Consider the following 55785-nt stretch of genomic DNA (forward strand, 5'->3'; position numbering starts at 1 on the left):
CCGCCCTCGGCCGAATCCGGTGGCGCCCCGCTGACACCCGCACCCGACCGCGGGTCATCTTCGACGGCACCGGCGAACTCCCCAAGAAACGACGCCGACCCCGCACCGTCGAGAAACACCTACGCCGACAACGCGAGCGCTTGCGCAACCGACTCCGCATCGAAGCCGAACCCCCACCGCCGTTCTAGTGGTGTGGGTCGGCTGACCCATAGAATTTTCGCCTCAATCCGCGACTCTTGAGGAAATCTTGCAAATCGCACACCTTGGGGATCGCTCATGCTTAAATAACGGTCGTTAAGGTTCCATTAAGGAAAGTTGGACGCATGACCAGGTTGGGGCGCAACGCAATTCGACGTTCTGAGAAGGAAGCGAGGCGCCGCAACCGCGAGGAGAAACGCGGCCGCCGCGTTGCCGCGGGCGTTGCCGCATTGGCGACGGTTGCTGCCGTGGGGGCCGGGCAGGTCATGGCGGACGCGCCGGCGATGGCCGTGACCGTCGGCGGCGTTGAAATCGAGAATCCGGCCGGTCAACTGGGTGAGATCATTGCCCAACTAGCCAACAACGAACTCACGCAAGAATTGGCGAAGTCTCTTCGCATGGAGTTGTGCGCCACGGGTGGGACGAGCGGCGGTGCAGATTGTTCAATGTCGACCGGCACAGGTATCGCCATCGTCATGCCGGACCGAATTGAGTTGGTTCCTCGGGTAGACAGTGACACCGAGGAAGACGCGCTCTACAAATCACTTCAGAACTACTTCAACAACCCGCCTGTTGCGCCTGTGTGGGCCAGCTACCCGCAGACCGTGCCGGGCTGGGCTCAGTATTCTGCTGATCTGGCCGAGTACCTGGTAGCCGCCGCGGCCTACACCACGGCGGCGGGAATCGTCAATGACGTTGTAGGTATAGATTTCCCGATTCCTGGCCCACCTGTCACGTCTGGGTCGGCGAAGGTGATCGGCGATGGCTTCCAGTTCGCTATGGCATCGGGTGGTGGCAAAGCAACGGCGATTTCATTCTTGCCCTTGAGCTTGGCGACCGCAGGCGCGAGTGGAGAGCGCACAGCTGTATCCTTCGCGCTGATTGGGATGGCCAACGCGTGGACAACCGACGAGATTCCTGTCACCATTCTCGGCGATAACACGCTGACACCTCTGGATCTCGCGGAGATCAAGCTTCCATCGATTCCTGCAGTGCGCTCCGTCAGCTGCTACGGGGGCCTCACCGGTGCTTACGCAGAAGGTGTGGGTGCTTGTGCAAACATCGCGGGCACGTTGGACTTCCGGTGGAACGCTGTGAACAACGAGCTCCAGTTCGGGCTCACCGATCCGACGGGGATTCTCTTCGACCCAACCGGAGTCTTCACCCAGGTCATCACGCAACTACTTAACGGCCAACCTCTTACGCTCAGCAAGGATTTCGCGCGACTTTCGATCGGCGGTGACTACGATCTCTTCAGCGGCGATTTCCTGCGTCTGACAAGCGATTATGGATCTCAGGATCCGATCACGATCGAGTGGCTGGGTCAGAAGATCACCCTTAACCCGGAGGTTGAGGTTAACGGGGTCGACCGTCCCAACCACCTTGGGGTTCCGGTGATTACCTTCGCGGCACTGAATACGGGCGAGATCGTTCCCGTCGTGAACCTGCCTGAATACAAGTTCCCCTTTGGTATCTCGTCAATCGGTCCAATCGAGATCCCGAGCACCACAACAACAACGACCGCCTCCCCGCTGTCGTTGACCACGACCACCGACGACACTCCGTCGCCCAGTCTGCTGCGTACCACCACGACCACCACCGACGACACCACGGAGGCCGAACCAGAGAAGGTCACCACGCTCGCTGCGCCGGTGGACACCACCGAGGACGAGGTCACGACCGACAAGACTGCAGACACCACAACCACGACCACCGACAATTCGACTGACAACAAGGACCAGTCGAACAACTACGTCGGCAAGCATCGGTCGGAGAACAAGGGCGGCTACGTCGGCAAGCACCGCTCGGAAAACAAGAACGACAACGAGGGCTCCGACAACAAGGGTTCCGACAACAAGGGTTCCGACAACAAGGACTCCTCGTCGACCAAGTCCGACAACAAGGGCTCATCGGAGAACAAGTCCGACGACAACGGTTCCTCCGAGAACAACGGCTCCGACTCGAGCAGCAACTCGAACAGCAGCAACAGCTCCAACAACGGATCGGGCAACGAAAGCTAGGCCGGCCAGCCCATCCCCACAAACGACGCCCCGGCGCGGAACCCCCGACCGCGCCGGGGCGTCATCCATTCCAGAACCCGGCAACCCGGGCGGCGCGTCTACAGTGGAGACCACCGCCCGAGCAGAGGAGCGCGCCATGGAGATCGATCGGCAGAAGAGTCAGGCCCTGTCACAGGTCGTCCGCCAGCATCCGGGTATGAGCCTCGCCGCCATCTCGCCGGCCATCGTCGTGTTCGGCGTCGTCTGGTTCCTCACCAATTTCTGGCTCGCCTTCATCCTTGCCGTCGTCGCAGGCGGAGTCGGGTACTACCTCCTCACCCGCAAGAGCTGACACAACGGCCCCCGAACCTAGGGCGTGTCTCCCATTGCCCTTTGCGGGTCTTGACGGCCTGATTCTCCCCTGGCGGCGTTGTCGTCGGTCACGATAGCTGCCGCTATCGCTTCCTCCTCCGCCTTGCCAGGAAAGAATCGGCTCCGCCAATCCCTCGCAGAAGCAATGGAAGACACGCCTTGGGCCGTATATCGAGATCGCACAGCTAGAGTGGTGGCCACCGAACCAGTCGGCGTGACGGAGGGAGCACCAGCCAACCGTGTCCACCCGCGTTGATGCCTGGATCTGGGCGATCCGACTGACCAAGACCCGTTCCGCAGCGGGAGCCGCATGCCGCGGCGGGCACGTCCGCGTCAACGGCGCCACCGCGAAACCGGCACAACCCATCGTCCCCGGCGACGAGATCCGGGTGCGCCTGGCCGGACGCGAACGCATCGTCGAAGTCACCAAACTCATCAGCAAACGCGTGTCCGCCCCGATGGCCGCCGAATGCTACATCGACCGCAGCCCGCCACCACCCCCGCGTGAGATCGTCGCAAGCCAGCCCCGACGCGACCGTGGCGCCGGCCGACCGACGAAACGTGAACGGCGACAACTCGATCAACTACGCGGCGGATTCCTCATCGCACTTGTTGCCGTCGTCGCACTCGCCATCGCCGGATGTTCGTCCGACGACGACACCCCCGACCCCGCCAAAGCGTCCACCCCCACAGCGCCCGGCCGCGCCGGCGAGGGGCCCTTCTTCGGCGCATGCGGCGGCGTCACCACCGAAGAGGTCATCTCCATCACCCGGCTTGGCGGCCTCACCAACACCATCAACAACACGTCGGTGTGCGAGTGGGACAGCAGCGGCACACGCACCGGGCCGGTGGCGTCGTTCAACTGGTACCGCGGATCGCCGATCGGCCGCGAACGTGCCACCGAACAACTCTCCCGCGCGTCGACCACCGACATCGAGATCAACGGCCACCGGGGCTTCATCGCGCACGACGCGGAGGGCATCTGCGAGGTCGGCATCGAATTCGGCGCCGACTTCTTCGAATGGTCAGTCAGCGCAGGCACCAACGGCGGCCAGACCGTCGAGCAGGTCTGCCAGGCCACCCGGGAACTGTCCCGCCTGTCGATCGAGCGAGCGTCATGATCAGGTGGCTGACCGTCCTCACGATCGCTGCTCTCGCGCTCACCGCATGTTCGTCCGACGACGACACCGCAGACCCCGGCGGACCGCAGGGGCCAACCGCCCCCGGACGCGCCGGCGCCGGACCGTTCTTCGGCGCATGCGGCGGCGTCGACACCGACGAGGTCGTGCAGATCACCGGCTTCGGCCAGATGGCCAACACCGTCAACAACCCGTCGGCCTGCGTGTGGAGCGCCGACGCGCTGCAGAACTCATCCGTCGCATCGTTCAACTGGTACCGCGGATCGCCGATCGGCCGCGAACGCGCGACCGTCCAGCTGTCCAAGGACACGGTCGTCGACGTCGACATCAACGGCCACCGCGGGTTCATCGCGTCCAGCCCGACCATCTGCGAGATCGGCATACAGTTCGACGCCGACTTCTTCGAGTGGTCGGTCCGATCGGGCGTCAGCCCAGCCGAGGGGGGACCAGCCATCGACCAGATCTGCGCGGCAGCCAAACAGCTGTCCCGAATGTCCATCGAGCGTGCGTCATGAAACGAGCGCTCTCCCTCCTCGTCGTGGCACTGTTCGCGCTCGTCACCTTCACCGCCTGCTCCGACGACAACAACAACGACGCGAGTCCGTCGACGTCGCAGACCAAGGGCAACGTCGACACCGACCGCTACGACAAACTCACCCTCGAATGCGAGATCCTCTCCACCCAGCAGATCGCCGAAGTCGTCGGCGGCCCGGACGCCTTCGCCCGCGGAACGTTCTTCGGCGCCATTTGCCGCTGGGTGGTCAACGGCCCGACCGTCTCGAACGTGACATTCAACTGGTTCGAATGGGGCAACCTCAACGTCGAGAAGGACACCGCCAAACGCCTCGGCTACCAGACCGAGAACATCCGCATCTCCAGCCAGACCGCGTTCACCCAGCGCGACCCCAACCGCCCGTCGGTCTGCGGTGTCACCGCCCGCGCGCCGAGTCGCGGCATCTTCACCTGGTGGGTCGAACCTCGCGGTCCGGCACCGGCCGACGCCTGCGCGGCGCCGATCAAACTGATGGAACTGGTACTGAGCGGGGGACAGTGAGATGCGACGAATCCTTGCCGTTGTAGCGGCGTTGGCCATGGGGGCGACGATCGGAGCGGCAACACTGAGCGGCCCGGCGTCCGCTGCACCTGATTGCGCCGCCACCGTCCGAACCCTCATCCCGTCACCCTCGCCGACCGCGTGGGCCGAGAACCTCACCTACGACGCCGCGGGCAACCTCTGGGTGACCCGCTCACTCGACAGCACGGTGCAGCGCTACGACCGCAACAACCGCCTCACCGCGACGGTGCCGGTCACTGCGCCCGGCGCGATCCGAACCGGTCCGCGCGGGAAACTGTATGTCACGTCCGGTAATTCGGCCACGAACATGCTGCCCGTCGGGCCGCTCACAGGAACCATCGTCACCATCGACCCACGCGCGCCGCGCCGGGTCGCGAAGCCATGGGCTCGCGGCCTCGGTATGCCCAACGGCCTGGCCTTCGACAAGGCCGGCAACGCCTACGTCTCCGACAGCCGACTCGGCGTCGTCCGACTGAAGCCCAACGGCAGCATCGACCGGCGCTGGTCGGCCGCCGCACCGAAGAACGTGGCACCCACCGCAACGGTCAACGGAACCGGGATCAACGGCGCTGCCATCGACGGCGACACGCTCTACGTCACCCTCACCACCAGCCTCACCGGCCGCGTCATCGCGGTGCCGCTCGCGCATCCCGAACGCGCCCGCGCGGTCGCCGACCTCACCGCGCCGCTCCCCGGGCTCGTCGACGACCTCGCAGTGATCGGACCGTCAAAGCTCGCCGTCACCACGACGCTCGGACAGCTCTACGTCGTGAACGTCCGGATCGGCAGCTCGTGCGCGGTCAACGTCGGCGCACCACTCACCGCGGTCACGGCCACGCCCGGCGACCCCACCCGGCTCGTCGTGGCGAGCGAGAACGGAACCGTCTACGTCGTCAGGCTGTGACCGGCAGCTTCGACACCGAGACCGTCGCGGCGACCTGAAGCTCCCCCGCGTCGTCGGGGATGAGCATCCAGATCAGCAGGCGGTCGGCTTCCCGCACGCGTCGTAGCGTGAGCGGTGTGCCGGGCACGATCGGACGCAGATACTCGATGACCGCCCGATGCGGGACGTCGACGAGGTCGGGATGGTCCACCAGTTCGTCCTCGACCGCCTCCAGATAAGCGGCGTTGTTGAGGTGCTTGAACGGGTCGAAATCGGTGATGCGCAGGACGTGCGGCCGGTCGGGCAGCTCGATGTCGTCGGCCGCGGGCGCCTTGTCGGGGTTCATCGACTTCCAGCGCAGCCGATGCTCGTCGGTCATGGCCGACAGCATCTCGAAGGCGTCGTCGGTAAGGCGGGACGGCATGCCCTGCTCGTTGACGTTGATCCAGAACGCCTCGGTCTCGATCAGGCCCGGTTCGCGCTGATCCGGATTGAACCGGTTGGTCTCGTGGTCGGCCTGCAGCCGCACCCGCATGTTGGTCCACCGGGTCGAGAGAGCCCCGCACCAGCGTTGCGCGGTGAAGCCTGCCGGCCACGAGATCGGACGGATCACGTCGATGATGGTCCGACGCACAATCCAGAACGGATCGGTGTCACGGAACTCGGTGACCTCGATGTTGTCGTTGGCGACGTCCTGCAGGTAGCGTGCGACCGCATCCAGACGGACCCGCATCTCCTGGTCGACATCACCGGTGCGTACCCGGTATTCGCCCTCGAAATACCGGGCACCTTCCTTGCGTTCGGACAGCCCTTCGAACGGTGGCGGCACGGGGGTCGGCGCTTTCACTCAGCGGGTCCTCTCCTAGGACGGCGGCGGGTTTCTGGTTAAGATACATTCAGCCCGAAAACTAGAACACGTTCCACGTATCGGATTCCGAGGAAACAGCAGATGGCGCACGTAATTACCCGACCATGTTGCAACGATGCCAGTTGCGTCAGCGTGTGTCCGGTGAACTGCATCCACCCGACGCCTGACGAGCCGGAGTTCTTCACCGCCGAGTCGCTGTACATCGACCCGGAGACCTGCATCGACTGCGGTGCGTGCATCGACGAATGCCCGGTCGAGGCGATCATCCCCGACGACTCTCTCGAAGAACGCGACGAGCCGTACCTGCAGATCAACGCCGATTACTACAAGGATCACGACGTCGAAGGCGGGCTGGTGCCGCCCAAGAAGGCGCCGCAGCTGCCCGACAAGGAACTGCACGTCGCGATCATCGGCGCCGGCCCGGCCGCGTTCTACGCTGCCGAAGAGCTGGTGCGCAAGCCGTCGGTCAGGGTCGACATGTTCGAACGCCTGCCCGTGCCGTACGGCCTCGTGCGCGCCGGCGTCGCCCCCGACCACGCAGCCACCAAGGGTGTGGAGAAGACCTTCGCGTCGGTCGCGGCCAAGAAGAACTTCCAGTATTTCCTCAACGTCGAGGTCGGTAAGCACATCAGCCACGACGAACTCGTCGCTCGGTACCACGCGGTGATCTACGCGGTCGGCGCGGCAACCGACAAACGACTCGGCATCGACGGCGAGGACCTGCGCAACTCGCTGCCCGCCACCCAGTTCGTCGCCTGGTACAACGGGCACCCCGATTTCGCGAACCTCGACGTCGACCTGTCGTCGGAGCGCGCGGTGGTCGTCGGCAACGGCAATGTCGCGCTCGACGTCGCGCGGATCCTGGTGTCCGACCCCGACGACCTCGCGAAGACCGACATCGCCGAGCACGCTGTCGCCGCCCTGCGCGACTCGAACATCGACGAAGTGGTGCTTCTCGGCCGGCGCGGCGTCGCCCAGGCGGCCTACACCAACAGCGAGTTCCTCGCGCTCGGCGACGTCGAGGGCGTGGATGTGGTGATCGACCCCGACGAACTCGTCCTCGACGATGCGACGCAGGCCGCGCTCGACGACGACACGCTCGATTCGACGATCGCCACCAAGATCCGGCTCGCCCGCGAATTCGCCGAGCGACCCCAGACACCGGGCAACAAGCGCATCGTGTTCCGCTTCCTCACGTCGCCGGTCGAGATCGAGGGGACCGACGCCGTCGAAAAGCTCGCCTGTGTGCGCAACGCATACGCCGAGGGAGTCGCCGGTCGGATCGCTGTGACACCCACCGAGGACCGCTTCGACATCGATGCCGGGCTGGTGCTTCGGGCCATCGGATATCGCGGGGTGCCGGTAACCGATCTACCCTTCGATGAGGGGCGCGGCGTCGTGCCCAACACCGAGGGGCGGGTGCAGGATGCCGCCGACGGGAATGTGATGCCCGGCCTGTACGTGACGGGCTGGATCAAACGCGGAGCCACCGGAGGGATCGGGATGAATCGGATGTGCGGGCACGAGACCGCCGAAGCGGTGCTCAAGGACTTCGTCGACGCGACGATCGACGACCCGACGACCTCGCGAGACGACGTCACCGACCTCGTCACCGATCGCGGCGCGCACCGCATCGCGCTCGACGGCTGGAAAGCCATCGACGCGGCAGAGAAGAGCGCCGGACGAGCCGCCGGGAAACAGCGCCTCAAGTTCGTCAGCATCACCGACTTCGAGTCGGCCGCCGCCGGAACGGCGCAGTAGTCGTGCGGGTCGCATTGTTGTCCTACCGCAGCAAGCCTCATTGCGGTGGGCAGGGAGTCTACGTCCGTCACCTCAGCCGCGAACTGGCGCTGCTTGGCCATTCCGTCGAGATCTTCTCGGGTGCGCCGTACCCGGAGCTCGACCAGTCCGCCATCGACGCCGGTGTCACGGTCACCAAGGTGCCCAGCCTCAATCTCTACGACGAGCCCGATCCGTTCCGGACGCCGCGTCCGGGGGAGTACCGCGACTGGATCGACGTGCTCGAGGTCGGATCGATGTGGACGGCGAGCTTCGGTGAACCGCTCACCTTCAGCCTGCGTGTCGCGCGGCTGCTGAAGGAGCGTCGCGACGACTTCGACATCGTGCACGACAACCAGTGCCTCGGCTACGGACTGCTCGACATCCAAAAGGCCGGGTTCCCGCTGATCGCGACCATCCACCATCCGATCACCCGCGACCGGACGCTGGCCGTCAAGGCGGCCAAGGGGTGGCGCAAGATCAGCGCCTGGCGCTGGCACTCCTTCCTGCGGATGCAGGGCCGGGTGTCGCGGCGAATCCCGGAGCTGCTGACGGTGTCGCGCAGCAGCGAGGTCGACATCCGCAAGGCCTTCGACATCCCGTCGGGCCGGATCACCACCATCCCGCTGGGCGTGGACACCGAGGTGTTCAAGCCAGGCGCCGGGAGCGGAGCGAGCGGGCCGAATGTTACTGCCCCCGAGCGTGTACCCGGCCGGATCGTGTGCGTGGCCAGTGCCGACGCCCCGCTGAAGGGGGTGTCGTACCTGTTGGAGGCGGTGGCGAAGCTCTCCGCCGAGCGCGATGTCGAACTGGTGCTCGTGTCCAAACTCGACCCGAACGGGCCGTCGGCCAAGATGATCGACGACCTCGCCATCGGTGACCGGGTGTCGGTGGTGTCGGGCCTGGAGGACGAGGAACTCGCCGAGCTCCTCGCATCCGCCGAAGTCGCCTGTGTCCCTTCGCTGTACGAGGGATTCTCGCTGCCGGCGGTGGAGGCGATGAGCTGCGGGACGCCGTTGGTCGCGACCCGCGCGGGGGCGATCCCGGAGGTCGTCGGCACGGGTGAGGAAGCCGCGATCCTGGTGCCGCCGCGCGATTCCGGACGCCTGGCCCAGGCGATCGGACGCCTGCTCGGCGACGCCGATCTGCGTGCCCGGCTCGGGGCCGGGGGCCGAACGCGGGCCGAAGAGAACTACAGCTGGGCCGCCGTCGCCGCGAAAACCGCGGCACACTATGAGACAGTCTTGGCCAAGGCAGGGCTGCCGACCGAAGGGAAAACCGAGTGCTGACAGTTGATTTCGACCGGCTGGGCGTGGGATCGGGCACCAAGGCCATCGACATCGGGGCGGGACAGGGCCGGCACTCCTTCGAGATGTTCCGGCGCGGAGCCGACGTCATCGCCTTCGACATGTCCGAGTCCGACATGGCCGACGTCGGCGAGATGTTCGACGCGATGATGGCCGAAGGGCACGTCCCGGCGTCGGCCAAGGCGCGTGCCGAGGTCGGCGACGCGCTGCGACTTCCCTACGCCGACAACAGCTTCGACGTGGTCTTGATGTCGGAGATCCTGGAGCATGTGCCGGCCGACGAGGCCGCGATGGCCGAGATGGTGCGCATCCTCAAGCCGGGCGGACTCGCCGCGGTGACGGTGCCGCGCTATTGGCCGGAGAAGGTGTGCTGGGCACTGTCCGACGAGTACCACGAGGTCGAAGGTGGACACGTCCGGATCTACAAGGCATCCGAACTCTCGGACAAGCTGACCGCCGCGGGCCTCGAGGTCACCGGAACCGACCACGCCCACGCCCTGCACGCACCGTACTGGTGGCTCAAATGTGCTGTCGGCGTGGAGAACAACGACAATCTGCTGGTCAAGGGCTACCACAAGCTGCTGGTCTGGGACATGATGAGCAAGCCGTGGCTCACCCGCGTCGGCGAGCAGGCGCTCAACCCGGTCATCGGAAAATCGGTGGCCCTGTATCTGCGTAAGCCCGACACCGCTTCTTCATGACGGCGCTCCCCGTCGACGACGACACGTCGGCTGACTACCCGCACGTGCCCGGCGTGGTGAGCGCCGAGCAGATGCGGGCCACCGGCGTGGCCATCGTCGCCATGCAGGAGTCCTCCGGCGCACTGCCGTGGTTCCCGGGCGGCCAGACCGACCCCTGGGATCACATCGAATCAGCAATGGCGTTGTCGGTGACCGGCTTCCACGACGAAGCCGAAGCGGCGTACGAGTGGTCGCGGCGCATGCAGCGCACCGACGGCTCGTGGCCGATCCGCACCGTGGTCGGCCGCATCGAAGACGACGGCGTCGACAGCAACTTCTGCGCCTACATCGCGGTCGGCGTGTGGCACCACTACCTCATCACCGGCGACGAGCGATTCCTGGAACGCATGTGGCCCGTCGTATGGTCGGCCATCGACTGCGTACTCCGATTCCAGCGGGAAGACGGGGCCTTCCGCTGGGGCGGGGATACCGCGGGCAACATGTTCGACGAAGCCCAGATCACCGGCAACGCCAGCATCTTCCAGGCGCTCGACTGCGCGCTCCACATCGCCGTCGAAGTGGATCAGCCCGAAAAGGACTGGATTCGAGCGCATTCCGCGCTCGGCGACGCCATCCGAACCGACCTCGCCCGCGACCGGTGGGAGATCTTCCAGCCGCCGTCGGAGCATTCGATGGACTGGTACTACCCGATCCTCGGTGGAGCCCTGCGCGGCACGGCCGGGCAGGAACTGATCGCGCGGCGGTGGGACGAATTCGTGGTCCCCGGCCGCGGCGTCCGATGCGTCGACCACCGGCCCTGGGTCACCGGCGCCGAAACCTGCGAACTCGCACTCGCACTGGATGCGTTGGGCGACACCGACGATGCCATCTCCCTCATCGCGTCCATCCAGCATCTCCGCGATCCCGACGGCTCCTACTGGACCGGCCTCGTCTTCGCCGACGGCAAGCGCTGGCCCGTCGAGAAGAGTTGCTGGACCTCGGCCGCCGTCATACTCGCCGCCGACGCCGTCAGCCGCACCAGCGTCGCCAACGGCATCTTCCGCGACGTCCGCCAACGACTCACCGCCGCGCACTGACCCACCGGTCCCTGCGCTCCCCTTCGAGGCTCGCAAGCTCGCACCTCAGGGAGCGGAAGTGGTCGCTCCCACCGTTTGCACCCCACCGCTCCCTGCCAGCGCTCGAGCCACCCGCTCCCTGAGGTGCGAGGAGCGCTAGCGACGAGCCTCGAAGGGCCTGGTGAGACGCCATCCTAGCTCTTTCACTCAGATGGCCCTGGTGACCTGGCGCACAATCAACTAGACTAGTGTCCAGTCAACCGTCCGGCGCAGCCTCGGACGGCAGCAATGGCGCATCAACGGAGGGCCCATGGAATTCGGAATCGTGCAGTTCACCAGCGATCGCGGGCTCAAGCCGCACGTGCTCGCGCCACTGATCGAGGACGCCGGGTTTGCGTCGTACTACGTCCCGGAGCACGGTCACATCCCCACCCGGCGTGACGCCGCGCACCCGCGCACCGGCGATGCCTCACTGCCCGACGATCGCTACATGCGCACCCTCGACCCCTGGACCTCGCTCGCCGCCGCGGCAGCAGTCACCGAACGCATCCGCCTCGCCACCGCCGTCGCCCTGCCCGTGCAGTCCGACCCCATCACGCTCGCCAAGACCATCGCGACGCTCGACCACATCTCCGACGGACGCGTCACGCTTGGCGTCGGATTCGGTTGGAACCTGGACGAATTGAGCGACCACAACGTCCCGCCGAAGCGCCGCCGGACGATGCTGCGCGAGTATCTCGAGGCGATGCGCGCGCTGTGGACCGAGGAAGAAGCCGAGTTCGACGGCGAATTCGTGCAATTCGGCCCCAGCTGGGCGTGGCCCAAGTCGACCCAGTCGCACATCCCGGTCCAGGTGGGGGCGGCCGGCAACGAGAAGAACTTCAAGTGGATCGCACGCAGCGCCGACGGCTGGATCACCACCCCCGGCGAGGAAGACATCGAACGATCGGTGAGCCTCCTCAAGCAGATCTGGGCCGACGCCGGACGCGAAGGCGACCCCGACGTCGTGGTCCTCGACTTCAAACCGATCCCCGAGAAGCTCGAGAAGTGGCGCGAGATCGGCGTCACCACAGTGCTTTACGGCCTCCCCGACGACTCCGTCGAACGTGCGAGCGGCTACCTCGCCAAGCTCGCAGGCAAACTGGGCCTCGCCCCGGCTGTGGTGTGAGCGGCGCTACCACCGCTGCCTGAACTGAATCGCGAGGAACGCAACCACCGCTGCCTGAGGTGCGACGAGCGCTAGCGAGGAGCCTCGAAGGCCCTGGTGACGGTCCCGGCTTGCTCGCCCAATTGCTTTGTCTCACCAGCCCTTCGAGGCTCTCGGCTAGCGCCTCGAGCACCTCAGGGAGCGGAAGGGCGGCGGCGCTGTGCGCCTCGAGCCGGCCGGGTAGGCGATGCGCTCACCTCGGCGCGGCGGTCAGTCCCGGCATCACGTACCGGTCGAGATAGCCGCAAACCTGCGCACCGTCGTCGATGTCGACGGTGTCGCCGGGCATTGTGCCCAGGCTGATGAGTACGCGCGCAACCCATTCCGACACCTCGGCGAGGTCGTGATCGGGATGGATCTCGCCGCGCTGCTGTGCGGCATCGACGTAGCTGCGCCAGAAGATCGCGAGATCGGGTACCAGACCGCTGATTCCGGCGCCGGCGCACGCGGCGAACTCCTCGGGTTCATCGGTCCGCAGGCGCATGAGCAGGGCGCCGGGGTCGTCGTAGGCGCCGCGGCCGATGCGGACGCCGGCAGCCAACTGCGCGGAGAGCGAGTCGATGGAGTCCAACTCGCTGCGTGCACCGGACCAAAAGGATTCGTTGAGGCGCACGATCGCAGCGCCGATCATGGCCGGTTTGTCCGGATAGTGACGATAAAGCCACGCGCGGGAGACGCCGGCCACTTCGGCCACCTGCTGCATCGTCGTCGCACGAATTCCTTTGTCGGCCAGCAATTTCTCGGTGGCCGCCAGGAGACGCTCGGACACGGTCTCCGTCGATGTGTCGGTCACGTCCCCTCCGCCCTCGTCGTATTCGGCATGACGGCACTCTAACAAACCCAATAGACAGTTTCTCGAATCTGTATACAACGATGCGCGACTGGTGTAGACACAATGGAAATAGTGTCTACACAGAGAATCTATACCGACAGGGGATGGGTATGTACCGACCCACGACGGCGATCATCGGCGCCGGGATCAGCGGTTTGACCGCAGGAAAGATGTTGAACGACTACGGCGTGCCGTACACCTGCTTCGACAGTTCCGACCGGATTGGCGGCAACTGGGCGTTCGGTAACCCCAACGGGCACAGCAGTGCCTACCGCTCGCTGCACATCGACACCTCCAAGCATCAGCTGTCGTTCCGCGACTTCCCGATGCCCGACGAGTTCCCGGACTTCCCGCACCACACCCAGATCAAGCAGTACCTCGACTCCTACGCCGAAGCGTTCGGCCTGCTCGAGCGCATCGAGTTCACCAACGGCATCGTGCACGCCGAGCGTCTCGGCGGCGGGGGATGGGAACTGGAAACCCAACGCGGCGAACGACGACGGTTCGATCTGCTCGTCGTCGCCAACGGCCATCACTGGGACCCTCGATACCCGAGCTTCCCCGGTGAGTTCTCCGGCACAACACTGCACGCCCACCATTACATCGATCCGCGCACCCCGCTCGAGTTCTCCGGCAAGCGAATCCTGGTGGTGGGCTTGGGAAATAGCGCAGCCGACATCGCCGTCGAACTGTCGTCGAAGGCGCTCGACAACGAGCTGACGCTGTCGACGCGCTCGGGTGCGTGGATCGTACCGAAGTACTTCGCGGGAAAACCCGCCGACAAGTACTACAAGCTGTCGCCGCACATCCCGACCTCGTGGCAGCGCAAGTTCATGCAGGTGATGCAGCCGATGACGGCCGGACGCCCCGAGGACTACGGGCTGCCGACACCGAATCACAAGTTCTTCGAAGCACATCCGACGCAATCGGTGGAGTTGCCGCTGCGGCTCGGGTCCGGCGACATCGTCGCCAAGCCCGACATCGGCCGGCTCGACGGCCCGACCGTCCACTTCGAGGACGGCACCTCGAGTGACTTCGACATCATCATCTACGCAACGGGTTACAACATCACCTTCCCGTTCTTCGACCCCGATTTCATCAGCGCACCCGACAACCGGATCGACCTGTACAAGCGAATGTTCCATCCCGGCATCGACGATCTGATCTTTGCCGGATTTGCACAGGCGGTTCCGACGCTGTTCCCGTTCGTGGAGTGTCAGTCCCGGCTCATCGGCGCCTACGCGGTGGGTCGCTATCGGCTGCCCTCGGTCGACGAGATGCACGCGACGATAGAGGCCGACACCCAGTACTACACCGGCCACATGCTCGACCGGCCACGTCACACCCAGCAACTCGACTACTCGCTCTACGAATACAACATGCGCACCAAGGAATTGCCTGCGGGGCTCGACCGCGCGCTCAGCAGCGGGCCACCCACGTGGGCGCATGTCGATGCGCCGACCGGTGAACTCGCGGTCGCGGCAGGAGGGGCCGAGAAGTGACCAGCCGACACGACACCACCTTTCTCTCGCAGGGAACCACCTGCGCCGCATGGTTTTTCCCGGGGCCGGACACCTCCGGCTTCGACACCGGCAACGGGCGCCCCGTGGTGGTCATGGCCCACGGATTCGCCGGCACCAAGGACTCCGGACTCGAACCGTTTGCCCGACGACTCGCCGACGCCGGGCTCGCGGTGTTCGCCTTCGACTACCGCGGCTTCGGTGCCTCGGACGGCGAACCGCGACAGCGTATCTCGATGTCCGGTCAGGCCGAGGACTACCGCGCGGCGATCGCGGCTGCCAAGGAGAAGCCGGGCGTCGACCGCAACCGGGTGATCCTCTGGGGCCTGTCGCAGTCTGGCGGGCACGCGCTGATCGTCGCCGCCGACCGGGACGACGTCGCGGCGGTGATCTCACTCGTGCCGCTCGTCAATGGCGTTGCGGCCGGACGACATGCTTATCCGCAGGTCGGCGCAGCTTCGATGGTGCGCTCTACGGCCTTGGGTGTGCGCAGCGCCCTGGCCGGCAAGGTCGGCCGCGAGCCGACGATGATGGCGGTGGTCGGGAAGCCCGGCGAGCGGGCCGCACTCACCGCGGACGGCTACTACGAGAGCTACACTTCCATCGCCGGGCCTACCTGGCGCAATGAGGTCGACGCGTCGGTCGGGTTGGAACTGGGCAGTTTTCGTGCCGACAAGGCCGCCGAGAGGATTACCGCTCCGGTTCTCATGCAGATCGCCGACCACGATCGCGGTGTACCTCCGCAGGCTGCCGCGTCGGCCGCGTTCAAGGCACACGCTGAGGTGCGTCACTACCCGTGCGACCACTTCGACATCTTCGCCGGCCACGAATGGTTCGAACCGGCCGTCAAGCACCAGATCTCGTTCCTGACAAGGCATCTTGCACAAACCGAGACAGCGGAGGCGACCCGATGAGCGGCGCGATCGTCGTCGGCGGCGCGTCCGGGATCGGGCTGGCGAGCGCGAAGGTGCTTGCTGCTGAGGGGTTTACGGTTTCTGTCGCCGACGTCAACGCCGATGCCGCCCGTGCCGCCGCCGCCTCCATCGGTGGTACCGCGATAACCATGGACGTCACCGACGAAGACTCCGTGGCCGACGGCTTCGGCAAGCTCGACGACCTACGCGTCGTCGTCAGCTGTGCAGGGCTCTCGCTGCCCGGTGCCATCGCCGAACTCGGGCTCGAACAGTGGCAGACCACCATCGACGTCTGCCTCACCGGATCGTTCCTGGTACTCAAGCACGCCGCACAGCACATCGTCGACGGCGGTTCCGTCGTGGTGATCTCGTCGCTGAACGCGCGGCAGCCCGGTGCGGGCATGGCCGGCTACTGCGCGGCAAAGGCCGGCGTCACCACCCTCGTCGAGGTGGCTGCCCTGGAGTTCGCTCCGCGCGGCATCCGCGTCAACGCGATCGCGCCGGGCTTCATCGATACCCCACTGACGGCCGGTGTCGCACTCGTCCCGGGGTTGCTCGGCGAATACATCGAGAACACGCCCCTCGGGCGCGGCGGCCGGCCCGAGGAGATCGCCGACATGGTGGCCTTCCTGGCGTCGGACAAGGCCGCCTGGATCACCGGTGCGGCCTTCGACGTCAACGGCGGCGCTCACCTGCGGCGATACCCCGACGTGCTGGGGAAGGTGCGGGCCATGATGGCGCCGAGCGGCTGACGCCTTCTCGCGGCGGGCATGGAGGAGTAGCCTATCCGGAGTGAGTACCTCCGCATCTCCTGTCGGTCCCGATCCGCGCCGCTGGAAGGCACTGGTCTTCATCTGTCTGGCGCAATTGATGGTGGTGCTCGACGGCACCGTCGTGCAGATCGCCCTTCCCGACGCCAAAGTCGACCTCGGCATCAACACCGCCAATCAGCAGTGGGTGATCACCGCCTACGCGCTGGCCTTCGGTGGCCTGCTGCTCCTCGGCGGCCGCATCGCCGACATGTGGGGCCGCCGTCGGGCACTGATGGTCGGACTCGTCGGTTTCGCGTTCGCCTCCGCGCTGGGAGGCGCTGCGGTCAACGAGGCGATGCTGTTCGGCGCAAGAGCGTTGCAAGGTGCGTTCGGCGCATTGTTGGCGCCCGCGGCCCTGTCGTTGCTGACGGTCATGTTCACCTCTCCCCAGGAGCGTGCGCGTGCATTCGGCATCTTCGGCGCGATCGCCGGCGGTGGGGCGGCAGTCGGCCTGCTTCTGGGTGGACTGCTGACGCAAGTCCTCGACTGGCGCTGGACCATGTACATCAACGTGGTGTTCGCGGCGATCGCACTGTTCGGCGCGATCTTGGAGATCAAGGAACCCGCCCGCGCGGAAACGACTACGTCGGGGCTCGACATCCTCGGCGTGATCCTGGGCGGTGGCGGTCTGGCGCTCGTCGTGTACGGATTCAGCCGTGCCGCCGAAGAGGGGTGGGGCGATACCGGCACCATCATCTGCCTGGTCGCCGCGGTGGTGTTGCTGGTGGCCTTCGTCGTCTGGCAGTCACGCTGCCGGAATCCGTTGCTGCCCTTGCGTATCGTCGCCGACCGCGCCCGCGGCGGCGCCTACCTCACCGTCGGGCTATCGGTGATCGCGATGTTCGGATCCTTCCTGTACCTGACGCTGTACATGCAGGTGGTCCACCACTATTCGCCACTGAGTGCGGGTGTGGCCTTCCTGCCGATGGTGCTGGGCATGCTGATCGGTTCGACGCAGATCGCGGCACGCCTGATCACGCGTGTGCCGCCCCGATTCCTCGTCGTGCCGGGCGCCTCACTGGCCGCACTCGGGATGCTGCTGCTCAGCCAGATCTCGGCGGATTCGACGCGCTATTGGAGTGTGGTGTTTCCCGCGCTGCTCCTCATCGGCATGGGGATGGGCACGGTGTTCATGACCTCGATCAACCTGGCCACCTACGGTGTCGAGCCACACGACGCGGGCGTCGCGTCGGCGATGGTCAACACCTCGCAGCAGGTCGGCGGTGCGATCGGTACGGCGCTGCTGAACACCATCGCAGCGACCGCGGCCGCCGCCTACGTCACCGACCACATGGCGTCGGTGCACGATCAGGCCGGCGCGATGGCGCTGCAGGCGAAGGCGCTCGTCCACGGCGAGAGCACCGGCTTCTACGTCGCGGCAGGGATTCTCGCCGGTGTGGCGGTGGTGGCCGGACTGTTGATCAACGTTCGTACGCCCATCGGTGCCGCGCACGAGACCGAGCTCGCTGCCGCCCCTCCGGCCTGAAGTCAGTTATGCGGCAGCGGCTTTCCGACGTCACCACTGTCGCGGCGCAGGACTCGCAGTGAACCTTCGACGCGGATCTCGGTGAACTGCCCGGTCTCGAGCGCCTGACAGTAGATCTCGTATGGCGGACGGCCACCGTCGGCGGGGTCGGGAAAGACGTCGTGGATCAGCAGGCAGCCACCGACCCGCACCCAGGGCGCCCAGCCGTCGAGGTCGTTCTGCGCGGCCTCCATGCTGTGTCCGCCGTCAATGAACACGAAGTCGGCAGGTAAACCCCAGATGCGCGAGGCCACCGTGGACGGCGCGAGCACGCCGATGACCGTCTTCTCGAGGTCCGCGTCGAACATGGTGCGACGGAATCGGGCCGAGGTGTCCAGGGTGCCGGTGTGCGGGTCGACGAGGTCGGGGTCGTGGTACTCCCAGCCCGGCTGGTGTTCCTCGGATCCACGGTGATGGTCGACGGTGACGATCGTGGCGCGCAGCGGTTGCGCCGCAGCACCGAGGAACACAGTGGACTTTCCGCAGTAGGTGCCGATCTCGATGCCCAAGCCGACCGAATCCGGCTGCGCCAGAATCTCTTCGGCGATCTCGTACAGCGTCGTCGCCTCATCGATAGGCATGAATCCGGGTGCGGCTTCGGCGGCCGCGAGTCGCTGCGGGGTGAGCCCGGGGGATGTCTCTACGTGCGATGAGGTCATGGCGCCGATCCTATCGAACAGCAGTGGTGCGCCTCACACCACTGGCTCGATGCCAAGTAGGGTTGGGGCATGAAAGCTCAAGTTCTCACCGCCGAGATCGGGCCCGAAGGCCTCGAACTGACCGATCTTCCCGACCCGACACCCGCCGACGGGCAGGTCCTCGTCGACATCAAGTCGTGCGGAATCTGCTTCCCCGACCTGCTCATGAGTCAGGGGAAGTACCAGATGAAGGCGCCGTTGCCGTTCACTCCGGGCACCGAGGTCGCCGGTGTGGTGCGTACCGCACCTGACGGTGCATCGGTGAAGCCGGGCGACAAGGTACTCGTCGCGTCGTTCATCGGTGGGTTCGCCGAGCAGGTCGTCGCCGCGCCCGAGCAACTTCTGCCGCTGCCCGAGGGTCTCTCCTTCGATCAGGGTGCCGCCATGGGCATCAACTATCAGACCGCGATCTTCGCGCTCAAGACGCGCGCCAAGGTGGAGCCGGGCGAGGTCGTCGGCGTTCTCGGCGCCGCGGGCGGTGTCGGTACCGCGTCGATCCTGGTCGCGAAAGCCCTGGGCGCCAAGGTGATCGCCATCGTGCACCGCAAGGGTGCCGAGCAGCTCCTGCGCGACGCGGGCGCCGACGAGGTGGTGCAACTCGAAGAGGGCTGGGGCAAGAAGCTGAAAGAGATCGTCCCCCAGGGCGTCGACGTGATGATCGACCCGTCGGGCGGCGAGGTGTTCGACGAGGCGCTGCGTCAGGTCGCGCCCGACGGCCGGTACGTGGTCATCGGATTCGCCGCGGGCGGCATCCCGACCGTCAAGCTCAACCGGGTGCTGTTCCGCAACATCGCGGTCGTCGGGGCGGCCTGGGGCGAGTACATCCGCACCCATCCCGGCCTGCCCGCCGAACTGCACGACGAACTCGCGCAGATGATTGCCGACGGCCTGAACCCGATGGTCAACGCGACCTACTCGCTCGACCAGCTGCCGCAGGCGTTGACTGATCTCGCCGAAGGGCGGATCCTGGGGAAAGCGGTCGTCAAGATCGCCGACTGATACGGAAGGTCTTTGCCATGTGCCGCAACATCACCGAGCTTCGGGGCCTGGAGCCACCGGCCACCGAGGACGAGATCGAGGCCGCCGCGCGGCAGTACGTCCGCAAGGTCAGCGGCATGCGGCATCCCTCGGCGGCGAACGTAGAGGCATTCGAGGCGGCGGTGGTTGCGGTCACTGCCGCCACCAGGGCGCTGCTCGACGTCCTACCGGAGCGGCGTCAGCCACCGAAGACGGTCCCACCGCTGCGTCGCCCCGAGGTGCAGGCCCGGATCGCGGCGCGCGGCTGACGCGCACAACATTAGCCGACTAAATTAGTGTGCTAATGTAGTCGGTATGGACCTTGCCTACGAACTATTCGACCTGGTTCGAACCCTGGACCGGGCCGCCGATCGGGTACTGAGAACCCAGGGTCTGAGCTGGAACCGCTATCTTGCCCTGGTCGTGCTGTCTGAGCACGAGGGGCTGACGGTACGCATGCTCGCCGGCGCCATCGGAATCAGCGAACCCTCGACAAGCAACCTGGTTCGAAAACTGGTCGATGCAGGCTTCATCGACAACTCGGCCCCTGCGGGCGCGGGCAACGTACGACATCTGACGGTCACCCCAACGGGGATCGTCAAGAAGAATGTGTGTTCCAAGCTGCTCGGTGATTCCCTCGATGACAACGCAATTCGCATCGGGATCGACCCGGGTGAACTCGCCGGCACCATCCGAAGGTTGCACGACGAGGTGCGCGCACCAGCAGCGTCCGCTGCGGAGGGGGCACATCGATGACGAGTGGTCCTGACGACGAGCAGGCGACGATCGCACGTCTGCGCTCGAAGCATCCTGCCCGCAAGGGAGTCGTGTTCAACGTCCTCGTCACGGTGGTCGAGGTCGGCGGAGCAATCCTCCTGTTCCGACTCGCCCGTGGCGCGGGCGCGAGCGATCTGGTCGCCTACCTGGTCGGTGCCATCGCGCCGATCATCGGCGGTCTGGCCGTCTGGGTGCGGTCCCGAAGACTCAACGGTGCCTCCGCTGCCATCCTGGCCTTTGCGCTCCTGTCTGCACTGATCGCCTTCGTCGGCAGCACGGCGCCGAAGATGTTGCTGTACAAGGACTGTGTCCTCACCGCGTTGATCGGCTTGATCTTCCTCGGCTCGTGCGTGCTGGCCAAACCGGTGATGTTCTACTTCTCGCAGCGCTACGGAACCGACGGCACAGCCGAGGGTATGCACGTCTTTGATCTGATGTGGGCCGATTACCCTAGGTTCCGGCACGGGATCTACGCCATGTCCTTCGTGTGGGCGGGGGTGTACCTTGCACAGGCGGCAATCACGGCGGTCATCATCTCGCGCAACACCTTCGATGCCGCGTACACCTGGAATCAGATCCTTCCCTTCGTCGCGACCGTAATCGCTGTCGCCGCGACGGTGCGGATCGCGCGCTGGATGCGCTCCGCGGGAGAGGATCTCGCGGCTGCGTGATCAGGTGCGCCCGGCCATCTGGGCACGGATCGCCGCATTATCGGCACCCAGATCGGCTGCGGCGAGGAACTCTCGACGCGGCGGTCTCGGCGTCGACACCTCGGGAGTGGTCGTCGGCTTCTCCACCACGCCGAGTCCCGCGTAGGTGGCAGCGACCTGCGACAGTGCGGTGTCGATCAGCAGCCCGCCGCCGCGCGCCAGCGATTCGGCTACTGTCGCTGCGGCTTCCAGGCCGGTCAACGGGTCGGCGATGGCGTCTCCGACGAACACGGGCCCGGTCGGGGTCTGCGCCGTGAGTCCACCCGCAACTGCTGCGTCGTCGCCGAAGCCTACCCAGTCCGCGCCCGACCCGGAGCTTCCATGGGCGGTGAGGCGCACCCACACCTGTCCGGGGCGTGCGGGTAGTTGGTCAGAGGCGAGCCCGTGCCGCTGCAGGGCGCGTGGTCGTGATGCCTCGACGACGACGTCGGCAGTTGATAGCAGCCGGGCAACGTTGTCCTTATCATCGTGCAGATCGACTGCGTAGGAGAGCTTTCCGCCGTTCATCCAATCGAAGAAGTCGCGGTTCCCGCGCCGTGCGCCGTCGGGTCGAGACCGGCTTTCGACCTTCACCACCGTCGCGCCGGCGCGCGCGAGCAGGTGCGTGCACAAGGGGCCGGCCCAGAGCGACGACAGGTCGGCGACGAGGAGATCGGAGAGTTCTCGAGGATCGGTTGCGGTGCCGCGGGATTCGACAGTCGGTGGGCGGGGATCGGCCTCCCCGGGAATCGCGGCGGCCAGGCCGAGGAGGCGTGCCCGCGACACCACGTCTGCGGCGGGCAATTGTTGTGCAGCACGTTCGACGCACGTCCACGGATCGTCGTCGGGCATCTCGCCGGACAGGAGTGCCGGGACGAGGTCGACGTCGTCGGGGCGGGCGAGCGACAAGGCGAACCATCCGTCGGCCGCGCGAATCAATCGTGTTGCGCCACCGGCGGAAATACGTCCGTTCCTGGTATGTCCAGTGAGGCCGGCTCGGCCACTGAGGAATTCGCCGGCATCAAGGTCGGTCAGAACGTCTCGGTTGTCGGTGGCCGTGACGAATCTGTCCAAAACCTCTCGGGCGCGGTGCAATACGGGAGCACGCGACAGGTCCGGGAGACCGTCGGAATGCCCGGTGAGGGTGGCGAGCCCGGACGTGGCCCAGTCGTCGACGATCATCGCACCTCCTTGTGCCGCACGACTCCTATCCTACGGGCACTCAACTCGGCCGGGCGGCGTCGAACTGGCGTAGTTGCGGCTGGGTCGTGACGATGTGCGCCGTCGCCCGATCACTCACGCAGACGTACTGATGGGGGACATCGGCCGGGTAGCGAACGAAGTCGCCCGCGGAGACGGCGACGGCGTCGCCGACCGGACCGAGCTCGAGGCGCCCGTCGATGACGAAGACATGGTGCAGGGTGCCCGGCGAATGTGCTGCTATCACGGTCGGTTCCGACGATCCACGGGCGAAATGCACGACGAGGGTTCGGACGTAGCCGGTTCCGTAGACCTCGTCGAGGACGCGCTCGGAACGGTCATGATCGGCTGACCACGTCGCGTCGGCCGCGCGTTGCACGAACACCGGCGTGCCCCACTCGGTGAGAAGGCGCCGTGCCGGAACATCCAGCGCCGTCCCGATCAGCATCAGTGTTTCCACCGTGGGATTTCCCGTGCCCTGCTCGATCTTCGACACCGTCTGCTTGGACAGCCCCGATTGCCGGGCCAGCGCACCCAGGGTCAGACCGCGCTCGGTTCGGAATCGGCGCACATTTCTGGCGACCATCCGATTGGCCTCGGCAACCCTGGTGTCCGTCACTTATAAGAGACTACCGTCATTCTTGACAGACATGTTGGGTGCGCTGAATGATGATCGACACGACGTCGGCGAGCGCGCCGGGGATGAAGGGGTGGGGCTCAGTGTCGAGATCCGTTATGTCGCAATTACTTCAGACGAGTTCTCGGCTGCTGGCCGTGATCGCGCTGACCGCTGTTCTCGGGTTGATCGTGCCGGGGTTGGCGCGTGCCGACCGGCCGCTCACACCTCCGGCCCAGCCGGTGCACGGGCTCGGGGCCAACGGGCCATGCGCCACGTCGACCAAGATCTACCCCAATCCGCACGACGTGACGCACAAGATCACCATCTACAGCCCTGTCGGCCGGGGCGCCACGCCGCTCGTGGGCGGCCATTGCAGTGGTGTGAAGCGGCCGGTCGTCGTCGTGGTCCACGGGTTGCTCGCCGGCATCGACGACCAACTCCTCGGTAGCAGCCTCCTGTACGCGGACCTGATCAAACACTTCGTGAGCACCGGAAACGTCGTCGTCTTCGCGAGCTGGCCGACCAACCCCTACGACTTCTCGCACTCACTCCCGCGGGAGGATGCCGCCCTGGTGGCCGCGAAAGCCCTTGCCCCGCGCGGTGACTTCAGACGCCTGGGCATCGTGGGGCATTCGATGGGCGGTGGTGCGGTCCCGTATCTCGCTCAGCGAGCCGTGGCCAGAGGCTGGGGATCGTCGGCGTTGTGGCTGTTCCAACTCGCGCCCGCATTCGCCACGAATGTCGGCACCGGCCCGATCGTCCTGCCGGCGCGCACCCGCATCGTCGTCGAGAACTACGACCACGACAACATCCTCGACGCCCGACTCGGCATCGAGCAGTTCGGCGCCTACACGGTGCCGGCCATCCACAAGCGACATATATTGGTGCGCAGCGATGTTCGCGGACCGCTGCAACGTCTCGACGCCACTCACCTGTCACCCAACACGCTGCTCGCGCCCAACGACGCCATCCGCTTCTTCGGCATCTACCGGGTGGGCGACGCCCTGCAATCGTGCACGCTGACCGGACGGCACTGTGACGCCGACCTGAGCTACATGGGGAGATGGAGCGACGGCCGACCGGTCACCCCGGCGGTGTCCTCGGTGAATCCGGTTGACGCGGGTCCGCCCGCCGAGGCATTCGGTGCTCTCGGACTCCATGGCGAATGCGAGACGCGGGCGAACCCGCGCGCGTCGCTGTGCCCGCCGAGTCGGTAGATTCGAGGTGATGGGTGCGGATGTGGTGATTACAGGAGCCGATCTCGGTGTCGGCCGCCCGCAGCAGATCCGCGTCTCGTCCGATCCAGTCTCCACCATAGTTGCGATCGACGATCGGATCGAGATGGCAGGGGCGGAGGTTGTCGACGCAGGCGGCCACGCAGTGTTACCCGCATTCACCGATCACCACCTCCATCTCGCGGCGATGGCACGTGCGGGCGAATCCGTTCGCTGCGGGCCACCCGATGTTGTTGATCGAACCCAACTGGCCTGGGCCATCGCGAACACACCAGCCGATGCCGACGAGTGGATACGCGGCACCGGCTATGCCGAGACGGTCGCCGGTGACCTCGACCGCTCCGAACTCGACACGCTCGAGCCGCACCGCCCCTTGCGAATTCAGCACCGCAGCGGGGCGATGTGAATGCTCAACAGTGTGGCCGTCGAGCGCGTGGGTCTCGAATCAGGGGAACACCCGGGAATTGAGCGAGACGCCACCGGTCGTGCCACCGGGCGGCTCTGGCGGGCCGACGACTGGTTGCGTTCACACCTTCCGCAACCGAGGTTTCCGTCGCTCGTCGACGTGGGAACACGACTGCGCGCGTACGGCATTGCCGAGATCACCGACGCAACGCCCGACCTCGACGACACGGCGATCGCCGCACTCCTTGATGCAGTGGATGATTCGACGTTGATCGGCACGGTCTGCCTGCTTGGCGTTCCGCTGGGACGAAACATCGACCATCCCCGAGTCTCCGTGGGCCCGTACAAGATCGTCATCGCCGACTCGGATCTTCCCTCACTCGACGACCTGGCCGAGCGGATCGCCGCCGCCCACCAAGCCGGTCGGTCCGTTGCCGTGCACTGCGTGAGCCGGGTGGCGTTCGCCTTGCTCCTGGCGGCCTGGGACCTCGTCGGAGTGCGGGCGGGCGATCGCATCGAGCACGCCGGAGTCGTTCCGGCCGAAGCGTGCGCCGACCTGGCACGACGCGGAGTCATCGTCGTCACGCAGCCCGCTTTCCTGTCGGATCGAGGCGACGACTTTCTCGACGGTAGTGAGGTGTCTGATCATGTCGACCTGTACCGGTGCGGCTCGCTCATCAACGCCGTTGTGCCGGTGGCACTGTCCAGCGCGCGCCCTACGGGCCACTCTCTCCGTGGGAAGCCGTGGGGGCGGCCGTCGAACGGCGCACCGCGTCCGGGCGAGTGGTCGGCGACGACGACGAACGAATCTCGGTGCTCGACGCGCTGAGCCGACACGTTACTCCCGCAAACGATCCCGGCGGTGCGCCGCGTCGGATCGCGGTCGGCGAATCGAGCGATCTCATCATCGCCGACCGGCCGTTGGCCGAGGTTCTCGAATTGCCGGGCGATGTGCGGACTTTCGGCTCGGTCATCGGCGGCGTTGTCTCGATCTTTCGCTGAGGTGACATTGTCGTCTCGCCAGCCCTTCGAGGCTCCTCGCTGCGCTCGTCGCACCTCAGGGAGCGGGAGGGGCTGAGGGAGCCGGGGGCATCAGGAGCGTTCCTCAACCAGCGCGCGGATCAAGCGTCGAGGCCGAAAAGACGAGCAGCGTTGTCATGCAGGACGGCGCGCACCCAATCGTCGCCGAGGTCGAGGCGAGTGATCGCTTCGAGGGCGTGAACGTAGCCGTAGGGGATGTTGGGGAAGTCGCTGCCGAACAGGATCTTGTCGCGAAGGTCGAGAAGCCGCGGCCGCAACTCGCGCGGAAACGGCGCACCCTCCTCGGCGAAGTCGGTGAACGACATCGTCGTGTCGAGGCGGACATTGTCGAAACGCAGTGCCAGATCCACGAATTCGGTGTACTCGGGAGTGCCCATGTGGGCGACGATCAACGGCAGCGACGGAAAGCGGTGCAGCAGTTTCTCGATGGGTTCGGGTCCGGTGAACGTTCCGGGCGCAGGACCGGATCCGCAGTGGATGATGACCGGGACGCGCGAGTCGGCGATCTGCGACCACACACCGTCGAGCAGCGAGTCGAGCACAGTGAAGTCGCCGACTTGGATGTGGCACTTGAAGACTCGCACGCCGGACTGTATCGCCCGCGAGACATACTGCGTCGCGGACTCTTCCGGATAGAACGTCGCGGTGTGCAGGCAATCGGGGTGATGGGCGGCAAAATCGGCCGCCCAACCGTTGAGCCACTCGGCCATGTCGGGCTTGTGCGGATACACCAGGGACGAGTACGCCCGAACCCCGAAGCCCTGCATAGTGGCGACCCGGACGTCCTCGTCGGCCCGGTAGGTGATCGGCCACTCGCGGCCGACGAGTGGACCCACCGAGTCGAAGTAGGCCCACACCTTGTCCATGACGGCGCGCGGCATGAAATGGGTGTGCACGTCGACGATGCCTGGTAGACCGAGCGCCTGCCAGATCGCGCGAACACCTTCGGTCTCCGCGTTGCTGAACGGCGTTGGGTCAGTCACGATGCAGCCTCCTCTCGGCGTAGGCGAGGATGGCCTCCAGGGTGAAGTCGAAGGTGGTGTCCTCCACATCCTCGATGCGATGGCCCTTTGCGGCAAGCGAATTCAACAGGGGCACAGATGCGCTCTCGTCCACGGTGCCTGTCGGGAGCCCGCCGTCGTAGGTGGCGAAGATGCCCTGATGTGCGACCATTGCCGCTCCGCACACATGTGCCAGAAGTGACAGGTAGATTTCCAGGGCATCCTCGGCGCTGAAGCCGACGCCCACCATGGCGCCGATCATCGAGTCGAGTTTGTCTGCAGTGGCCTGCATGGACGAGTGATCGACCGGTCGGGGATAGGGTCGCAACAGGGTGAGTTCGATCAGTACGGGCTGTTCCCGGAAGGCCTCGCGCATCCGTCGAAAGTGGCGGCGGAGTGCATCTTTCCAATCCGTGGCGCCGACGAAGGGTGTCGCGGCATGGTATTCGTCGTTCGCGCGGTCGGCCATCGCGTCGAGGAGGTCTTCCTTCTTGCGGAAGTACCAGTAGATGCTCGTCACGCCGACACCGAGATGTTTGGCGAGCATGGGCATACTGAATCCGCTCAGCGACTTCTCGTTGGCGACGTCAAAAGCGCCCGCGATGATCTCGTCCGGTGAGATAGACCCGCGAGCCCGCCGCGTCCCAGACGACGTCTTCTGCGCCATTGCCTTCTGCGCCATTCCCCGAACGTACACGCACAACCACGTCTCCGACACGACGGTCGAAGGGGTATCGACTCGAATCCGACGAATCGCCTCACATGCGCCCATCACTCGCGCTACCTTGCTCCCAGAACGCATACCGTGAGCCTTACAGTAACGGCTTCGGGGTAGCTTCTCGGCTGGTCACAGGGGGAAACCGCCGCGAGAGTGTCATCCGTAGGAAGGGACCACATTGACCACACCATCACGCCTGCGCCGCGCACTGCGGTCTGCGGGGATTCTCGGGGCCGCGAGCCTGCTGGCCATCGGCGGAATCACCGCCTGCGCGGATGACAGCAGTTCCGACGACACCAGTTCGGCCGGCTCGACGACAGCCCTGCCGAGCAACCCGGCGACCGGCGATCCGATCAAGATCGGATTCATCGCCCCCGAGGGCGGGGTGGTGACCTTGCCGATGGTCCGCGAAGGCGGCGAGGCGGCGGCGTCGTACCTGAACAACAACGGCGGCGGCATCGGTGGGCACAAGATCGACCTGGTGGTGTGCAAGCAACAGGAGGAGCCCGCGTCGGCCACCAACTGCGCCAACCAGATGGTCGAGCAGAAGGTCGCCGCCGTGGTGACCCCGCTGGGTGCGCAGGGTGCCGTGATGCTGCCCATCATCGCCGGCGCGGGGATTCCCTACATCGCCCAGGCGCCGGTCTCGCAGGTCGAAATGGTCTCGCCCGGTTCGTACATGCTCACCGGCGGCATCGTGGCGGTTCTCATGGGTGAGGCCGCGACGGCCGCACGTGACGGTGTGAAGAAGGTGACCGTGTTCATCGGTGACAGCGGTGACGCCGCGGCCTCGGTGAAGGCATTGGGAACCCCGATGTTCCAGCGTGCGGGTGTCGAACTCGACGTGGTCACGATCCCCGCCAGCGCCGCCGATCCGACACCCCAGATCACCGCTGCCATGGCCGGAAAGCCCGGTGCGGTGACCATTCTCGGCGATACGCGGCAGTGCATCAGCACTCTCAAGGCCTTGCAGACAGCCGCGCCGACGGTGAAGAAGTACCTTATCGCGAGCTGCATCGACAAGCCTGTCATCGACGCTGTCGGTGCGTCGGCGGTCTCCGGCGCCAAGGCGTTCACTACCGTCAACACCTCGTCGGAGGACCCGACGGTCGTGCTCTATCGGTCGGTGATGGCCCAATACGCACCCAACACCGATCCGGCCGGTCTCGCCTACCTCGGGTATCAGGTCATCGCATCGCTCGGCGAGGTGGGCAAGTCGCTGACCGGGCCGGTCACCCCGCAGTCGTTTGCCGCGGCCTTGTCATCGGCGACCAACGTGCCCCTGCCCGCCGCGCCGGGACTGACCTTCACCTGCAACGGAACGGCGATGCCGCAACTGAAAGCGCTGTGCAGCAAGGCGATTCTGGTGAGTGACGTCAACGACGACGTCAAGCTCATCAACACCAGCGTCGTCAACAACTGAGGTCGTAGGTCATCGGATGACCGATCATGTGGCCTTCTTGGCTCTGGGGTTGGGCAACGGCGCCGTGTATGCGGCGCTGGGGCTCGCCCTGGTCATGACCTTCAAGAGCTCTGGAGTCGTCAACTTCGCGACCGGTGCGGTGGCGCTGTATGCCGCCTACACCTATGCGTTCGCGCGTCAGGGTGAACTGCTCAACCCCATACCCGGCTTGCCCGCGCGCATCGACCTCGGTGGAAAACTGGGTGTCGGACCGGCGCTCATCCTCTCCGTGGTGATTGCGTCGCTACTCGGAGTTCTGCTGTATCTCATAGTGTTTCGTCCGATGCGGTCGGCGCCGGTGCTGGCCAAGGCCGTCGCGTCGATCGGGCTGATGCTGGTCATCCAGGCGTTGCTCGCGCTCCGCGTGGGGGTCGACACTCCCACGGTGGGTGCGATCTTCAAACCCGACGTGATCGAGATCGGCGACGCGGCAGTACCCACCGACCGGATCTGGCTGGCGGCCGTCATCGTCGGACTCGCGGTCTGTGCCGGTCTCGTATTGCGTTACACGCGATTCGGAATGGCCACCGAAGCCTCCGCGGAGTCGGAGAAGGGCGCGCTGCTCACCGGGCTGTCGCCGGACCGGATAGCGGTGAGCAACTGGGCACTGTCGTCGGGCACGGCGGCGATCGGCGGCGTGGTGATCGCCCCGATCGTCCCGCTCAATCCCGTGGCCTACTCGATGTTCATCGTGCCGGCATTGGCGGCGGCGCTCGTGGGCAATTTTGCGAGCATCGCCATCACCGTCGGCGCAGGCCTGGTGATCGGCATGCTGCAAGCGGAGGCGACCAACCTGCAGTCGCTGGTGGACTGGTTCCCCGATGCTGGTCTGGCCGAGGCTATCCCGCTGATACTCATCGTGGTCTTTCTCCTCGTGCGCGGACAACCGCTGCCCGGCCGGGGAGCGGTGGTCAACCAAGAACTGGGCCGGTCGCCGCGACCGCGACATCTGCTGGTGTCCACCGGAATCGGCGTCGTGATCGGCCTGATCGCCCTCCTCAGCACATCGGGCAGTGCCCGGCTGGCCGTGATCCTGTCGATCATCTTCGCCGTCATCGCGCTCTCGCAGGTGGTGGTCACCGGCTACGCAGGGCAGGTGTCACTGGCGCAGTTGACTCTTGCTGGTGTCGGCGCCTACTCGTTGAGCCGACTGACCGTCGACATGGGTGTCCCGTTTCCGTTTGCGCCCCTGCTGGCCGCACTGGCGGCGGCGGTCGTCGGCGTCGTCATCGGACTACCGGCGTTGCGTGTGCGCGGGCTTCCGCTGATGGTGGCCACGTTGGCGCTCGCAGTGTTTCTCGAGGCGTTCTGGTTTCGCAATCCGAGCCTCAACGGCGGTCTGCAGGGAGCGCCGGTCGACGCGCCGTCGATTTTCGGCTCGGATCTGGGAATCGGTGCGGGAGTTGGCTACCCGCGTCTCGCGTTCGGAATCGTGTGTCTCGCGGTGCTGACGATCTGTGCGGTTGCGGTGGCGATGCTGCGACGCAGCGGTCATGGTGCGTCGATGCTTGCGGTCCGTGCCAACGAGCGATCGGCGGCGGCCGCCGGCATCAACGTCGGCCTCACCAAGCTCGTGGCGTTCGCAGCCGCTGCCTTCCTCGCCGGACTCGGCGGTGCGCTGCTCGCCTATCAGCAGACCTTGGCGACAGCCGGCAGCTATGCGGTGTTCGCCGGACTCGGACTGTTCGCGGTGTTCTACGTCGCCGGTGTGACGTCGGTGTCCGGCGCGTTGCTCGCCGGTCTCCTCGCGCCCGGCGGGGTGCTGTATTTCATGTCGGATCGCTTCGGGAGTTTCGGCGACTATTACCTGCTGGTAAGTGGAATCCTGTTGGTGGTCAACGTCATCACCAGTCCCGACGGATTGGTCGGCCATCTCGGTCGTATCCCGTTGGGTCGCTTCGCGCGTCGCCCGGCAGTCACGGTGGACGAGACGTCGTCGGCCGAGGCGATCGCACCGGCGGCGACCGGTGCGTCTGCGGGCGACGTGGTTCTGGCAGTCCAGGATGTGGCTGTCCGCTACGGCCAGGTCGCCGCGCTCACCGATGTGACCTTCGACGTTCGGCAAGGCGAGATCGTCGGATTGATCGGACCGAACGGTGCCGGCAAGACCACTTTGATGGACGCCATCGGCGGATTTGTACGGTGCACCGGCCGAATCACTCTGAACGGCACTGACATCGGTGGCCTGCCCGCCTTCCGTCGGAGTCGATCTGGTCTGGGCCGAACCTTCCAGGACATCGAACTCTACGACGAACTGACCGTCGCCGAGAACCTGATGGCCGGTGCGACCGGCGACATCGACGCCACGGTGACTTCCGTGTTGCGGCTCCTCGATATCGAGGACCTCGCCGACACCGCTGCTTCCGACCTCTCGCAAGGCCAGCGCCAGCTGGTGTCGGTGGCCCGCGTGCTCGCCCGCCGACCCGAGGTCGCCTTGCTCGACGAGCCCGCTGCCGGCCTCGACACCACCGAGAGTGCCTGGCTCGGTGAACGACTACAGGCCGCGCGTGCGGCGGGCATCACGATGTTGCTCGTCGACCACGACATGGATCTGGTGCTCAACATCTGCGACCGTGTGGTGGTCCTGGACCTGGGCAGGGTGATCGCCACAGGTACACCCGACCAGATCAGGCAGGACGCCAACGTGATTCGCGCGTACCTGGGCACACCGGCCGGTGCCGGAGACGGTGAACCCGAAACGGCGGCCGATACCCAGAAGGAGATGACGCGATGACCGCCGCACTCGAATGCCATGGCCTCGACGCCGGATATGCGCGTTCCTCACCGTGTGTGCGCGGGCTCGACCTCGCCGTCGAGCGTGGCGAGGTGGTGGCTCTCATCGGGCCCAACGGGGCCGGAAAGACAACATTGTTGACGACACTCGCCGGGCTGCTACCGCGGCTGGGCGGCACGGTCGTGGTCGGCGGCACCGAGCTGGGCTCCGGGTCGACGCGGGCCGCAGTACGCGCGGGACTGGTACTCGTGCCCGACGACCGGTCATTGTTTCGGCGGCTCACGACCGTGCAGAATCTCCGCCTGGCCACTCGTCGTCACGGGCACACCGAGGCGATCGAGCAGGTGCTGGAATACTTTCCGGCCTTGCGTAACCGTCTCAAGGTCGACGCCGGACAGCTCTCCGGCGGTGAACAACAGATGCTGGCCATCGGGCGTGCCCTGCTGCAACGCCCCAAGGTGCTGCTGATCGACGAACTCAGTATGGGTTTGGCGCCGGTGGTCGTGGAGTCGATTCTGCCCGTGCTACGGGAAGTCGCCGCGTCCGACGGCACGGCCATCGTGCTCGTGGAACAGCATGTACGCCTTGCCCTCGAGGTCGCCGACCGTGGAATCGTACTGGTGCACGGCGAGATTCGCCTTGAAGACAGTGCAGCAGCGCTCGCGTCGGACGTCGGACGGATCGAGAGAACCTATTTGGGCGAATCTGTCGCGGCCGGGTGAGTCAAGGGGTCCACGGATCGATTGTCGCGACTCCCATCGGTGCGAAATCGGCCGTGTTCCTCGTCACCATCGTCAAATCGTGAGCGACTGCGGTCGCAGCAATCAAGGCGTCTCGCTCTGGCCGCGGGTCGGGCACGTGTAGATGCGCAGCGCGCCGTGCCACCGGCACGTCAACTGACAGGATTCGTCCGTCGAAAACCTTGAGGACGTCATCGTCCAACCATCGTCGGAGGCGGTCGGCTTGCGGTCCGTCGCGTCGGCTGACTCGCGCGATTCCCACTTCGATTTCGAGAACGGTGACGACCGACAGATACAGATCCGTCGGGACGCGCGCTGCGACCCATGTTCGCACTGCGGGATCTGCTCGACTCCGAGGCTTTCGAAGCTCGCTGATGACGTTCGTGTCGAGCAGGTAACTCATAGTTCGGGCGTCCGCAAGGTGATCTCGACGGGCTCGAACTCAATGTCCAAGTCATCGTCCATGCTCAGCCGCGCGACGAGATCCAGGTCCCGGTCGCCGAGACGTCTGTACTCCTCAATCGACAGCAGAACGAATGCGGGCTCACCGCGGTCGGTGATCACCACCGGCCCATCGGCTGCTTTGCGTTTGGCCGCACTCACGTCGCGGTTGAACTCGCGAGCAGACATCGTAGCCATCGGACCTCCTAATGTAGGTACGTACCTACATTAGGAGGTCCGATGGCCTGGCACAACCAGTTTCAGCCCTTCTTCGCGCGGGGCATGGTGCCGTTCCAGGTCTTCGGCACGATGAAGACCCCGTCGGCCTCCACGGTCACCCCGTTGGCGTCCGACAGCGTGCCGTGCACGATCTTCTTGCGGCCGTCGCGCTCGGTGATCCACGACTGCGCGACGAGTTCGCCCAGCGGCGTCGGTCGCAGGTAACGCATGGTGATGGTGCCGGTGTAGCAGGGCACCTTGTCGGCACTGGCTCCCTCGCCGAGTACGTGGTCGAGGATCATCGCGCACACGCCGCCGTGCACGTGCCCGGGCGGACCCTCGTAGGCCGCGCCGAGCGTGAAAGTACTGCGCACGCCCTCGGGTTCCAGCTCGGTGACGATCGGCGGGGCGATCGCGTTGCGCAGACCGATCACCGCATTGCCCCACGGCATGCCGGTGAACTCGCGTGTGTAGCGCACCCCGTACGGACCGTCGATCTGATCGGTCTGCAGCTCGGCGACCACCTCGGCGATCCGTTGCCGGGCGTCGGCGATGACGTCGTCGGAGACCTGAGTGCGGATGACGGCGTCCACCAACTCGCGCACCGTGTCGGCAAGCGGCGCATACACCTCGCGTCGACGCTGAACTTCGTCTTCGGAGATGTCTTCCAGGGTGAATTCCACGATTCGGGGCTCCCAGCTGCGATGTGTGGCCTTCGTTACCTTCGGTGGCCACAGAAACTAGAACGTGTTCTAATTAGACACTAGAACAGGTTCTCATTTTGCCCGAACCGTGAACCCCGACCATACATGTGCGGGGATTCGCGTCTACCGGCAGACAGAGTTGTCAGGAGCATCATGGACGACACGATCGACCTCACCGCACGCGACGAGACCTGGGTGGGGCGGGTACTGCCCGTCCTGCGCATGGTCGCCAAGACCTACTTCCGCTCGGAAGTCCGGGGCATGGACAAGGTGCCCGACGGCGGCGTTCTGCTCGTGTCCAACCACTCGGGCGGGCTGATGGCCTTCGACGTGCCGGTGATCGCCGTCGCCTTCGCCGATGAGTTCGGCGAGCAGCGGCCCCTGTACACCCTCGCCCACGACCTGGTGTTCACCGGATTCGGCAAGCAGATCTTCGGCAAGGTCGGATTCCTTCCGGCGCACCCGCGCAACGCCGTGCAGGCGCTGCGGGCCGGGGCCGCCACCATCGTGTTCCCCGGCGGTGACTGGGAGGCGATGCGACCGACCACCCAGAGCGCGACCATCGATTTCAAGGGCCGTACCGGGTACGTGCGAACGGCGATCGAGGCCGGCGTGCCGATAGTCCCCATCGTCACGCTCGGTGGACAGGAGACGCAGCTCTTCATCAATCGCGGTGACGGACTCGCGAAGTTCCTGCGCATCGATCGGCTGCTCCGCATCAAGAGCGCACCCCTCGGGCTCGGATTCCCGTTCGGCATCACCCCCGGATTCCCGCCCAACGTTCCACTGCCCGCCAAACTCGTCACCGAAGTCCTCGACCCGATCGACATCACCGCCGAATTCGGTACCAACCCGGAGATCGCCGACGTCGACGAGATGGTGCGCAAACGCATGCAGCACGCCCTCGACGACCTGGCCCGCCGGCGCCGGTTCCCGGTCATCGGTTGAGGGAAGGGGAGACTCATGAAGAACCTTCGCGAACGTGTGGCCCACCTCGTCTGGCTCGTCCGCACCCTGATCACCAGCGGTTTCCTCGGTACCGCCCGCCTCGACCGCTACATGAAGATGGGCCTGGCCATGCGCCGACACGGTGGCGCCTCACCGGTCAGCGGAATCGGCCTGGCCGCGGCACGCGCACCGCACGCCGTCGCCCTGATCGACGAGGCCGGCAGCCTCACCTGGCGTGAGCTCGACGACCGGTCCGACGCACTGGCCGCCGCCATCGCAGATCTGCCCGGCCGTCCGGTGTCGACTGTGGCAATCATGTGCCGCAACCATCGCGGTCTCATCGAATCGTTGGCCGCCACCTCGCGACTCGGCCTCGACGCGGTACTGCTCAACACCGGTTTCGCCGCGCCGCAGCTCGCCGACGTGCTGATCCGCGAGAACGTCGACCTGGTGATCGCCGACGACGAGTTCGACGACCTCATCGACCATGCGCTGCAACGCAATCCGCAGCTGCGACACGTGCACGCGTGGGTCGAGGAGGCGGGTTCGGCGCTCGATACCCTCGACTCGCTCATCGCCGCACACCTCGGCCGGCGCGCGGCACGTCCCGCCCGGGCGGGACGTATCGTGCTGCTCACCTCCGGGACCACCGGTACCCCCAAGGGTGCGCGCCGCGGCGGTTCGACCGACATAGGTTCGCTGGCCGCGATGCTCGATCGCATCCCGTGGCGCTCGGGTGAGGCCACCGTGATTGCCGCCCCGATCTTCCACGCGTGGGGCTTTGGGCAGGTGGCGATCTCGGCGACGATGACCTGCACGATGATCATGCGACGCCGCTTCGATCCGGAGGCGACCCTGGATCTGGTCCGCGAGCACGGTGCGACCGGTCTCGCGGTGGTGCCGGTGATGCTCGAACGCATCATGGACCTTCCCGACGACGTCCTCGACGCACATCCGATGCCGACGCTGCGGTTCGCCACGGCCAGCGGGTCACGGATGCGTCCAGATGCGTTGCTGGCCTTCATGGATCGCTTCGGCGACGTCGTCTACAACAGCTACAACGCCACCGAGGCAGGGCTGATCAGTACGGCCACCCCGCAGGATCTGCGCGTCGCACCCGACACCGCCGGACGAGCACTCGTGGGCACCAGCGTCCGCATCCTCGACGACGACGACCGCGAGCTCCCCGTCGGCGAAATCGGCAAGATCGTCGTCGCCAGCAGCTCGGGCTTCGACGGCTACACGTCGGCCGACGTGAACAAGGCATTTGCCGACGGGCACATGGTGTCCGGCGACCTCGGCCGACTCGACGGGAGTGGACTGCTGTTCGTCGTCGGCCGCGACGACGACATGATCGTCTCCGGTGGCGAAAACGTCTATCCCCTTGAGGTGGAGCAGATTCTCGGTGCGCATCAGGGTGTGCGTGAGGTCGCCGTGATCGGGGTCGACGACGCCACGTTCGGGCAGCGGCTCGTCGCCTACGTCGTGCGTGCGCCCCGGACCCTGGTCGGAGCCGAACAACTGCGCGACCACGTCCGTGCCGAACTGGCGGGATTCAAGGTGCCGCGCGAAGTCCACTTCATCGACGAGTTGCCGCGGAACGCCACGGGGAAGGTCGTGACGCGCGAGCTCCTCGACGACGCCGGTGTTGAACGGAAGGTGAGCTGACATGGAGCGGATGACGGGCCCCGACGCCCTCATGCTGAACATGGAGACGCCGAGCACGCCGATGCACACGCTCAAGGTCGCGGTGCTCGACACCTCGCGTCGCGGTCGTGTCGTGACTCTTGCCGAATTGCGTGAGGTGTTGCCTGGTTATCTGGGCAGATTCCCGCGTGCGACGCAGCGTCTCGAGTATCTCTCGGGTTATGGCGCGCGTCCGTTCTGGGTGCGCGACAAGGACTTCGACATCGACGCACACCTCGACGAGATGGTTCTCGAGGCCCCCGGCGGGCGGAACGAACTCGATGCGGTGCTCGCCGACCTCGCCGTCCGCAAACTCGATCGCACACAACCACTCTGGGCACTCACGCTCGTGCACGGCCTCGCCGACGGTCGGCAGGCCGTGGTGATCCGGGTGCATCATGCGGTGGCCGACGGGTTGGCCGCCCTCAACACGTTCATGGCGGCAACCAGCCTGCCGGGTCAACAGGTGACGCCGGCCCCGATCGGCTCGCTGAACAGCGGGCACGACGCGCGTGGACTGTTTCGAGCGGCCCGATCCGAGTCGTGGAAGCTGCTGCGCGGGGTGCCGACGGTCGTCGGCGACTTCGCTCGTGCCGCGCACGTCAAACGGAACGCCACGGGCCGTGGCCGCATCCCGAAACCACTGACCGTGCGACGCAACAGCTTCAACGCGCGCAGCGGGGCGCAGCGGGTGTGTGCCAGTGGCGACATCCCCCTGGCATCGGTGCAACGCGTTGCGCTGGCCACCGACACCACGGTGAACGGTGCGCTGCACGGAATCATCGCAGGCGCCAAGCGTGCCGAACTGCTGGCCCGCGGTGAGGAACCGGGAATCTCGGTCACCGTCTTCGGCGTGTGCAGGGATCTCGCGTCCACCCGAACCGAAGGCAATGAGATCGCCACGGCCGCAGCCTATCTCCGTACCGATCTGGCCGATCCCGTCGAGCGGGTGGTCGAGACCGCCGCGAGCTGCGAGGCAACCGTGCGTCGTCGGCGAGACCTGGGATTCGACCTGACCGCCAAGGTCGCCACCTACACCGGACGACTCGGGCCGGTGTTCCGCGCGGTCGCCGCGCACCGGGCTCCGCTGGTGATGAACAACATCACCACCGCCAACATGCCGGGACCCCGTGAGACACGGTGGGTCGGCGACATCGAGGTCGTCGACTGGATCTCCTTCGCGTTGGCGATCGCCCCGGCCGACGTGAATCTGACCGCCTACAGCTATGCGGGCCGAATCTCGATGGGGCTGATCGCCACTCCGGAATCCATGCCCGAACCCGCCGAGTTCATCGACCGCGTCCGAGAGTCACTGGCCGAGGTGGAAACCGCGCTCGGCATCGGCGATCGTGAACCGGTCGCAACGCAGGACGTCGGGTGACCGACTGGGAGTCCGCGTTCGCCCGCGTCGGCCTCTTCGCCGGCGTGCTGCCCCGTGCAGTGGGCAGCGCCCGCAACGCCGGTCAGGGCGATGCGCCGGCTGGTATCCCGCCGGCAGGATGCGGGCCGCGCGCGGTCGGCGAGACCGCCATCGACGAATTCTTCATCGCGGTCAACTCGGTGATCCGCGACATCCCGGCGCTGTCCGATGTCGAGGATGCGGTACAGCGCTGCGAGGCGGTCGCCGACGACTTCGCCGCCGCGGGCACGGTCGGGATGAACACCGAGCCGACTGCGCCGCGGATCTTGTCGCGGCGTCGACGAGTGTTCGGCACCACGGGTTTTCATCACATCGACTATCGGGTCGACGCGGCCGTTCCGTCGTCTGTCGCCGGAGTGGACCCCTACCGTGATGGGGTGGCCTCGGTGCGCGTGCTGACCCGGGGCCGCAGCGGACGACGCTGGCTGATCTGGGTGCACGGCGCCGCGCAGGGCCGCGCCGACGACCTGTACGCCTTCCGTGCTGCGCACCTGCACAAGAACCTCGGCTATGACGTCGTGTTCCCGGTGCTGCCCGCGCACGGTTCGCGGCGCGTCGAGCAGGTTGCCTACCCCGGATTCGATCCGCTGCGCAACGTGGTGATGACGATGCGCGCAGTCGCCGAGATCCGTTCGCTGATCACGTGGATCGACACGCACGATCCGGCCGACATCACCATTGCCGGAACCTCACTGGGCGGCCCCATCGCGTCGCTGGTCGCTTCGCTCGATCCGCGGGTCAGCTCGGTGCTCGCGGTCGTGCCGATGCTCGACATGCACGCCACTCTGGCCCACCACATGGCCCGCGGCGGATCCAAGGGCAAGGCGCTCGCGCGACTCATGAACTCCGACGCGGTGCGCGCCGTCTCGTCGGTCATCGACCCACTGTCGGTGGAACCCTTTGCGGCGCCGGGCCGTCGGATGGTGGTCGCCGCGCTCAACGATCGCGTGACGTCGGTGACCGCCGCGCAACGCCTGTACGACCACTGGGGTGGACACGTGCACTGGTACCCGGGAAGTCATGTCGGACACGCCATCTCCGGTGATATCCGGCGAGCGACCGATGCGTTTCTCGCTGATCAAGCCGATGTCCCTCCGGTCCCTGAGGTGCGAGCTTGCGAGCCTCGAAGGGCCTGGTGAGGTGCCACCCTTCCGCTGCCTGAGGTGCGAGGAGCGCTAGCGACGAGCCTCGAAGGCTTGGTGACGTTCGCTCGTTGGTCGCCGAATTCGTTTGTCTCACCATCCCTTCGAGGCTCTCGGCTAGCGCCTCGAGCACCTCAGGGAGCGGTGGGGTTGCGGCGCGCGACGGGGTGAGTGATGGCTCAGGGCACGAGATCCGGATTCGCGTCGGCGAGGATCTCGTCGCGGTCGTCGGCGAGGACGAACCCGCCGGCGATGGCGGCTTCGGTGGCGTCGCGGTAGTGACGGTCATATTTGTCGCGGGTGCCGTACCGGGCGGCCAGCAGGTCGCTGGGAACCGTTGTGGTGGAACCGAAGAGCAGACAGATCCGGGACACCGGGTCTGCCACCACGCCGCTCAAGACCTGGGTGGGCGCATCGACACACGGCGTGCGAACCCCGCCGACAACATTACCGATCTCGTCGGTCACAAAGACGGGTTCGGCGTCGGGGGAGTGCTCGAGGGTGAGTGGCTCGCCTGCCGGCGGTGTGGTGCCGTCGGCGACCCAGCCGTGCAGATGACGTAGCGCCGCACGCAACACGAAACGCTGCTGACCACGGTTGACCGGAGTCGGGCAGCCGAGCATCTCCTCGTACGGGCCGATCTGATGCAGATCCGCGTGCGCCGCACCCGCGACCTCCCAGGTGCGTACCCGATCGGTATCCGGTTGCCGGGCACAGTGATAGCGGAAGTTGGTGAGCAGATCCGTCTCGGTCTGCACCGTGAACACCGGTACCGCGAGGTCGTCGCGGACCGGAGCGGGTTCGCCGGTGAAGGCCAATTCGATGTCGCTCGGCGCACCCACCTCGCCGAGTGGTAACCCCGACACCGAGCGGCTGTGGATGAGGTAGCCGTCGTATACCTGATGGTCGCCGGCGAATCGGTTGACGTAGGTGGTCAACGCCATCGCGGACTGCGATTCACCCACGGCCAGCGTGCGTGTCACCGACAACCCGGCCAGTGGGTGCGCGTCGTCGGAGGGCAGACCCAGCACCTCGCCGATGGCGCCGAAGATGTCGAAGCAATAGGCGTCGCCAGGGTGCCGCAGCATGCCGTAGCGCGCGGAGTCATTGGCAGCGAGACTCTGTGGGCCCGGTTGCCCGAGATCACCGACCGAACCCGCGCCACCCTCGATGCCGGTGTACTGCGCCGACACCCCGACCCACGCGAAGCCGCCGCGAACGAGTTCCTCTGCGAGATAGGTGTATTCGGGTGCCGCATCGTTTCCGCTGCTCACGTTGAGCCATTCGACGACGAGCGTGCCGTTGAAGCTTTCGGCCGATACGGGGCGTCGAACGAGGATTCGGGTCACGAACTCGGCGGGATCGGCGTCGCCGTTCGCCGTGACCCCACGGACGATGCCGTTGACCGCATACTCGGTCTCGACGTAACCGTGGGCATCGAGGTCCGGTCCGGGGGTGGCGCTCAGCAGCGAACACCCGTTGCCGCCGGCCAATTCTCGAAACAGCACCGTCACCCCTGTGCTTCGCGGGCCTGCGCCTTACGGTGCTTCTTGATGACCTCGCCGAACATCATGTTCATCTTGGTTCCGGTGGGCCATCCCACGTAGTAGCAGAGGAACAGGGCGATCTCCTCGAGTTGCTCGGGGGTGAGCTCCTCATTGCCCAGGGCTGCGCCCGCCTGGATCTCGGCGACATCGACCTGACCGCCTGCGGCAAGCGCTCCGAGAAGTAGTAGACGCCGATCGCGCATCGACAGACCCTCGCGGGTCCACACCTCGGCGAACAACTGGTCGGCGGTGTGCGCGAAATGCAATCCGGGACCGTCGGACATCTCCCAGCCATAGACCTTCGACATCATGTCGACGCCCCGCTTGCGCTGTTCGGTACCTTCGCCCCCGACTGCCGTTCCTGACGTCATGACGGATCTCCTTCCTTGTGTGGCACTCCGAGTCCCGCGGCGAGATCGCGCAGGGCGATCGCGCCGAGGGGGAGTTCCACGTCGAGCTTATCGCCGAGTTCCAGCGCCAGGGACAGATCCTTCTCACCCAGCGCGCGGACATGGGTGAACACGCCGTACCAGAAGTCGTCGTCGGCGATCGGTGCGGTGCTGTCGCGCAACATGATTGCCCCGGCGCCGCCGGTGATGGCGTCGGTGTGGCGAACCACCTTGCCCAGCTTGGCGATGTCGATGCCGGCCGCCTCGGCCAGCCGCGCCGCCTCGGTGGTCGCGGTGAACGAGATGAAATGCAGGAGGTTGCGGGCGAGCTTCATCTTGGTCCCGGCGCCGACCTCCTCACCGGCGTGCACGATCATCTCGGCCGCCAGCGAGAACGGTTCCTTGAGCTTGAGATAGGACTCGCGGTCGCCCCCGACCATGATCGCAAGCCGTCCCTGCTCGGCGCCCGGTGCGCCACCCGAGATCGGTGCGTCGAGCAGCACGACGCCCTTGCCCGCACAGGTTGCGGCCAAGTCAGTTGCGGTGTCGGGGGAGATCGTCGAATGCACGGTGATGATGGTGCCGGGCTTCGCCGAGTCGAGGAGCCCACCTTCTCCCGCGACGACCGTACGGACCTGTTCGTCGTTGACGACGCAGATCCCGACGATGTCCGAGTCGGCGGCCAACTCGGCCAGCGAATCCACCGCGCGGGCACCTTGATCCACCACCTTGGCGACGGCGTCGGGTGCGAGGTCGAACACCGCGAGACCGCCGGACCACTTGGCCAGCCGGCCTGCCATCGGTCCACCGATGTTGCCGAGCCCGACGTAGCCGAGACGAAGGTCGCTCATGACCGGATGACCTGGCCGCCGTCGACGTTGAAGATCTGGCCAGTGATCCAGTTGGCCTCATCCGAGAGCAGGAACTTGCACATGCCCACCAGATCTTCGGGCTGTCCGAAACGCTTGAGCGGCAAACCGTTCACGATGTCCTGGACCATCTCCTTGGGGGTGGTGGTCCGGGTGGCCTCGGTGTCGATCGGCCCCGGTGCGATGGCGTTGACCCGGATGTTCTGTCCGCCCAGTTCGGTGGCGAGCTGCTGGGTGAGTCCGTTGATACCCACCTTCGCCAGACCGTAGAAACCGCTGTACAGCCAAGCAGCAGTGGAAGACTGGTTGACGATGGCGCCGCCATCCTTCATGTGCGGGTAGATCGCGCGGGTCACGTTGAGTGCACCGTCGAGGTTCACGCTCATGAACTTCTTGTAGTAGTCCCACGGCACCGTGATGAGGAAGTCGAGCTTCATGCCGCCGTAGATGGCGGCGTTGTTCACCAGACCGTGGATGGTGCCGTACGTGTCGACCGTTGCCGTCGCAAGCGCCTGCGCGGAAGCCTCGTCGGAGACATCGGTACTGACATAGAGCCCACCGATGTCGGCAGCCACCTGCTTGCCCTTCTCGTCGGCCAGATCGGCGACGACGACGTTGGCGCCCTCGTCGGCCAGCCCACGCGCGTAGGCCTCACCGATCCCACCGGCGGCACCGGTCACGATGATGGTCTTGTTCTCGAAACGTCCTGTGGTCATGGAGTGCTTTCTTGTTGTGGGGTTGCGTGGTGGTCTCGACGCGACGCCTCGCCCAGGGGCTCGGTGTCGGCTCGACCAGCGTGGTGGGTGGGGTGATTGCTAAGCGGGGCGGGCGACGGCCTTGGTCTCGAGGTATTCCTCGAAACCGGCGACACCCATCTCGCGGCCGATGCCGGATTGCTTGTAGCCGCCGAACGGGACGTCGGCCGAGTACCAGATGCCGCCGTTGATGCCCATGGTCCCGGTGCGAACACCGTTGACCACCTTGTTGATTCGGTCTTCGTCGGTGCCGTAGACCATGCCTGATAGTCCGTAGGGGGAGTCGTTGGCGATGCGGATCGCGTCGTCGTCGCCGTCGTGGGGGATGATCACCAGCACCGGCCCGAAGATCTCCTCCTGGGCGACGCGCGCGGAGTTGTCGAGACCCGAGATCAGAGTGGGCTCGACGAAGAATCCCTTCTCCTTGTCGGCGGGACGGCCGCCGCCGATCTCGATGGTGCCGCCCTCTTCCTTCGCGAGCGCGATGTAGGACTCGACGCGCTCGCGCTGGACCGCGGAGATCAGCGGACCGCAGATGGTGCCGCCGTCGGTGGGATCACCGGCAGGCAAGCCCGCCAGGGCATCTCGGGTTGCCGTGATGGCGTCGTCGAGCTTCTCGCGCGGAACCACCAGACGCGTGGTGATCGCGCAGCCCTGGCCGGCATGGGTGACCACCGCGAAGGCGGCCATCGCGCAGGCCCCGCCGAGATCGGCGTCGTCGAGGACGATGAACGCCGACTTGCCGCCGAGTTCCAGGAAGACCTTCTTCAGTGACTCCGACGCGGCGGCCATCACCTTCTTGCCCGTCGCCGTCGACCCGGTGAAGGACACGATGTCCACTCGGGGATCGGTCGACAACTGTGCGCCGACGGCGTGGTCGCTGGAGGTCACGATGTTGATGACGCCGGGCGGGAGGTCGGTCTCCTCGGCGATCACCTTGCCGACGAGAGCGGCGGCCCATGGGGTGTCGGGTGCGGGTTTGAGCACCACGGTGCAGCCGGCGGCCAGTGCCGGACCGATCTTGGCGAAGTTGATCTGATGAGGAAAGTTCCACGGGGTGATCGCACCGACGACCCCCACGGCCTCGCGTCGGATCTCGCGATGATTCTTCAGGCCCATCGGCTTGGCGTTGCCGAGGTCCTCGGTCCAGGCGAAGTTGTCGGCGAGATCGGCGAAGTAGCCCAGATCGTTGACGGGACCCTCGAACTGCGGCCCACCGGTGAGGAAGGCCGGGCACCCGATCTCCTCGGTGGCCAGCGCCCGGAACTCGTCGGCGTGCCCGAGCAGGGCGTCGCGCAACTGGCGGAGGCACCGCGCACGCAGCGCGTGATCGCGCGACCAGTCGGTGTTGTCGAAGGCGTTGCGTGCTGCGGCGATCGCCGCGGACATGTCGTCGGCGGTGCCGTCTGCGGCCTGGCCGATGACCTCTTCGGTTGCCGGGTTGACGATGTCGAAGACACCACCCTGGCCTGGGGTTAGTTTGCCGTCGATCAACAGATCCGACGCGGATGCGGGGCGTAGTGCCATGGTCTGGGCTCCCATAGTGACTGAACTACCATCTGGACAGGTGTCTGGACTCGTGATCAAACCTAGTGTAGCCTCGCTCACATGTCCAGTCCCGTATCTCAGGAATCCACTCGTCGGCGCCTGACACAGCAGCAGGCGGAGACGGTCACCAAGCTCACCGATGCAGCCGTCGACATCCTCAACCAGGACGGATTCGACGGACTCACCGTCCGGTCGGTGGCCAAGTTGGCCGGGGTGGCGCCCGCGACCGCCTACACCTACTTCTCGTCGAAGAGCCACCTGGTGGCGGAGGTGTTCTGGCGCCGACTGTCTGCCGGGGTCTCCGAGCCGGACCCCACCGCGACCCATACCGAGCGCGTCGCGCAGGTGCTGCGCGAGGTGTCGATGGTGGTGGCCGGCGAAGGGCAACTCGGCGGTGCGGTGACCATGGCGCTGCTGGGCACCGACCCCGACGTCGAGCACCTGCGCCTCCGCATCGGTGGGTTCATCCGCGTACGGCTGGCCGAAGCACTCGAAGTGGACCCGGAGAATCCTGGCCCGCTGCTCGACGCGCTGGAAATGATCTACGCCGGCGGCCTCGTGCACGCCGGCATGGGGCACATGACCTACGAGCAGACTTCCGAACGTCTTGTCGCAGCCGCACATCTACTGATGGAGAAGTGATGACCGAGATCACCCTCGGGACCGACGGGATGGAGAAACGCCTCCCGTTCGATCCCTATGCCTATGACTTCCACGAGGATCCGTATCCGACCTACCTTCGGCTACGCAACGAAGCGCCGGTGTACTACAACGCCGACATGGACTTCTGGGCGTTGGCGCGCCACGAAGATGTGCGGGCCGGTTTCCGCGACACGGTGCGCCTGTCGAACAGCTGGGGCGTGTCGATGGATCCGTCGTCCTACGGTCCCGACGCACACAAGTCGATGTCGTTTCTCGCGATGGACGATCCCAAGCACATGCGTATTCGCAAGCTGGTGTCCAAGGGGTTCACGCCGCGCCGCGTCAACGAGCTCTCCGAACGCATCGAGCAACTGACGCAGCAGCATTGGAATATCTGCCTCGAGAAGGGCGAGTTCGACTACGTCGCAGACTTTGCCGGTCTGCTGCCGATGGATGTGGTCTCGGAGTTGCTCGGAGTGCCGGTTGCCGACCGCGCGCATCTACGGCACCAGTCGGATCTGTTGCTACACCGCGAAGAGGGTGTCCTCGACATCCCGGAAGCCGCGATCTATGCGTATCTCGAACTGCACAAGTACTATTCGGCGCTGATTGCCGACCGGCGCAAGAACCCGGGCGAGGATCTGGTGTCGGCGCTGATCGAGGCCGAGATCAAGGACGACGAGACCGGCGAGAACACCAAGCTGACCGAGGACGAGATCGTCGGCTTCATGGTGCTGATGGTGGTGGCCGGGAACGAGACGACCACCAAACTGCTTGCCAACGCGCTGTATTGGGGCTGGCAGAATCCCGATGAACTCGCCAAGGTGCTCGCCGATCAGGCTCTCGTGCCGGACTGGACCGAGGAGACGCTGCGCTATGACAACTCGACTCAGATGGTGCTGCGACGCGTCGTTCAGGATGCGCCCTACGGCGATCTCGTGATTCCCGAGGGGCATCGTGTGCTCCTGCTCGTCGGCTCGGCCAACCGCGATGAAGATGTCTTCGGTGCCGACGCCGACCGCTATCAGATCGGGCGGGACTGCAGCCAGGCCCTGATGAGTTTCGGTATGGGCGCACACTTCTGCCTCGGTGCGCATCTCGCCCGGCTTGAGTCCAACGTCGGCCTCGCCGAGGTGGTCAAGACAATCAAATCGGTCGACATCGACATCGAGAACGCGGTGCGCGTGCATTCGGTGAACGTACGTGGGTTTGCGGAGCTTCCGGTGAAAGTGCAGGTGCGCTGATGGCCTACATTCCTCATCCCGACCGTCGTCCGGTCCTGGTCGCCGGCGCGTCGTCGGGTATCGGCGCCGCGACGGCCGAATGGCTTGCCGCAGCCGGATATCCGGTTGCGCTGGCGGCCCGTCGGGTGGAGAAGCTGCAGGAGTTGGCAGACAAGATCACCGCCAACGGTGGTGAGGCAGTGGCGGTTCCGCTCGATGTGACCGACGAGCAGTCCGTGCTCGATTGTGTCGCCAAGGCGGAAGCCGCACTCGGCTCCTTGGAGATCGTGGTGGCGGGCGCCGGCGACCTGGCCGTGGGCCTCTCCTACGACACGTTGCCCGAGGAATTCGCCGCGCAGATCAACATCCACCTCACCGGCGCCTACCGCATCTACCGGGCCGTGATCGGTGGCATGATCGACCGCACGCGTGGCGATTTCGTGTTCATCGGTTCCGACGTCGCCATTCGTCCGCGTCCGTGGTCGTCGGCGTATGTCGCCGCGAAGTCGGGGATCGACGGACTGGTCGCGACCATCCAACTCGAACTCGAGGGCACCGGAGTGCGCGCGGGGGTGGTTCGTCCGGGTCAGACCCTGACCGGGATGGGTATGAACCTCGACCCCAAGGACACCGAGGACATGCTCAACGACTGGATCAAACACGGGCTGGCCCGGCACGGCAATTTCCTTGCACCAGAACATATTGCGCAAGCCGTTGCCGCGATGGTCACGATGCCCCGGGGTGCGCACATGCGTTCCGTCGAGGTCGAGGCCGAAGGCGCCATTCCGCGAGCGAAACGCGAACAGAAAACCCAGGATTCGACAACACCGAACGGAGCCGGCTCATGACCGCACTCACCAAGCCCAAACGTGTCTCCGGCGGTGACGGAGAACACGGCCACCTCGACGAGCTGGCGACCGACCCGATCTCGCTGTTTTGGCGGGTCCGGGAGGAATGCGGCGACGTCGGCCAGTTCCAGCTCGCCGACCGCGAAGTGGTCCTCGTCTCCGGCGCGCTGGCCAACGAGGAGTTCTTCCGTGCGCCCGAGGAAGACCTCGACCAGGCCGCCGCCTATCCGTTCATGACTCCGGTGTTCGGCGAGGGCGTGGTGTTCGACGCCAGCCCGGAGGAGCGGTCCAAGGCGATTCACAACTCGGCCCTCAAGGGCCCGCACATGAAGCAGCACGCGGTCACCATCCCCAACGAGGTGGAACGCATCATCGCCGGCTGGGGCGACGAAGGTGAGATCGACCTGCTGGAGTTCTTCGGTGAGCTGACTCTGTACACGTCGTCGGCCTGCCTGATCGGCCGGAAGTTCCGCGAACAGCTCAACAAGCATGTGTCCGAGCTGTTCCACGACTTGGAGAAGGGCACCGACCCTATCGCCTATGTCGACATGCACGCCGACATCGAGAGCTTCCGCAAGCGCGATTCCGCGCGCGCCGAGCTCGTCGAGTTCATCCAGGGCGTGATGGACGAGCGGGTCGCGAATCCTGTTGAAGACAAAGAAGATCGCGATCTGATGGACATCCTGATCCAGGTCGGGTTCGATGCCAACACCATCACCGGCATGTTCATCTCGATGATGTTCGCGGGCCATCACACCACGCAGGGAACGGCGGCGTGGACACTGATCGAATTGCTGCGCAACCCCGACTACATGAAGCGGGTCTACGACGAACTCGACGAGATCTACGGTGACACACCGGCCGGCGAACGACCGGAGTACACGTTTGCCCACACCAGGCAGATGCCGCTGCTCGAGAACGCGCTCAAGGAGGCTCTGCGACTGCACCCTCCGTTGATCATCCTGATGCGCTTGGTACAGCACGACTTTCACATCGAGGACTTCGAGGTGAAGGCAGGCCAGACCATCGCTGTCTCGCCGGCGGTGTCCAACCGGCTGCCCGAGGACTTCCCGAATCCGGACTCCTTCGATCCCGACCGTTACGTGAAGCCGCGCCAAGAGGATCTGGTGAACCGGTGGACGTGGATTCCGTTCGGTGCCGGCCGGCACCGTTGTGTGGGTGCACAATTCGCGATCATGCAGCTCAAGGCGATCTTCTCGGTGCTCTTCCAGAACTACGAGTTCGAGATGCTCCAGCCGTCGGAGTCCTACCGAAACGACCACTCCAAGATGGTCGTTCAGCTCCAGCAGCCGTGCCGCGTGAAGTATCGTCGTCGTACCGACGCTCCCGCAGGTGCAGGAGCATGACGGCCATGCGCATCGAGGTCGATCTCGACATCTGCCAAGGACACGGTATGTGCGAGATGGAGGCCCCCGACGTCTTCGAGGCACATTCCGACCACGTGGAGATCCTCAACGACCATCCCGACGAAAGTCAGCGCGAGGAGGTCGAGGCAGGCGTGCACTACTGCCCGACCCAGGCCTTGCGAATCATCGAGAACGAATGAAGTGGAGTGACAATGCCTTTTGATCGTGCCGAACTGGAAGAGATGAAAGAGCGCTGGCTCGCGGCCAACATCGAGGCCGAGAAGGCCGGCGACTGGAAACCGTTGGCGGAGTTCTACACCGAGGACGCCACCTACGGGTGGAACTACGGTCCGGACAAGGACTTCATGGCCGTCGGTCGGGACGAGATCCGCGATATCGCACTCGGCCAGGAAATGGAAGGCCTCGAAGGTTGGGAATATCCCTACCAGGAATGGGTCATCGACGACCAGACCGGATCCATGATCGGCCTGTGGAAGCAGGTGTACGAGGGCAAGCGTGAGGACGGAACCCAATACGCGCTCGAAGGTATCCAGGGAAGCTGGTTCAAGTACGGCGGCAACTTCCAGTTCTCGTGGCAGCGAGACTTTTTCGACTATGGAAACGTATCGGCACTGTTCATCGAGATGCTGAAGAACAACGCGATGAGCGACGGCATGCTCAAGCGGATCGAGAAGGCCACCGGCGATCAGCCCGGCTGGTATCCGTTCGGCAAGGCGCCCGTCGCGTTCTGGTGACCTGACGTGACTCAAACAGCCCCGACCTACCCAGGTCTGAGTCAACCTCAGCTCGCCACCCTGGTGCCCGAGCTCCTGCTCTCGGGTCAGATGATCGACCGCAGCGGCATGGCCCATCTCATCAGTGCCTTCGGACGGGATGTGATGGGTCAGGTGGCCATCGAGGAGTGGATGGCCGCGAGCCCGGTGTACACCTACCGCATGCGCGCGGCGCTGGGTATCGACGGTGACGGCGTGGAGGACATGTTCAAATGCCTCCAGCTCGACATCGGTGCGCCGCCGCAGTTCATGGATTTCCGCTACGAGATCGAGGACCGCTACCACGGCTCGTTCGTGCTGAATCACTGTGGCGCGCTGATGGACGTCGAGCCGATGGGTGATGACTACGTGACCACCATGTGTCACGACATCGAGGACCCGACCTTCGACGCCACCGCGATCGCGACCAACCGTCGTGCGCGGATCCGGCCGATCCATCGTCCGCCACGACGGCCCGTCGACCGTCACCCGCACTGCGCGTGGACGGTGACCATAGAACCGGATCGCGACGAACTGCCATTGCCGGCCGACGCCGTCGACATGTTCACCACCCAAGCGGGTTCGGTGGCCCTGTCGCCGATCGACGAGTCGGCCACGGACGGTTTCGTCGACTACCGGGGTCCGTTGTTCGAGGACATCCAGTTCCGTGAGTGGTCGCATACGGCCTTGGTCCGGATCGCCGAAGAGGTTGCCTTGCAACATCAATTGCTGGCTCTCGGATTCCTGTGGAGTGTTCGGCGCCAGGCCGAGACCGAGGAACAGGCGCGGGAGATCTACGGTAAGCAGCTCACCGGGATCGCCGGCCTGGCCGCCGACCGGCTACGGCAGGCACTGGATCTGCCGCGCGACGCCGCCGGTCTCGCGTCGGTCATAGCCCTGCATCCGTGCCTCGGGCCCGTTCAGTACACGGGTGTCACAGTCCGGGCCGATGGCGACGACGTGGTGGTCACCATTCCGTCTTCGTCGGCCGCGGTGGACGACGGTGGCTGGCTCAGCCTGATCGACAGTGACCATCTGGAACCGCTGCAGGCGATCGCGACCGCCGTCGACGAGCACTGGGAGATCGCCGACTCCACGCAGACCGACGCCGGACTCGAGGTGCGCTTCCGTGTAGGGGAGCGTGCGCACAAGGAGTCTGGTGAGGTGGCCATCGCACGTTTCAGTTCCGGCTCGACGTTCGAGTTCACCGATCGTGGACGGTCGATACCCATCACGCCCGTGGGCAGTTCGGCCTGATGCCGGGCGGTGAGGGGAGACCACCGGTGACCGCCCGACTGTCCGGGCGGGTGGCCATCGTGTCCGGCGCCACCCGCGGGATCGGTCTGGCCGTCGCGTATGCGCTGTCGGGGCAGGGTGTTTCGCTGGTCGTCAACGGCCGGGACAAGAGTGCGGTCGACGACACGGTGGCCGAGATCCGCGGTGGTGGCGGGTATGCGGTCGGGGTCTGCGGATCCGCGGGCGATGACGGTGTCGCACAACAGATGGTCGACACCGCGCTCTCGGAGTTCGGGGCGCTCGACATCGCCATCAACTGTGCCGGCATTGCCGAACCGGCCGGATCGACGATCCTCACCATCGACACCGCAGACTTCCGCGAGCAGATCGACGCCCACCTGATGAGCGCCTTCCACATCACGCAGGCAGCGGGCCGGGTGTTCGCCGAACAACGGTCGGGGTCCATCGTGCTCACCGGATCGGCCGCTTCCCTCGGATTATTCGGCGGCAGTGGCTATCCGGCGGCCAAGGGTGGCGTGAACGCATTGGCGCTCGCGGCCAACTCCGACCTCGCACCACACGGGGTGCGGATCAATGTCGTGATGCCGGGGGCGAAATCGCGATTGTCCAGTGGCGACGATTACGTGCGCCACATCGAGAGTCTGCACGAGCGAGGCATCCTCGACGAACTCACTCGTGACGCCGCGCTCGACCCGGCACCGCCCGAGTACGTCGCACCGCTGTACACCTTCCTTGCCGGCGACGCGGCCGACCACATCTCCGGCCAGATCTTCAGCGCATCAGGCGGATTCATCGGCAGATTCGAACCGCAACAGGCCAGCTTCGTCGCCTACCGCGACCACCAGGACAGCGCGCCGTACAGCCTCGAGGAACTGGCCGAGTTGCTCGGGTGACGTGCGTCGATCAGGCATCGCACAACCGACTCCTTCCGCTCCCTGAGGTGCTCGAGGCGCCAGCCGAGAGCCTCGAAGGGCTGGTGAGACAACGAATGTCATCTCACCAGGGGGGCTTCGAGGCTCGCTTCGCTCGCACCTCAGCCATCGGTAGAAAAGCCGCTCGCAAGCTCGCTCCTCAGGGCAACGCCTCAGCCGGCGGAAGGCGACTCCTTGGCCTCAGTACGGTTGCGCTCGCGCTCCAGCCAGAATCGGGCACCATCGGCGATGGCGTCGGTGACCGGGCGTGGGTGCCAGTCCAGTTCGGTCTCAGCCTTCGCGTGGCTCATCTGCGACATGTGGTGCATCAACCGGACGGTGTCGATCTTCAGGCGCTGCGAGCGGCCGGTGATCCGAGCGCGGGCGGTGCCGACCGCGCCGGCTCCGTACAACGCGGCCTTGCCCAGCACGAGGCGCGGTGGGGGTACGTCGGCCGCTCGAGCTGCGGTGGTGATCACCTCGCCGAGATCGATGAAACGCTCGGACACGATGTAGCGTTCGCCCGGTCGTCCCCGATCGGCGGCGGAAGTCAACGCCGTGGCGGCGTCGTCCACGGCGACGGCCTCGGCCTTCATGCCACGAACTCCGAAGGGCATCTTGCCCAATGCGGCCGCCGCCACGAATGACCCGTGTGGAGTGGGCTGCCAGTCGCCTGAGCCATAGGTGTTGGAGACACATGCTGCCACGACCGGAACTCGGCCGTCGTGGGCATAGCCGAGGGCCAGCCGTTCGCCGGCAACGCGCGATCTGACGTAGTCGGTCGCGGAGTCGTCCCAGTTGAAGTCGTCTGTCTCATCGACGATCCGGCCGGGATGACGACCGATCGTCGCCATGGTGCTCGTATAGGTGAAGGAATCGAGTCCGGATGTGGTGGCCACGTCGAGAACGTTGCGAATGGCCTCGACGTTGGTGCGGAACAGCGGAGCCGGGTCCGAGAGCCATGCTCGGGTATCGACCGCGCAGTAGAAGACAGTGCGGCAGCCCTGCATTGCGCTCCTGATCGAGGAGGTGTCGAACAGATCGCCGGTCACGTGCTCGAAGTCGAGATCCGCGAGTCCGCGCAGATCGCTTGTCGGCCTCGTGAACACGCGGACGTCGGAACCGTCAGCCAACAACTGTCGGACCAGATGCGACCCGAGAAATCCGTTGCCACCGATGACGAGCTTCATCGGCTCGCCACCAGGTCGTCGATCGCCGTTGCGCTGCGATGCAGCATTGTCTCGAACATCGTGTCGCCGCGCGGGGTCGGTTGGGCTGCCGCAGAGCCGAATACCACGATCAGCGGTCCCTGGATGAAGTTGGCGACGTAGTCGTCCCAGCATTCCTCGGGCGAGTATCCCGACACCCCGTGTGACAGGAGCGCGTCATGGTATGCGGCGACGATCCGGCGTTCGTGCGCACGTCGATCGTCGACCGTGAGGCTCGTGCTCAAGAGAAAGGCTATGTCGCGCAGTGGGTTACCGGAAACGATGGTCTGCCAGTCGATGATGGTGACGGTGTCGTCGGCGCCGAACAGGACGTTGTCGATGCGCAGGTCGCCGTGGACGAGGGCGACGCTGCGTTGCGGTGTGACCAGCCAGTCGCCCGCCTGCGCCACCAGCCACTCCACTGCGCCGTCGTCGATGCCGACCGGTGCGAATCGGTCGCGGTAGACCTGGGCCATCGGTTCGAGCACGGACTCCATGAGTGCCCGGTCGTCGTCGGTGGGCAGTGGGAAACGGTCGATGAGGTCGGCGTCGTTCCATCGTGGGCCGTGGAGGCCGGCGGCCGCGATCGCCACCGATTCCGCCTGCGCCGGTGTGCATCCGGCGATCTGATCGCCCTGACGCGCGTCGGCCATGTCTTCAAGCAACAGCACGAACTCGGCGCCGGTAGGTGAGATGACCGAACCGAAGTGCCGTGGCACCGGCACCCGAAAGGTGCTCGCGAGGTCCTGGTAGAATCCGACCTCGTTGCGGAATGCTCCACAGGCGAAGTCACGCTGATCTTGTGGCCCGGTGGCCATCTTGGCGATCATGGTGTCGGGCAGCGTGGGGGAGGCCTCGGCGTAGGTCAGGCGGATCCGATACGACCCGGCCATCTGCCCAGTGCCCACCGGTTCGGCCGAGACCGACGTGACTTCGGCGTCATGGTCGGCGCTGCGCAGGATGTCGGTGAGCCGCTCGGCGGTGAGATCGTCTGCGGCGGTGGGTATCGCGCTCACGGAGTCATCCTTCCGGGATTCGTGGGCAGTTTTCGCGTCGTCTCCGGTCGGATCTGCCGGTAAGCGTCGACGACCGGCGTCAGTTCGGTCGGGGTCGCGCCGTGCAGGATCACCGAGTCGACGTCGAGATCGAATTGGGCAGCCACGGATCGTGCCGCACCATGGGCGTCGCCGATCGCCGAATCGGACACCCAGGCATCGGGGATGGCGTCGGCCAGCTCCGCGAGCTCGTCGACGGTCGCGGTCGCGTCGATCGGTCCGCGGGCGTTGGTGAAAGCCGCGGTGGCACGGACACGTTCGAGATCGGCATCCGACCAACCGTTCGCGGCCATCAGCGGGCCCGGGTAGCCCTGCAGATAGGTCGCCAACCGCCCGTATAGCCGGCGCATCCGGTCGTTTTCGTCGAGGTCGTCGGTGGCGGTGGCGAGGACCGACCAGATGCGGATCGACGCGGGGTCACGCCCGGCTCGCTGCGCGGCGGCGCGGACGTGGCCCACGGCGCGCCGAGTCGCATCGGCGCTCAGAAAGGTGTGCAGCACAACGCCATCGGCCATCTGACCGGCGAGCTCCAGGGTTCGACGACTCATCGTCACCAGCATGATCGGCGGTGGGGCGTCGAGCTTCACCCCGAGGTGCAGTAGCGGGTAGGAGCCGATCGGACCGTCGTGCCCGATCACCATCTCCCCAGACCACAAACGACGCAGTACCGCGGACATGTCGGAGAGTTGTGCACCGGTCACGTCGGGGATGCCGAGGATCTGCCACTGCGCGGCGATGCCTCGGCCCAGGCCGAGCGCGAATCTCCCCTGCGAGAGTTCACCCATCGTCGCGCCCATCGTTGCGGTGATGATGGGATGTCGCGTGTTGTGATTGGTTGCCGCGGTGGCGATTCCGAGTCGATCTGTCGCTGCTGCCAACGCGCCACACAGCGTCGGCGCATCCTTGATGTTGAACCGTTCGGAGACGAACGCGGTCCCCAGTCCGATCTCGTCGGCGATGCGCGCTTCGGCGAAGAGCTCGGCCGGGGTCACCGGGTGGCGGGAGAGTGCGTAGTAGCCCAGTTCGGCCAGAGGTCCGGTCATGTCAGGCCGGATTGCCGGCAGTGACCGCCGAACGGTAAGTGCGCGAACGGGGTTCGCGGACCCACAGGGTGCCGTCGCCCGCGGTGACGCCCTCGGTCTTCAACGCACGTTTGAGGATCTTGTTGGTCGCGGTGGTGGGGAGGTCGTCGGCGATGCGGACAAAGCGCGGCCACGCCTTGGGGGACAGGTCGGCCTGGTCGGCGAGTTGCGCGGCGAAGTGGTCCGGATCGAAGTCGGCGTCGTCCTGCAGGACCACCGCAGCCATGATCGCGTCGCCGACGTGCTCGTCGGGGACAGCGTACACGGCCACACGGTTGATCTCGGGGATACGCAACAGGATTCGCTCGATCGGGCCGGCGGCCAGGTTCTCGCCGTCGACGCGCATCCAGTCGCCGGTACGTCCGGCGAGATAGATCCAGTCGTCGGCATCCTTGTACGCGAGGTCGCCGGACCAGTACTTGCCGTCGCGCAGGCGTTCCTGCGTCGCACCGGCGTCGTTGTAGTAGCCCATGAACATGCCGCCGCCGTCGATGTTGACGAGTTCGCCGATCGCCTCGTCGGCATTCGCCAGAGCGCCGTTGGCATCGAATTCTGCTCGCGGACACTCTATTCCGGTCGCGGAGTTGTACACCGCGACATTCGGGAAGCCCTTGCCGATCGACCCGTGCGGCGTGCCCGGTTCGCGGGTGATGATGATGGCGAGTTCGGTTGAGCCGAAGCCGTCCCAGACGGTGCAGCCGAAACGCCGGGAGAACTCGTCGATGTCGCGGTCGGTGGCCTCGTTACCGAATGCGACCCGCAGCGAGTTGTCGGCGTCGTCGGCCTGCTCGGGCGTGGCGAGGATGTAGGCGAGTGGTTTGCCGACGTAGTTCATGTAGGTGGCGTTGTACCGCCGGATGTCGGACAGGAAGGTCGACGCGGAGAACTTGGCGGGAGCCATCGCGGCGCCACCGCACAGTGCGACGCAGTAGCCGCCCATGAGTGCGGCCGAGTGGAACAGTGGCATCGACAGGTAACAGACGTCGCCGGGACCGACGCTGTACTTGTCCACCAGAACCGGGCCGGCGAACGGAATCATCATGTGCGCGAACTGAACCGGCTTGGGGTTGCCACTGGTGCCGGACGTGAAGATGAGCATGAAGGTGTCGGTCGCCGTCGGTATCGAATGCGGCGTCAGGTCTGTGGCATCGGCGAGCAGATCGGCCCACTGCGACGACGAGGTGTCGAAGATCGTGACATCGGGCAGGTCGAGGCCGTCGAGCAGCGG

58 protein-coding genes (1 of these 58 only partly in view) are annotated in these 55785 nt (G+C 65.8%); 39 read left to right on the forward strand and 19 right to left on the reverse strand.

The features are described 5' to 3' along the window. From MKW15_RS18435 to MKW15_RS18465, 7 genes are all read left to right on the forward strand, one after another. Positions 1 to 188 (forward strand): hypothetical protein (locus MKW15_RS18435; RefSeq protein WP_240860694.1); only part of this gene is annotated, 188 nt, incomplete at its 5' end. A 135-nt stretch (positions 189 to 323) separates the two neighbouring features. Continuing rightward, entirely contained in the window at positions 324 to 2219 is a 1896-nt protein-coding gene (locus tag MKW15_RS18440; protein WP_240860695.1) for a hypothetical protein, read from the forward strand. A gap of 136 nt (positions 2220 to 2355) precedes the next feature. Then, on the forward strand, positions 2356 to 2550 hold the full coding sequence (locus tag MKW15_RS18445; protein ID WP_240860696.1) for a hypothetical protein: 195 nt from the start codon (positions 2356 to 2358) through the stop codon (positions 2548 to 2550). A 259-nt stretch (positions 2551 to 2809) separates the two neighbouring features. Then, entirely contained in the window at positions 2810 to 3691 is an 882-nt protein-coding gene (locus tag MKW15_RS18450) for a DUF3558 family protein (protein ID WP_240860697.1), read from the forward strand. Further along, complete coding sequence (locus tag MKW15_RS18455; RefSeq protein WP_240860698.1) at positions 3688 to 4224, forward strand: DUF3558 domain-containing protein; 537 nt, start codon at positions 3688 to 3690, stop codon at positions 4222 to 4224. Before MKW15_RS18450 ends, MKW15_RS18455 begins: the two co-directional genes overlap by 4 nt. Beyond that, a complete protein-coding gene (locus tag MKW15_RS18460; protein ID WP_240860699.1) occupies positions 4221 to 4763 on the forward strand; it encodes a DUF3558 domain-containing protein in 543 nt (180 codons plus the stop codon). The genes MKW15_RS18455 and MKW15_RS18460 overlap by 4 nt, the downstream gene beginning before the upstream one ends. 1 nt (position 4764) lies before the next feature. Beyond that, complete coding sequence (locus tag MKW15_RS18465) at positions 4765 to 5688, forward strand: SMP-30/gluconolactonase/LRE family protein (RefSeq protein WP_240860701.1); 924 nt, start codon at positions 4765 to 4767, stop codon at positions 5686 to 5688. Here MKW15_RS18465 and MKW15_RS18470 read toward each other — a convergent pair. Then, on the reverse strand, positions 5678 to 6514 hold the full coding sequence (locus MKW15_RS18470; RefSeq protein WP_240860703.1) for an acyl-[acyl-carrier-protein] thioesterase: 837 nt from the start codon (positions 6512 to 6514) through the stop codon (positions 5678 to 5680). The two genes, MKW15_RS18465 and MKW15_RS18470, sit on opposite strands and share 11 nt — an antisense overlap. Before the next feature lie 102 nt (positions 6515 to 6616). On the opposite strand from MKW15_RS18470, the gene MKW15_RS18475 reads away from it, so the two are divergent. The 5 genes from MKW15_RS18475 to MKW15_RS18495 all read left to right on the forward strand — a co-directional run bounded on the left by MKW15_RS18475 (position 6617) and on the right by MKW15_RS18495 (position 12545). Continuing rightward, positions 6617 to 8296, forward strand: a complete 1680-nt coding sequence (locus tag MKW15_RS18475) for an FAD-dependent oxidoreductase (RefSeq protein ID WP_240860704.1) — start codon at positions 6617 to 6619, stop codon at positions 8294 to 8296. Positions 8297 to 8298: 2 nt separating this feature from the next. Further along, a complete protein-coding gene (locus tag MKW15_RS18480; RefSeq protein ID WP_240860705.1) occupies positions 8299 to 9603 on the forward strand; it encodes a glycosyltransferase family 4 protein in 1305 nt (434 codons plus the stop codon). After that, positions 9597 to 10322, forward strand: a complete 726-nt coding sequence (locus tag MKW15_RS18485) for a class I SAM-dependent methyltransferase (RefSeq protein WP_240860706.1) — start codon at positions 9597 to 9599, stop codon at positions 10320 to 10322. Before MKW15_RS18480 ends, MKW15_RS18485 begins: the two co-directional genes overlap by 7 nt. Next, the gene (locus MKW15_RS18490) at positions 10319 to 11398 is read left to right on the forward strand and encodes a prenyltransferase/squalene oxidase repeat-containing protein (protein ID WP_240860707.1); all 1080 of its coding nucleotides are present in this window, start codon (positions 10319 to 10321) and stop codon (positions 11396 to 11398) included. Before MKW15_RS18485 ends, MKW15_RS18490 begins: the two co-directional genes overlap by 4 nt. 289 nt (positions 11399 to 11687) lie before the next feature. Further along, positions 11688 to 12545, forward strand: coding sequence for an LLM class F420-dependent oxidoreductase (locus MKW15_RS18495; protein WP_240860709.1), 858 nt, complete (start codon positions 11688 to 11690; stop codon positions 12543 to 12545). Between the two features lie 232 nt (positions 12546 to 12777). On the opposite strand, the gene MKW15_RS18500 is transcribed toward MKW15_RS18495, so the two are convergent. Further along, a complete protein-coding gene (locus MKW15_RS18500) occupies positions 12778 to 13377 on the reverse strand; it encodes a TetR/AcrR family transcriptional regulator (RefSeq protein ID WP_240860711.1) in 600 nt (199 codons plus the stop codon). A gap of 149 nt (positions 13378 to 13526) precedes the next feature. On the opposite strand from MKW15_RS18500, the gene MKW15_RS18505 reads away from it, so the two are divergent. From MKW15_RS18505 to MKW15_RS18520, 4 genes are read left to right on the forward strand one after another with little or no spacing between them, the layout of a single operon-like run. Continuing rightward, the gene (locus MKW15_RS18505; RefSeq protein WP_240860795.1) at positions 13527 to 14918 is read left to right on the forward strand and encodes a flavin-containing monooxygenase; all 1392 of its coding nucleotides are present in this window, start codon (positions 13527 to 13529) and stop codon (positions 14916 to 14918) included. Beyond that, entirely contained in the window at positions 14915 to 15850 is a 936-nt protein-coding gene (locus tag MKW15_RS18510) for an alpha/beta hydrolase (protein WP_240860713.1), read from the forward strand. The genes MKW15_RS18505 and MKW15_RS18510 overlap by 4 nt, the downstream gene beginning before the upstream one ends. Continuing rightward, positions 15847 to 16602: an SDR family NAD(P)-dependent oxidoreductase gene (locus tag MKW15_RS18515; protein ID WP_240860715.1), complete on the forward strand. Its 756-nt coding sequence runs from the start codon at positions 15847 to 15849 to the stop codon at positions 16600 to 16602. Before MKW15_RS18510 ends, MKW15_RS18515 begins: the two co-directional genes overlap by 4 nt. 40 nt (positions 16603 to 16642) lie before the next feature. Continuing rightward, positions 16643 to 18148, forward strand: coding sequence for an MFS transporter (locus tag MKW15_RS18520; protein ID WP_240860717.1), 1506 nt, complete (start codon positions 16643 to 16645; stop codon positions 18146 to 18148). Between the two features lie 2 nt (positions 18149 to 18150). Here MKW15_RS18520 and MKW15_RS18525 read toward each other — a convergent pair whose 3' ends face one another. Next, positions 18151 to 18846 carry a class I SAM-dependent methyltransferase gene (locus MKW15_RS18525; RefSeq protein WP_240860720.1) on the reverse strand — a complete coding sequence of 232 codons (696 nt, stop codon included), beginning with the start codon at positions 18844 to 18846 and terminating at the stop codon, positions 18151 to 18153. 69 nt (positions 18847 to 18915) lie between these two features. On the opposite strand from MKW15_RS18525, the gene MKW15_RS18530 reads away from it, so the two are divergent. From MKW15_RS18530 to MKW15_RS18545, 4 genes are read left to right on the forward strand one after another with little or no spacing between them, the layout of a single operon-like run. Next, positions 18916 to 19884, forward strand: coding sequence for an NADPH:quinone oxidoreductase family protein (locus MKW15_RS18530; RefSeq protein WP_240860723.1), 969 nt, complete (start codon positions 18916 to 18918; stop codon positions 19882 to 19884). A 17-nt stretch (positions 19885 to 19901) separates the two neighbouring features. Then, positions 19902 to 20171 (forward strand): DUF2277 domain-containing protein, encoded by a 270-nt coding sequence (locus MKW15_RS18535; RefSeq protein ID WP_240860725.1) that lies wholly within the window; start codon positions 19902 to 19904, stop codon positions 20169 to 20171. Between the two features lie 46 nt (positions 20172 to 20217). Then, a complete protein-coding gene (locus tag MKW15_RS18540) occupies positions 20218 to 20658 on the forward strand; it encodes a MarR family winged helix-turn-helix transcriptional regulator (RefSeq protein ID WP_240860726.1) in 441 nt (146 codons plus the stop codon). Beyond that, a complete protein-coding gene (locus tag MKW15_RS18545; protein WP_240860727.1) occupies positions 20655 to 21350 on the forward strand; it encodes a VC0807 family protein in 696 nt (231 codons plus the stop codon). Before MKW15_RS18540 ends, MKW15_RS18545 begins: the two co-directional genes overlap by 4 nt. Here MKW15_RS18545 and MKW15_RS18550 read toward each other — a convergent pair whose 3' ends face one another. Beyond that, positions 21351 to 22550: a CoA transferase gene (locus tag MKW15_RS18550; protein WP_240860728.1), complete on the reverse strand. Its 1200-nt coding sequence runs from the start codon at positions 22548 to 22550 to the stop codon at positions 21351 to 21353. It abuts the gene before it with no gap. A gap of 40 nt (positions 22551 to 22590) precedes the next feature. Further along, entirely contained in the window at positions 22591 to 23154 is a 564-nt protein-coding gene (locus tag MKW15_RS18555; RefSeq protein ID WP_240860797.1) for a helix-turn-helix domain-containing protein, read from the reverse strand. Positions 23155 to 23288: 134 nt separating this feature from the next. Between MKW15_RS18555 and MKW15_RS18560 the strand changes: the two genes are divergently transcribed. The 4 genes from MKW15_RS18560 to MKW15_RS18575 are packed head-to-tail and all read left to right on the forward strand — an operon-like array spanning position 23289 to position 25829. Next, on the forward strand, positions 23289 to 24404 hold the full coding sequence (locus MKW15_RS18560) for a hypothetical protein (protein ID WP_240860729.1): 1116 nt from the start codon (positions 23289 to 23291) through the stop codon (positions 24402 to 24404). A 10-nt stretch (positions 24405 to 24414) separates the two neighbouring features. Continuing rightward, positions 24415 to 24828: an amidohydrolase family protein gene (locus MKW15_RS18565; RefSeq protein WP_240860730.1), complete on the forward strand. Its 414-nt coding sequence runs from the start codon at positions 24415 to 24417 to the stop codon at positions 24826 to 24828. Beyond that, positions 24829 to 25656: an amidohydrolase family protein gene (locus tag MKW15_RS18570; protein WP_240860732.1), complete on the forward strand. Its 828-nt coding sequence runs from the start codon at positions 24829 to 24831 to the stop codon at positions 25654 to 25656. Beyond that, positions 25641 to 25829: a hypothetical protein gene (locus MKW15_RS18575; protein ID WP_240860733.1), complete on the forward strand. Its 189-nt coding sequence runs from the start codon at positions 25641 to 25643 to the stop codon at positions 25827 to 25829. Before MKW15_RS18570 ends, MKW15_RS18575 begins: the two co-directional genes overlap by 16 nt. Positions 25830 to 25948: 119 nt before the next feature. Here the strand turns inward: MKW15_RS18575 and MKW15_RS18580 are convergent, their stop codons facing one another. Together MKW15_RS18580 and MKW15_RS18585 are read right to left on the reverse strand one after the other, a co-directional pair. Beyond that, the gene (locus MKW15_RS18580) at positions 25949 to 26920 is read right to left on the reverse strand and encodes an amidohydrolase family protein (protein ID WP_374247453.1); all 972 of its coding nucleotides are present in this window, start codon (positions 26918 to 26920) and stop codon (positions 25949 to 25951) included. Continuing rightward, positions 26844 to 27551, reverse strand: a complete 708-nt coding sequence (locus MKW15_RS18585) for a TetR/AcrR family transcriptional regulator (protein WP_240860736.1) — start codon at positions 27549 to 27551, stop codon at positions 26844 to 26846. Before MKW15_RS18585 ends, MKW15_RS18580 begins: the two co-directional genes overlap by 77 nt. A gap of 232 nt (positions 27552 to 27783) precedes the next feature. Between MKW15_RS18585 and MKW15_RS18590 the strand changes: the two genes are divergently transcribed. The 3 genes from MKW15_RS18590 to MKW15_RS18600 are packed head-to-tail and all read left to right on the forward strand — an operon-like array spanning position 27784 to position 32505. Further along, positions 27784 to 29010 (forward strand): ABC transporter substrate-binding protein, encoded by a 1227-nt coding sequence (locus MKW15_RS18590; RefSeq protein WP_374247457.1) that lies wholly within the window; start codon positions 27784 to 27786, stop codon positions 29008 to 29010. A gap of 16 nt (positions 29011 to 29026) precedes the next feature. Continuing rightward, positions 29027 to 31783, forward strand: a complete 2757-nt coding sequence (locus tag MKW15_RS18595) for a branched-chain amino acid ABC transporter permease/ATP-binding protein (protein WP_240860738.1) — start codon at positions 29027 to 29029, stop codon at positions 31781 to 31783. Continuing rightward, complete coding sequence (locus MKW15_RS18600; RefSeq protein ID WP_240860739.1) at positions 31780 to 32505, forward strand: ATP-binding cassette domain-containing protein; 726 nt, start codon at positions 31780 to 31782, stop codon at positions 32503 to 32505. The genes MKW15_RS18595 and MKW15_RS18600 overlap by 4 nt, the downstream gene beginning before the upstream one ends. A gap of 1 nt (position 32506) precedes the next feature. On the opposite strand, the gene MKW15_RS18605 is transcribed toward MKW15_RS18600, so the two are convergent. The 3 genes from MKW15_RS18605 to MKW15_RS18615 form a co-directional block, all read right to left on the reverse strand. After that, complete coding sequence (locus MKW15_RS18605; protein ID WP_240860740.1) at positions 32507 to 32926, reverse strand: type II toxin-antitoxin system VapC family toxin; 420 nt, start codon at positions 32924 to 32926, stop codon at positions 32507 to 32509. Then, entirely contained in the window at positions 32923 to 33162 is a 240-nt protein-coding gene (locus tag MKW15_RS18610) for a type II toxin-antitoxin system Phd/YefM family antitoxin (protein ID WP_240860741.1), read from the reverse strand. Before MKW15_RS18610 ends, MKW15_RS18605 begins: the two co-directional genes overlap by 4 nt. A 62-nt stretch (positions 33163 to 33224) precedes the next feature. Continuing rightward, on the reverse strand, positions 33225 to 33866 hold the full coding sequence (locus tag MKW15_RS18615) for a PaaI family thioesterase (RefSeq protein ID WP_240860742.1): 642 nt from the start codon (positions 33864 to 33866) through the stop codon (positions 33225 to 33227). 174 nt (positions 33867 to 34040) lie between these two features. Here MKW15_RS18615 and MKW15_RS18620 point away from each other — a divergent pair, with 174 nt between their 5' ends. The 4 genes from MKW15_RS18620 to MKW15_RS18635 are packed head-to-tail and all read left to right on the forward strand — an operon-like array spanning position 34041 to position 39080. Continuing rightward, positions 34041 to 34835 carry a lysophospholipid acyltransferase family protein gene (locus MKW15_RS18620; RefSeq protein WP_276615166.1) on the forward strand — a complete coding sequence of 265 codons (795 nt, stop codon included), beginning with the start codon at positions 34041 to 34043 and terminating at the stop codon, positions 34833 to 34835. A gap of 15 nt (positions 34836 to 34850) precedes the next feature. Then, positions 34851 to 36503 carry an AMP-binding protein gene (locus MKW15_RS18625; RefSeq protein WP_240860743.1) on the forward strand — a complete coding sequence of 551 codons (1653 nt, stop codon included), beginning with the start codon at positions 34851 to 34853 and terminating at the stop codon, positions 36501 to 36503. A 1-nt stretch (position 36504) separates the two neighbouring features. Further along, positions 36505 to 37902: a wax ester/triacylglycerol synthase domain-containing protein gene (locus MKW15_RS18630; RefSeq protein WP_374247454.1), complete on the forward strand. Its 1398-nt coding sequence runs from the start codon at positions 36505 to 36507 to the stop codon at positions 37900 to 37902. Continuing rightward, the gene (locus MKW15_RS18635; protein ID WP_240860744.1) at positions 37899 to 39080 is read left to right on the forward strand and encodes an alpha/beta fold hydrolase; all 1182 of its coding nucleotides are present in this window, start codon (positions 37899 to 37901) and stop codon (positions 39078 to 39080) included. The genes MKW15_RS18630 and MKW15_RS18635 overlap by 4 nt, the downstream gene beginning before the upstream one ends. A gap of 182 nt (positions 39081 to 39262) precedes the next feature. On the opposite strand, the gene MKW15_RS18640 is transcribed toward MKW15_RS18635, so the two are convergent. The 5 genes from MKW15_RS18640 to MKW15_RS18660 all read right to left on the reverse strand — a co-directional run bounded on the left by MKW15_RS18640 (position 39263) and on the right by MKW15_RS18660 (position 44170). Then, the gene (locus MKW15_RS18640; protein ID WP_240860803.1) at positions 39263 to 40591 is read right to left on the reverse strand and encodes an alpha/beta hydrolase domain-containing protein; all 1329 of its coding nucleotides are present in this window, start codon (positions 40589 to 40591) and stop codon (positions 39263 to 39265) included. A gap of 2 nt (positions 40592 to 40593) precedes the next feature. Continuing rightward, positions 40594 to 41001, reverse strand: a complete 408-nt coding sequence (locus tag MKW15_RS18645; RefSeq protein ID WP_240860745.1) for a carboxymuconolactone decarboxylase family protein — start codon at positions 40999 to 41001, stop codon at positions 40594 to 40596. After that, positions 40998 to 41870, reverse strand: coding sequence for an NAD(P)-dependent oxidoreductase (locus MKW15_RS18650; RefSeq protein WP_240860747.1), 873 nt, complete (start codon positions 41868 to 41870; stop codon positions 40998 to 41000). The genes MKW15_RS18645 and MKW15_RS18650 overlap by 4 nt, the downstream gene beginning before the upstream one ends. Continuing rightward, positions 41867 to 42604, reverse strand: a complete 738-nt coding sequence (locus MKW15_RS18655; protein ID WP_240860750.1) for an SDR family oxidoreductase — start codon at positions 42602 to 42604, stop codon at positions 41867 to 41869. Before MKW15_RS18655 ends, MKW15_RS18650 begins: the two co-directional genes overlap by 4 nt. Positions 42605 to 42703: 99 nt before the next feature. After that, positions 42704 to 44170: an aldehyde dehydrogenase gene (locus MKW15_RS18660; protein WP_240860753.1), complete on the reverse strand. Its 1467-nt coding sequence runs from the start codon at positions 44168 to 44170 to the stop codon at positions 42704 to 42706. Between the two features lie 81 nt (positions 44171 to 44251). Here MKW15_RS18660 and MKW15_RS18665 point away from each other — a divergent pair, with 81 nt between their 5' ends. Genes MKW15_RS18665 through MKW15_RS18700 form a run of 8 tightly spaced genes read left to right on the forward strand, consistent with a single transcriptional unit; the run spans position 44252 to position 51194 of the window. After that, positions 44252 to 44833, forward strand: a complete 582-nt coding sequence (locus MKW15_RS18665) for a TetR/AcrR family transcriptional regulator (protein WP_240860755.1) — start codon at positions 44252 to 44254, stop codon at positions 44831 to 44833. Then, positions 44833 to 46077 (forward strand): cytochrome P450, encoded by a 1245-nt coding sequence (locus MKW15_RS18670; RefSeq protein ID WP_240860757.1) that lies wholly within the window; start codon positions 44833 to 44835, stop codon positions 46075 to 46077. The genes MKW15_RS18665 and MKW15_RS18670 overlap by 1 nt, the downstream gene beginning before the upstream one ends. Further along, entirely contained in the window at positions 46077 to 46904 is an 828-nt protein-coding gene (locus MKW15_RS18675; RefSeq protein ID WP_240860759.1) for an SDR family oxidoreductase, read from the forward strand. The genes MKW15_RS18670 and MKW15_RS18675 overlap by 1 nt, the downstream gene beginning before the upstream one ends. Continuing rightward, positions 46901 to 48271 carry a cytochrome P450 gene (locus MKW15_RS18680; RefSeq protein WP_240860762.1) on the forward strand — a complete coding sequence of 457 codons (1371 nt, stop codon included), beginning with the start codon at positions 46901 to 46903 and terminating at the stop codon, positions 48269 to 48271. The genes MKW15_RS18675 and MKW15_RS18680 overlap by 4 nt, the downstream gene beginning before the upstream one ends. A 5-nt stretch (positions 48272 to 48276) precedes the next feature. Further along, positions 48277 to 48471, forward strand: a complete 195-nt coding sequence (locus MKW15_RS18685; RefSeq protein ID WP_240860805.1) for a ferredoxin — start codon at positions 48277 to 48279, stop codon at positions 48469 to 48471. 12 nt (positions 48472 to 48483) lie between these two features. Further along, positions 48484 to 49026, forward strand: a complete 543-nt coding sequence (locus MKW15_RS18690) for a nuclear transport factor 2 family protein (protein WP_240860764.1) — start codon at positions 48484 to 48486, stop codon at positions 49024 to 49026. 6 nt (positions 49027 to 49032) lie between these two features. Then, positions 49033 to 50301, forward strand: coding sequence for a hypothetical protein (locus MKW15_RS18695; protein ID WP_240860765.1), 1269 nt, complete (start codon positions 49033 to 49035; stop codon positions 50299 to 50301). After that, positions 50301 to 51194 carry an SDR family NAD(P)-dependent oxidoreductase gene (locus MKW15_RS18700; RefSeq protein WP_240860768.1) on the forward strand — a complete coding sequence of 298 codons (894 nt, stop codon included), beginning with the start codon at positions 50301 to 50303 and terminating at the stop codon, positions 51192 to 51194. The genes MKW15_RS18695 and MKW15_RS18700 overlap by 1 nt, the downstream gene beginning before the upstream one ends. A gap of 191 nt (positions 51195 to 51385) precedes the next feature. Here the strand turns inward: MKW15_RS18700 and MKW15_RS18705 are convergent, their stop codons facing one another. The 4 genes in view from MKW15_RS18705 to fadD1 are tightly spaced (at most 1 nt apart) and all read right to left on the reverse strand, a layout consistent with a single transcriptional unit that may run on beyond the window. Then, entirely contained in the window at positions 51386 to 52402 is a 1017-nt protein-coding gene (locus MKW15_RS18705) for an NAD-dependent epimerase/dehydratase family protein (RefSeq protein WP_240860769.1), read from the reverse strand. Beyond that, positions 52399 to 53436 (reverse strand): ecdysteroid 22-kinase family protein, encoded by a 1038-nt coding sequence (locus MKW15_RS18710; RefSeq protein ID WP_240860770.1) that lies wholly within the window; start codon positions 53434 to 53436, stop codon positions 52399 to 52401. The genes MKW15_RS18705 and MKW15_RS18710 overlap by 4 nt, the downstream gene beginning before the upstream one ends. After that, a complete protein-coding gene (locus MKW15_RS18715; RefSeq protein WP_240860771.1) occupies positions 53433 to 54518 on the reverse strand; it encodes a TIGR03857 family LLM class F420-dependent oxidoreductase in 1086 nt (361 codons plus the stop codon). The genes MKW15_RS18710 and MKW15_RS18715 overlap by 4 nt, the downstream gene beginning before the upstream one ends. Before the next feature lies 1 nt (position 54519). Then, on the reverse strand, positions 54520 to 55785 hold the 3' portion of the coding sequence (gene fadD1 / locus MKW15_RS18720; RefSeq protein WP_240860772.1) for a fatty-acid--CoA ligase FadD1. It continues 330 nt past the right edge of the window; only the last 1266 of its 1596 coding nucleotides appear in the window; its start codon lies off the right edge, out of view; the stop codon is at positions 54520 to 54522.

This window comes from Gordonia gummivorans (genome assembly GCF_022513585.1).
Classification (GTDB): domain Bacteria; phylum Actinomycetota; class Actinomycetes; order Mycobacteriales; family Mycobacteriaceae; genus Gordonia.

Bases quoted from the DNA above. Each gene is read 5' to 3' on its own strand.
- MKW15_RS18440 (WP_240860695.1), top strand. From the start codon at position 324: ATGACCAGGTTGGGGCGCAACGCAATTCGACGTTCTGAGAAGGAAGCG.
- MKW15_RS18445 (WP_240860696.1), top strand. From the start codon at position 2,356: ATGGAGATCGATCGGCAGAAGAGTCAGGCCCTGTCACAGGTCGTCCGC.
- MKW15_RS18455 (WP_240860698.1), top strand. From the start codon at position 3,688: ATGATCAGGTGGCTGACCGTCCTCACGATCGCTGCTCTCGCGCTCACC.
- MKW15_RS18460 (WP_240860699.1), top strand. From the start codon at position 4,221: ATGAAACGAGCGCTCTCCCTCCTCGTCGTGGCACTGTTCGCGCTCGTC.
- MKW15_RS18465 (WP_240860701.1), top strand. From the start codon at position 4,765: ATGCGACGAATCCTTGCCGTTGTAGCGGCGTTGGCCATGGGGGCGACG.
- MKW15_RS18475 (WP_240860704.1), top strand. From the start codon at position 6,617: ATGGCGCACGTAATTACCCGACCATGTTGCAACGATGCCAGTTGCGTC.
- MKW15_RS18490 (WP_240860707.1), top strand. From the start codon at position 10,319: ATGACGGCGCTCCCCGTCGACGACGACACGTCGGCTGACTACCCGCAC.
- MKW15_RS18495 (WP_240860709.1), top strand. From the start codon at position 11,688: ATGGAATTCGGAATCGTGCAGTTCACCAGCGATCGCGGGCTCAAGCCG.
- MKW15_RS18505 (WP_240860795.1), top strand. From the start codon at position 13,527: ATGTACCGACCCACGACGGCGATCATCGGCGCCGGGATCAGCGGTTTG.
- MKW15_RS18515 (WP_240860715.1), top strand. From the start codon at position 15,847: ATGAGCGGCGCGATCGTCGTCGGCGGCGCGTCCGGGATCGGGCTGGCG.
- MKW15_RS18525 (WP_240860720.1), bottom strand. From the start codon at position 18,846: ATGACCTCATCGCACGTAGAGACATCCCCCGGGCTCACCCCGCAGCGA.
- MKW15_RS18530 (WP_240860723.1), top strand. From the start codon at position 18,916: ATGAAAGCTCAAGTTCTCACCGCCGAGATCGGGCCCGAAGGCCTCGAA.
- MKW15_RS18535 (WP_240860725.1), top strand. From the start codon at position 19,902: ATGTGCCGCAACATCACCGAGCTTCGGGGCCTGGAGCCACCGGCCACC.
- MKW15_RS18540 (WP_240860726.1), top strand. From the start codon at position 20,218: ATGGACCTTGCCTACGAACTATTCGACCTGGTTCGAACCCTGGACCGG.
- MKW15_RS18545 (WP_240860727.1), top strand. From the start codon at position 20,655: ATGACGAGTGGTCCTGACGACGAGCAGGCGACGATCGCACGTCTGCGC.
- MKW15_RS18550 (WP_240860728.1), bottom strand. From the start codon at position 22,550: ATGATCGTCGACGACTGGGCCACGTCCGGGCTCGCCACCCTCACCGGG.
- MKW15_RS18555 (WP_240860797.1), bottom strand. From the start codon at position 23,154: ATGGTCGCCAGAAATGTGCGCCGATTCCGAACCGAGCGCGGTCTGACC.
- MKW15_RS18565 (WP_240860730.1), top strand. From the start codon at position 24,415: ATGGGTGCGGATGTGGTGATTACAGGAGCCGATCTCGGTGTCGGCCGC.
- MKW15_RS18570 (WP_240860732.1), top strand. From the start codon at position 24,829: ATGCTCAACAGTGTGGCCGTCGAGCGCGTGGGTCTCGAATCAGGGGAA.
- MKW15_RS18580 (WP_374247453.1), bottom strand. From the start codon at position 26,920: ATGTGGAGGACACCACCTTCGACTTCACCCTGGAGGCCATCCTCGCCT.
- MKW15_RS18585 (WP_240860736.1), bottom strand. From the start codon at position 27,551: ATGGCGCAGAAGGCAATGGCGCAGAAGACGTCGTCTGGGACGCGGCGG.
- MKW15_RS18595 (WP_240860738.1), top strand. From the start codon at position 29,027: ATGACCGATCATGTGGCCTTCTTGGCTCTGGGGTTGGGCAACGGCGCC.
- MKW15_RS18600 (WP_240860739.1), top strand. From the start codon at position 31,780: ATGACCGCCGCACTCGAATGCCATGGCCTCGACGCCGGATATGCGCGT.
- MKW15_RS18605 (WP_240860740.1), bottom strand. From the start codon at position 32,926: ATGAGTTACCTGCTCGACACGAACGTCATCAGCGAGCTTCGAAAGCCT.
- MKW15_RS18610 (WP_240860741.1), bottom strand. From the start codon at position 33,162: ATGGCTACGATGTCTGCTCGCGAGTTCAACCGCGACGTGAGTGCGGCC.
- MKW15_RS18620 (WP_276615166.1), top strand. From the start codon at position 34,041: ATGGACGACACGATCGACCTCACCGCACGCGACGAGACCTGGGTGGGG.
- MKW15_RS18625 (WP_240860743.1), top strand. From the start codon at position 34,851: ATGAAGAACCTTCGCGAACGTGTGGCCCACCTCGTCTGGCTCGTCCGC.
- MKW15_RS18630 (WP_374247454.1), top strand. From the start codon at position 36,505: ATGGAGCGGATGACGGGCCCCGACGCCCTCATGCTGAACATGGAGACG.
- MKW15_RS18645 (WP_240860745.1), bottom strand. From the start codon at position 41,001: ATGACGTCAGGAACGGCAGTCGGGGGCGAAGGTACCGAACAGCGCAAG.
- MKW15_RS18650 (WP_240860747.1), bottom strand. From the start codon at position 41,870: ATGAGCGACCTTCGTCTCGGCTACGTCGGGCTCGGCAACATCGGTGGA.
- MKW15_RS18655 (WP_240860750.1), bottom strand. From the start codon at position 42,604: ATGACCACAGGACGTTTCGAGAACAAGACCATCATCGTGACCGGTGCC.
- MKW15_RS18660 (WP_240860753.1), bottom strand. From the start codon at position 44,170: ATGGCACTACGCCCCGCATCCGCGTCGGATCTGTTGATCGACGGCAAA.
- MKW15_RS18665 (WP_240860755.1), top strand. From the start codon at position 44,252: ATGTCCAGTCCCGTATCTCAGGAATCCACTCGTCGGCGCCTGACACAG.
- MKW15_RS18670 (WP_240860757.1), top strand. From the start codon at position 44,833: ATGACCGAGATCACCCTCGGGACCGACGGGATGGAGAAACGCCTCCCG.
- MKW15_RS18675 (WP_240860759.1), top strand. From the start codon at position 46,077: ATGGCCTACATTCCTCATCCCGACCGTCGTCCGGTCCTGGTCGCCGGC.
- MKW15_RS18680 (WP_240860762.1), top strand. From the start codon at position 46,901: ATGACCGCACTCACCAAGCCCAAACGTGTCTCCGGCGGTGACGGAGAA.
- MKW15_RS18685 (WP_240860805.1), top strand. From the start codon at position 48,277: ATGCGCATCGAGGTCGATCTCGACATCTGCCAAGGACACGGTATGTGC.
- MKW15_RS18690 (WP_240860764.1), top strand. From the start codon at position 48,484: ATGCCTTTTGATCGTGCCGAACTGGAAGAGATGAAAGAGCGCTGGCTC.
- MKW15_RS18700 (WP_240860768.1), top strand. From the start codon at position 50,301: ATGCCGGGCGGTGAGGGGAGACCACCGGTGACCGCCCGACTGTCCGGG.
- MKW15_RS18705 (WP_240860769.1), bottom strand. From the start codon at position 52,402: ATGAAGCTCGTCATCGGTGGCAACGGATTTCTCGGGTCGCATCTGGTC.
- MKW15_RS18715 (WP_240860771.1), bottom strand. From the start codon at position 54,518: ATGACCGGACCTCTGGCCGAACTGGGCTACTACGCACTCTCCCGCCAC.